Source organism: Delftia acidovorans SPH-1, from assembly GCF_000018665.1.
Lineage (GTDB): Bacteria > Pseudomonadota > Gammaproteobacteria > Burkholderiales > Burkholderiaceae_C > Comamonas > Comamonas acidovorans.
The window spans coordinates 2655523-2713193 of sequence record NC_010002.1 but is presented as its reverse complement, the minus strand read 5'-3'; the positions used below and the strand labels follow the sequence as shown (position 1 = coordinate 2713193).

Below are 57671 nucleotides of genomic sequence, written 5' to 3'. Positions count from 1 at the left end.
ACATCCTGCTCAAGGGCGCCTACCGCATCTCGGCCCAGGACGACATCGCCGTCTCGCTGCACCACTTCGAGGGCTCGGGCCGCATGCCCGGCGGCCTGACCACGGCGCAGTACGCGGCCGACCCGTTCCAGTCCACGCGCTCCTACGACAGCTTCGACGGCCGCCGCACCGATGCCTCGTTCAAGTACAACCACAAGGACGGGCGCAACAACTTCGAGGTGCTTGGCTACTACGTGGACTCGTTCCGCGGCAGCTACATCGAGCAGGACAACGCCAACCAGCGCCGCCTGACGGCCGCGCCGCGCAGCTACCACTACTTCGGCATCGAGCCGCGCTACTCGCGCCTGTTCGAGACCGGCTCCGTGGTGCAGGAAGTCAGCGTGGGCTACCGCTACCTCAAGGAAAGCAGTTCCGAGGTCGCGCTGCGCACGGCCTACTACAACCCCGCCACCATGGCCAACGCGATGGCCCTGCCGATCACGCCCTACCAGACCAGCCAGGGCGGCACCACGGCCCATGCCTTCTACATCGATGACCGCATCGACATCGGCAACTGGACCATCACCCCTGGCGTGCGCTACGAACGCATCAACTCCTTCAACAACGTCAGCAACCTGGGCGCCGATGGCAGCACCGTCACCAGCCAGCTGTTCCCCAAGGCCGATGCAAGCGAGTTCCTGCCCACACTGTCCGTGCTCTACCGCATGAATGCGCAGTGGTCGCTGTTCGCCAACGCGGGCAAGTCCTTCGGCCCGCAGCAGTACGCACAGCTGGCCCAGACCGAGCGCGGCCTGCATCCCGAATCGGCCAAGACCTATGAGGTGGGCACGCACTACAACAGCCCGGCGCTGAACGCCGAGCTGACGCTGTTCAACATCGACTTCGACAAGGAACTGCTGCTGACCCGCGTGGGCGTGGACGGCATCTGGACCGACCTGGGCGCCACGCGCCACCGAGGCATCGAGTCCTCGCTGCGCTACGACCTGGGCCAGTGGAATGCCGCGCTCAAGGGGCTGACGGCGGGTGTGTCCTATACCTACACCGAGGCCGTCTCGCGCGCTGGCGATTTCGCGGGGCGCGACCTGCCGCTGTACTCGCGCCACACGGGCCAGCTGTGGGCGCGCTATGCGCTGGGGCAGTGGACGCTGAATGCCGACCTGGCCGCGCAATCGAAGCAGCGCTCTCCGGGGTCGGGCACGCAGTATGTGACGCAGGAAGATGCTGCGGGGCGGCTGGGCGATATTCCCGGGTTTGCGACCGTGGGCCTGCGTGCGGGCTATGACTTTGGCAAGTCGCTGAGCAATCTGCGGGTGGCTGTGGGGGTCAAGAATCTGTTCGATCGCAGGTACTACACGCGGTCTACGGATAACAACGGGGGCAAGTATGTGGGGATGCCTCGGACGTTGTATGTGCAGGGGACGTTGCCGTTCTGATGCTTTGGTTTACGTGGGTCTGTTTTTGACCCTGCCGGGTGGTATTTTTCTGAGCCCGGGTCTCGGCCCGGCAGCCGACTGCCCTTTCTTGATTCGCCAAGAAAGGTCAGATCAAAGAAGGCGACCGGTACGACTCACACTCATAGGTGACACATCAGTACAAGGACATGGGTAACAGATCCAAGCTTGGCAGCTGGAGCCAACAGCAGCCAAGGAGCGATCACCATGCCCTGGAAGGAGTGCGCACCCATGGACGAGAAACTGCTCTTCATAGCCGACCACCTGCGCGGTGGTGCGCCGCTGAGCGAGCTGTGCAGGCGCTACGGCATCAGCCGCAAGACGGCCTACAAGTGGGTTGAGCGTTACCGCCAACTGGGCATGGATGGATTGCAAGAACGCAGTCGCAGGCCCCACGGGAACAATCAGGCGATCAGCTATGCACAGCGCCGGGCCATCATTGAGCTGCGCACGCAGCAAAGGTCACAGATGGGGCCCAAGAAGCTGCACGCTTTGCTCCTGCAGCGTTGGGGCCCACAGGAGACACCCAGCAAAACCACCATCTACAACGTGCTGAAGGCTGAGGGGCTTGTTTGCAGCAGGCGTGTACGCAGACGCTCGGTGCCTACGGCCCAGCCCTTGCGAACGAGCAAGCAGCCCAATGGGGTGTGGAGTGCAGACTACAAAGGCCAGTTCAAGACAGCCGATGGTCACTGGTGCTATCCATTGACCATCATGGACCACGCCAGCCGCTATTTGCTGGCCGTGCACGTCTACGACAGCCCCAACTACGAGGATGCCAAACGCAGCTTCGAACAGGTGTTTCGGCAATACGGACTGCCCGAGCGCATACGCAGTGACAACGGTCCGCCATTCGCGACTACTGGCGTGGCGGGCCTGTCACGCCTGGCGATATGGTGGATAAGGCTGGGCATCAGGCCGGAGCGCATCGAGAGGGGCAAGCCACAGCAAAACGGTCGCCACGAGCGGATGCACCGCACGCTCAAGCATGCCCTGGGCAAAGAGCCTGCGGCGGACAAAGCGGCATTGCAGATGCAGCTCGATGCCTTTGTGGAGCACTACAACCAGCAGCGCCCGCATGAGGCCTTGCAGCAAAGCATGCCGGCCCAGCATTACAGCGACTCGGCCAGGCCATACCCCTCAAAGCTACCGGAGCTGCAGTACCCGAAGCATTGGGAACGAGTTCGAGTCAGCCACAACGGCCTGATTTACTGGCGAGCGCTGCGGGTCTACATCGGCTACCTGCTGGCGGGGCAGTGGATCGGGATGCAGGAGGTGGCCGCTGGCCAGTGGGATGTGTATCTGGGGCCGGTGCGACTGGGCTGCTTCAACGAAGAGGATGTGCGAGGACCCCAGAAGGACTATGTGAGCTTGAAGTGTTACCCATGTCTGTGAGCTGAGTTGTTACCCATGTCCTTGACACGTACAACCCGAATGTCCGCGACCCTCCGCTTCGCTGCGGGCAACCTGCGCTGACATACGGGGAGTGGGCATGGGGCGGGCCTTCGCTTCGCTCGGCCCGTTTTGTTCTTTTCAGCCCTCTGCTGTGAATCCCACGCGCTTGACGATGGGGCCCCATTTGGCGAGTTCGGACTGCAGCAGCGCGGCCAGTTCTGCGGGGGTGGAGGATTGGGCGTCCAGGCCGAAGGTGGCCAGGCTGTCCACCACGTCGGGCGTGGCCAGGGCCTTGCGCATGTGGCCGTTCAGGCGCTGCACGGTCTCGGCAGGCGTCTTGGCGGGCACGAAGAAGGCGAACCATTCGCTGTGCGCCATGTCCTTGTAGCCCTGCTCCACCAGCGTGGGCACCTGGGGTGCGAAGCGGCTGCGCTTGGCGCCGCTGACGCCCAGGATGCGCATCTTGCCGCCGGCCAGGTGCTGCAGCATGTCGCCCACGGGGCCGCAGACGGCGGAGACGTTGCCGCCCAGCATGTCCAGCAGCGCGGGCTGGGTGCCGCGGTAGCCGGCGTGCTTGAAGTCCACGCCGGCATGCTGGCCCAGCAGGGCGCCGATGAAGTGCGGCGTGGAGCCGGGAGCGGGCGAGCCGAAGTTGGCGCCTGCGGGGTTGGCCTTGGCCCAGGCGAAGAATTCGGGCACGGTGGTCACGCTGGCGGGCACGGCGGGGCCGACGGCAAAGCCGAAGTCGAAGATGCAGCCCACGGTGACCGGCGCCAGGTCGGCCACCGGGTCATAGGGCAGCTTCTTGTAGATGTGCGGGTAGATGGACAGCATGGACGTGGGCGTCTGCAGCAGGGTGGCGCCGTCTGCGGGCCGGCCCTTGACGTAGCTGATGGCGATCTGCCCGCCCGCGCCTGTGCGGTTTTCCACCACGGCGGTCTTGGCATAGCCCGACAGCTTGGTGCCCACGCGGCGGCAGATGGCGTCCGAGGTGCCTCCGGCCGCGAAGCCGGTGATGATGTTCAGGGTCTCGATGGGGCCCTGGGCCTGCGCCCAGGCCTGCTGGCCCAGGCTGGCCAGCAGCGCACCCGCTCCAGCGGTGCCCAGCCATTGGCGGCGGTCGATGTTCATGCGTATGTCTCCGGTTGAAATTGAAACTCTGGAAAAAACAGTGGGGGAACAGCGGGGAAATGCGTGCCAGCCCGGCGGCTTCAACTGTCGTCGCGCAGCCAGACCACCTGGCCCGAATGCGTGACCGCGCCCTGGTGGGCCGGGCGCACGGTGAGCGCGTATTTTTCCAGCACGCCGCCCAGCGGCGGGGCCTGGCGGCGCGCGGCGGCCGATTGTTCCAGGCGTGCGGCCAGTTCCGCCTCGCCGATTTCCACCGTGATGCTGCGCGCATCGGCGCGGGCGTCGATGGCGATGAGGTCGCCGTCGCGCAGCGCGGCAATGGGGCCGTTGTCGGCGGCCTCGGGGCCTGCGTAGCCGATGCACAGGCCGCGCGTGGCACCAGAGAAGCGCCCATCGGTCAGCAGGGCCACCTTGTCGCCCATGCCCTGGCCATACAGCAGCGCGGTGATGCCCAGCATCTCGCGCATGCCGGGGCTGCCGCGCGGGCCTTCGTTGCGGATGACGATGACATCGCCGGCCGCGTACTGCATGGCCTGCACGGCGGCCTGGGCCTGTTCCTCGGACTCGAAGACGCGCGCGGGGCCCCGGTGCACCAGGGTCTTGAGGCCGGCCGTCTTCAGCAACGCGCCATCGGGGCAGAGGTTGCCCTTGAGCACGGTCAGGCCACCGTCGCGCGTGATGGGATTGCCGGGCGTGCGCACCACCTCGCCATCGGGCGGCGCGGCATCGGCCAGTTCTTCAGCCAGGGTGCGGCCCGTGAAGGTGAGTGCATCGCCGTGGACAAAGCCCTGCTCCATCAGCGTGCGCAGGATCACGCCGGCGCCGCCGATGTAGTACACATCGCGCGCCAGGAAGCGCCCGCCGGGACGCAGGTCGGCGATCAGCGGCGTGCGCGCGAAGATCTCGGCCACGTCGTCCAGGTGGAAGCGGATGCCGGCCTCATGCGCGATGGCCGGCAGGTGCAGGGCGGCATTGGTCGATCCGCCCGTGGCGCTGACCACGGCGCAGGCATTCTCCAGCGCCCGGCGCGTGATGATGTCGCGCGGCAGCGGGCCGCCGCCTTCGGCGCTGGCCCACACGGCCTGCATGAGCTGGCGCGCGGCGCGGCGCATCAGCGGTGCGCGCTCGCTGAACACGGCGGGCACCATGCTGGAGCCGATGGGCGCCAGGCCCAGCGCCTCGCTCACCATGCCCATGGTGTTGGCCGTGAACTGGCCTGCGCAGGCGCCGGCCGTGGGCAGGCAGGCGCGGCTCATGGCCTCCAGGTCCTGCGCCGTGGCGGTGCCGGCCAGCACCTGGCCGATGGTCTCGTAGGTATCGACCACGTTCAGGTCGCGCCCGTGCACGCCGGGCGCCTGCCCCGGCAGGGCCGAGCCGCCATGCACGAAGACGCTGGGCACATTGCAGCGCACCATGCCCATCATCAGCCCCGGCAGGTTCTTGTCGCAGGCGCCGATGGCGAAGATGCCATCCCACTGGTGGCCGCGCACCGAGGCCTCCACGCTGTCGGCGATCAACTCGCGCGAGACCAGCGAAAACCGCATGCCCGAATGCGCCATGGTCAGCCCGTCGCTGACCGACACCACCGGGCATTCATGCGGCGTACCGCCCCCGGCATAGATGCCGGTCTTGGCATGCTGGGCCTGGTCGCGCAGGTTGAGGTTGCAGGGGCTCATCTCCCCGCCCGTGTGGAACACGCCGATGTGCGGGCGCTCTATGTCTTCGTCGTCCTGGCCCAGGGCATGCAGGAAGCTGCGCGTGGTGGCACGGATGGTGCCGGAGCGGATCAGGGCGGAGCGAAAGGGCGTGGGCTTGGGCGTGGGCTTGGGCGTGGGCTTGGGCGTGGCCGCTGCCGGGCTGCTGCCGGTGGTGCTGGTTGTGGCGGTGGAGGCGGCCAGCGATGCGGAGGCGCTGGACTCGGAAAAGACGTTGTCGGGGGAGGCAGGTTTCTGGTTCATACGCGGGACGGAAAACAGCCGCCCACCATAGCGGGGTCTGCGGATTTCCCTATGAGCATTTACACCAGATCGTGTCGCCCGGGAGTCGCCGCCCTGCAAGCCGCCTCGGTGCCGGCAGGATGAAAAAAAGGCCCCGGAGAAAATCCCGGGGCCTCAAAACCGATGCCAGCCCGCGCTGCAGCGGACCAGGCATCGTGCACAACAACTGCGCTGTACTCCTGAATCAATCCATCCAACCGGCCCCTCAGCGCGGCACCAGGAACGTGCTGTGCGCCTGCTTGGAAAGCGCCGGGTCACCCACCGCCGTGGCCGTGATCTCCACGCCGTGCGAGCCAGGGCCGGCCGCGCCATAGGGCGCCTGCAGCCGCACCACGACCCAGCGGTCCTGGGCCGCGCCCACGTCCACCTCGGTCTCCGAAGCCACGCGCAGGCCCTCGATGCCCGAGGCCGTCAGCACATAGCGCTGGTCCTGCTCCGTGGCATTGCCGATCTGCACGCGGTAGATGTTCTCGATCTGGCCGCCGGCCACGATGCGCGACAGCGTGCCCCGGTCGCGCACCACGTCCACCTTGAGCGGCGTGCGCAGCGCCAGGCTAGCCACCATGGCCGTGGAGATGGCCACCAGCGCCGTGCCGTAGATGAGCACGCGCGGGCGGAAGATGCGGCGCACCAGCTCGCTCTGGCGCCAGCCCCGGGCCACGCCGTTCTGCGTGGACAGGCGGATCAGCCCGCGCGGGTAATGCATGCGGTCCATGACGCTGTTGCAGGCGTCGATGCACAGGCCGCAGCCGATGCATTCGTACTGCAGGCCGTCGCGTATGTCGATGCCCACCGGGCAGACCTGCACGCACAGCGTGCAGTCGATGCAGTCGCCAAGCCCCTGGGCCCGGTAGTCCACCCCCTTGTGGCGCGGGCCGCGCGATTCGCCGCGCGCGGTGTCGTAGGTGACGACCAGGGTGTCCTTGTCGAACATGGCGCTCTGGAAGCGCGCATAGGGGCACATGTGCTTGCAGACCTGCTCGCGCAGGAAGCCCGCGTTGCCGTAGGTGGCCAGCGCATAGAACAGCACCCAGAAGATCTGCCATGCGCCGGTCAGCGCCAGCACCTCGGGCAGCAGGCTGCGGATGGGCACGAAGTAGCCGACGAAGGTCAGCCCCGTCCACAGCGAAATCAGCAGCCACAGCGCATGCTTGCCGCCGCGCCGTGCGATCTTCTCCGCGCCCCAGCCGCTGCCGTCCAGCCGCAGCCGCGCGCTGCGGTCGCCCTCCAGACGGCGCTCCACCCACATGAACAGCTCGGTGTAGACCGTCTGCGGGCAGGAAAAACCGCACCACAGCCGCCCGGCCACCGTGGTGAACAGGAACAGCGCCAGCGCCGAGACGATGAGCAGCACCGCCAGGTAGATGAAGTCCTGCGGATACAGCAGCCAGCCGAAGACGTAGAAGCGCCGCTGCTCCAGGTCGAACAGCAGGGCCTGCCGGCCATGGATCTGCAGCCAGGGAATGCCATAGAAGAACAGCTGCGTGAGCCAGACCATGGCCCAGCGCCAATGGGTGAAGCGCCCCGTGATGGAGCGCGGCTGGATCTTCCTGCGCGATTCGAACAGCGGGGAATCCGCGCTGGCATCGGCGATGGGAATCACCTTGCGTGGCGCGGGCCGCGGCCGGGGGGCTGCGGCGGTTTCATCGGGAAGCGGTTTCGGTCGTTCTGACATGCGGGGCCTTCGCCCCGGCCGGTGCGCCCTTGATGCGGGCTTGTCATGAATTGCCGGGGACTGCCTGGACTATGCCCAGCGCCCTGCCCCGGCGGTAGCAGCAGATGCAGCGGATTCGACCGTATCAGATGGCGGGTCAGGCCTGTGGCGAGCGCAGCGCCGCAACGGCAAGCCGCAGCCCCCACAGCACCAGGCACAGACCCAGCAGCGCCGTCAGCGTGCCGATGCGCACATCGGCCTGGAGCACGCCCCAGCGGCTGAAGATCTCCGTCCAGTCATGGTCGCCGCCGCCCACCAGCGGCAGCACCTGGGCGCGCGCGTCCTTCATGTAGTGGGCCACGTTCATGAGGCTCTCCCCCAGCCACATCAGCGCGGCAATCCAGCCCGTGCGCTGGCCCTGCCTGTGGAAATGGCGCATGAACAGGGCCGGGAACAGCAGCTGGAACAGCGTGCCGCCGTAGACCGAGAGATGCTGCGAGAACAGGGCCACCAGCGGATGCCCGGCTTCGTGCAGTGCCAGGTTGGCGTTGTCCAGCAGCAGCAGCCAGTGGCCCTGGCTGAAGAAGTGGCCCCAGATGATCCAGGCGGCAAAGGCCGTCAGCGCGATGGCGGCAGGCCGGGTGACCGGCTGCCACTCGATCTGCCCGTCCAGCGCATCGCCGCGCTTCATCGCGCCTGCCCTGCAGGTTGTGGGTGCGGGTGCTGGTGCTGGTGCTGGTGCGTTTGCGCACCGGGGCAAGGGGCAGGCAGGAAAGGCATGTCGGCAGGATTGGGCTAGGCAGCAATGGCAAGAGGATGGCAGGACTCTGGCCGCGATCTTCCCACGGCTCCCCCGGCTCGCCGGAATGCCGTCCTGCGCCGCCATCCATGCACGCGAGGTTCTGGCACAGTCGGGCATCCGCATCTTCAAGCCAAGGAACGTCCGCACCATGAACCTGCGCCCCCTATTGCATGACCTTGTCCGCCAACATGGCCTGGACCGCAAGGCCGCCGTGCAGCTGTTTGCACTGGCGGGATTCGAGCAGGAACCGGCTGCGCTCAGAACCCGCCTGTGGCCCGTGGTGGCCTTGCTGGGCGCGGCGCTGGGCGGGCTGGGCATCGTGCTGTGGATTGCCGCCAATTGGGAGAGCATGGGCCGCATGCAGCGCTTTGCCCTGCTGCAGGGCTTTGTGCTCGTGATGTGTCTTGGCGCGGCATGGCGCGCGGCGGCGCGCGTGCCGCTGTCGGTGCTGGCGCTCCTGGGCACGGGTGCGCTGTTCGCCTTTTTCGGGCAGACCTACCAGACGGGAGCAGACCCCTGGCAGCTGTTTGCGCTGTGGGCAGCGCTGACCCTGCCGCTGGCCCTGGCGGCCCGCAGCGATGGCGTCTGGGTGCCCTGGGTGGTGGTTGCCATGACGGGCATTGCGCTGTGGGCGCAGGCCCATACGCCGCAGTTCTGGGAGGTGGAGTCGCGCGACCTGGGCGTCCATGCCGTGGCCCTGGGCGCCGCCCTTGCCGTCACCGCGGTCATGGCACCGGCCCTGCGGCGCTTCACGGGCGCCGGGCTGTGGGCCTTGCGCGGCGCGGGCGCGCTGGCGCTGGCGATGATCACCTCCACCGCCATCAGCGGGCTGTTCCACAGCACGGTGGCGCCGCAGTACCCGCTGGGGCTGGTGCTGCTGGCAGGCGCGGCGGCGCTGGCGGGCCTGCGCAGGCATTTCGATATCTTTTTGCTCAGCGGTGCGGCGCTGGGCCTGAACGTGCTGCTGGTGTGCGGCCTGGTCTACCTGCTGCTGGAGAAACTGGGGGCGGACTTCACGGGCATGCTGCTGCTCGTCGGCCTGGGCGCTGCGTGCCTGCTGGCGGCCACGGTCAGCCTGGTGCTTCGAATGTCACGCAACGCGGAAGGAGGCCTTCAATGAGCCACGAATACGACACCCTGCTGCGCCAGGCCGTGGACCAGGGCATCCTGCCGCCTGCCGCCTTGCAGGACCGCCGCCCTGCCGCCAGCGACCGCCATTGGGCGGTGGTGCTGCTCACGGCGCTGGGCGCCTGGCTGGCCCTTCTGCCCTTGCTGATTCTGTTTGCGTTTGCCCTGTCAGACTGGATAGAGCGCGGCGCCGGCACCTATGTGATCGGCGCCATGATGCTGGCCGCAGCCGTGGCCGTGCTGCGCGCCGAGGAGCTGCCCGTCTTCCTGGAGCAGCTGGCCCTGCCTGCCATGCTGACCGGCGCCGGCCTGCTGGGCTTTGGCTTGGCGCGCGACCTGTCGGGGCAGGCTGCGGGCGCGATAGGCCTGGCCATTGCGCTGGCCTGCACGGCCGCCATTCCAAGGCCCTGGCTGCGCGTGCTGCTGGGCGCCGCCTGCGCGCTGCTGTTTTGCACCATGCTCTGGCCGGACAACGATCCATCCACCCTGTACGCAGGCCTGCCGACCTGGGTCATCGTGCATGCGGCGCTGCTGCTCTGGATGCTGCTGCTGGCAGCCCAGTGGCGCGCGCTGGGGCAGTCTGCGGCACAGACCCGCATGGCGGCGGCGCTGGAGCCCTTTGCCACGGGCTGGCTGCTGGCGGTGCTGGCTGGCCTGGCCTTTCTGTCCGGAAGGAGCTTCATGGTGGCCGGCGCGCTGGGCGGCGGCCTGGCGGGCGAGCTGGCGCAGGAAGCCGCCCCGAACATCTCCATGGGCGTTCTGACGCAGGCCGGCTCGGCCGTGCTGGCCCTGGCAGCCGCCTGGTTCGCCCAGCGCGCATGGCCCACGCTGCGGCAGCCGCGCGCCGCCGTGGCTGCCGTGGTGCTGGCCGTGCTGAGTGCCTTCCTGCCCTGGCTGGGCGCCTGCCTGCTGGCGCTGGCGGTGACCGGCACCAGCGGCCGCTGGCGGCAGGCCGCAGCGGCCGCCCTGGCTGCGGCCTGGATCGTGGGCAGCTTCTACTACCAGCTGGCCTGGCCATTGGCGACGAAGGCCATGGTGCTGGCCGGCTGCGGCGCCTTGCTGGGCCTGCTGGCCTGGGCAGGGCCGCGCGCCGCAGCCCTGCCAGGCAGCGCGGAGACCGCCGCCGCATCGGGCGCCGTGCCCCTGCAGCGCTGGGCGCCGTGGCTGGTGGTGCTGACGGCGGCCTGCACGCTGGCGGTGGCCAATATCGGCATTGCGCAGAAGGAGCGCACCATCGCCCAGGGCCGCAAGGTGTTCGTGGAACTGGCGCCGGTGGACCCGCGCTCCCTGATGCAGGGCGACTACATGCGCCTGAACTTCCGCCTGCCTTCCGAGGACAGGGACGTGGAGAAAGAGAACCTGCGCAGCGGACGCCTCTACGCCATCGGCAAGCTCGATGAGCAGGGCGTGGTGCAGTGGCTGCGCACCGGCACGGCCAGCGAGCCGCTGGCGCCCGGCGAGCAGCGCTTTGAACTCACCCCGCGCGGCGGCCGGTGGACGCTGGTGACCGATGCCTGGTACTTCCGCGAAGGCGATGGCCAGCGCTGGGAGCAGGCCCGCTACGGCGAGTTCCGCGTGGAGCCCGACGGGCGTGCGCTGCTGGTGGGCATGGCCGATGCGCAACTGCGCCCCATCGTGCCCTGAGTGCAGCTCACTCGAAACTGTCGCCCTCGGCCAGCGGCGCATGCCGGTAGCTGGCCGGCGTGCGACTGAGCTTGACGGGCGCGCCCAGGCCCCGGTAGCCGCCCTCCATCTCCACCACCATCTCGCGGTGCAGGGTGTGGGGGTGGTTGAGCGCCGCGTCCACGCCCAGCACGGGCGCGGCGGGCACGCCGATGGCCATCAGCGCATCGGCCAGCGCGGGGCCGTCGCTGGCCTGCAGGGCCTGCTCCAGCAGCGGCTTGAGCGCATCGCGGTGGTGCGAGCGCTGGCCGGCCGTGGCAAAACGCTCGTCGGCCACCAGTTGCGGGCATCCCAGGTGCTCGCACAGCAGGCGGAACTGGCGGTCGTTGCCCACGGCCAGGAAGACCGGCGTGGTGCCCGTGGCAAAGCTGTCGTAGGGATAGATGTTGGGATGGGCGTTGCCCGAGCGCCCCGGCGTCCTGCCGCTCATGAACCAGTTGCCCGCATGCGGGTGCAGCAGCGAGATGCCGCTGTCGTACAGCGAGACATCGACCAGCTGGCCCAGACCGCTGCGCTGGCGCTCCTGCAGCGCCAGCAGCACGCCGATGACGCCATTCATGCCCGTGACCATGTCCACCACGGGCAGGCCCACGCGCAGCGGATCGCCGCCGGCCTCGCCGTTGACGCTCATCAGCCCCGTCATGGCCTGGATGGCCGCGTCATAGCCGGGCCAGGCGCCCAGCGGGCCATCGGCGCCGAAGCCGCTGACGCGGCACCAGATGAGGCGCGGAAAGCGCTCGCGCACCTGCTCCCAGCCAATGCCCCATTTCTCCATGGTGCCGATCTTGAAGTTCTCCACCACCACGTCGGCCTGCTCCATCAAAGCCAGCACGGCCTGCTGCCCTTCAGACTGCGACAGGTCCAGGAACTGCAGCCGCTTGTTGCGGTTCAGGCCCCGGTAGTAGGAGGACACACCGTCCTGGAACGGCGGCCCCCAGGCGCGCGTATCGTCGCCCTGCGGCGGCTCCACCTTGAGAACGTCGGCGCCGTGGTCGCCCAGGATCTGGCCGCACAGCGGGCCACCAAGAATGCGGGAGAGGTCGAGGACACGGATGCCCTGAAGGGCACCATTGGCTCTGCTCATAAAGTTTCTTTCTTCATTGGCACAAGGTGCAAGACTGGCGTGCTTCAAGCCACCGGGGCGCCCAGCAAGGGCCGCCCCGCAGCGAAGGCGCCGTCCCACTCCCGCGTGCGAGAGAGGGGGAAGCGGCGTAGCCGCTCAGGGGGTGTTCTCCATCTGTTCAGTCGAGCTTCGCGCCGGAGGCATCGACCACGGCCTTCCACTTGGTCACTTCCTGCGCGATGAAGGTCGACAGCCCCGCTGGCGACAGATCCGATGCCGGCTCCAGCCCCTGGTCGGCAAAGGTCTTGCGGATGCGCTCGCTGCTCAGGGCCTTGCGGAAGGCCGCGTTCAGCGTCTCGATGCGGTCGGCCGGCGTGCCGGCAGGTGCCACCACGCCGAAGAACACGCTCACGTCGTAGCCGGGCAGGCCCTGCTCGGCGATGGTGGGGATGTCGGGCATGGCCTGGGAGCGCTTTTCCGTGGCCACGCCAATGGCCTTGAACTTGCCGGCCTTGATGTAGGGCATGGCGGTGAGGATGTCGGTGAAGGTCATGTTCACCTGCCCCGCCAGCAGGTCGTTGAGCGCCGGGCCCGTGCCCTTGTACGGGATGTGCTGCAGCGAGGTGCCGGCCATCTTGTTGAACAGCACGCCCGCCAGGTGCGAGGAGGCGCCGTTGCCCGAGGACGCATAGTCCAGGCTGCCCGGCTTGGCCTTGTCCTGCGCGATCAGCTCCTGCACGGTGGTGGCCTTGGTCGCCGGATTGACCACCAGCACATTGGGCAGGTGGCCCACGCGGATGATGGGCGCGAAGCTGGTCTGCGGGTCGTAGTTGATCTTGCGGTACAGGTGCTTGTTGATGGCCAGCGGCCCCGAGGTGCCGAACATGATGGTGTAGCCGTCGGGCCTGGCGCGGGCCACGAAGTCGGCGCCGATGTTGCCGCCCGCACCGGCCTTGTTCTCCACGATCACGCTCTGGCCCAGCGTCTCGGTCAGCGATATCGCCAGCGTGCGGGCCATGGCGTCCGTGGGCCCGCCGGGCGGGAAGGGAACGACGAAGCTGATGGGCCGCTCGGGAAAGCGCTCGGCCAGTGCGGCGGCCGGCAGCGCGGCGGTGGCGGCGAGCGCACAGGCCCACAGGAATCGGCGTTTCTGGAAAGACGGCTTCTGGTCAGTGCAAGGCATGGTGTTTGTCTCCGGTACTTGTGCGGTCATCCCTGTGGACGGGATGTGTGTTCTGGGTCGGTGCGGTCGATGGGCTCAGCGTGTCCAGCCTTCGGGCAGGTCGCCTGCCGCCAGCGGGTCGCGCGGCAGCACGCGGTGCAGCAGCACCAGCTGGGCCCAACGCATGCGTTCGGCACTGCGTGTGCAAGAGGCTTCCCAGGCCATGGCCGTGGCCGTGAAGCAGTGGTACAGGCCCGAAGCGGCGGCGCGCGCCAGGCGGTCACCACCCTCCTCGGCCGCGCGCAGGGCCAGGGCCGCAGCCTTGTCCATGCTGGCCGACAGTGCGGCCTTGAAGTCCGTGGCCGCCTCGGTCTGGGCCAGCAGCTGGGCTGCGTGGTCGCGCAGCACGGGCAGCGAGCCTTCGCGCTTGATGGCGCGGATCACGTCCAGCGCCACGATGTTGCTGGTGCCTTCCCAGATCGATCCCAGGTGGGAGTCGCGCACCAGGCGCGGGTCGCTCCACTCCTCGATGTAGCCGCATCCGCCGCGCACTTCCATGGCATCGCCCGTGACCTTGCGCGCGTCCCGGCAGGCGCGGAACTTGATCATGGGCGTGAGGATGCGCAGCAGCGCGTAGGCGCCGTCTTCGCCTGCGTCCGAACGCTGCAGCGCCTGGGCCGTCTGCAACACCATGGTGCGGGCCTGCTCGGAGTAGATGCGCAGCTTGTCGAGCTGGCGCTGCATCAGCGGCATGTCCTGCAGGGCCTTGCCGAAGGCGCGGCGCTCGCGCGCCACGTACTCGGCCTCGGCCACGGCGCGGCGCATCAGCCCGGCCGAGCGCACGCCGTTGGACAGGCGCGAGTTGTTCACCATGTCGGCCATCTGCACGAAGCCCCGGCCCTGCTCGCCCACCAGGTAGGCGACGGCGCCGTCGAGCACGATCTCGCCGCTGGCCATGGAGCGCGTGCCCAGCTTGTGCTTGAGGCGCACGATGCGGTAGTGGTTGGCCGAGCCATCGTCCAGCCGGCGCGGCAGCAGGAACAGCGAGATGCCCTTCATGCCAGCCGGCGCGCCTTCCACGCGCGCCAGCACCATGGCGAAGTCGGCATCGGGGTTGGAGCAGAACCACTTGTCGCCCGACAGGCGCCAGCTGCCGTCGGCGGCCGGGCGGGCCAGCGTCTGGGTGTTGGAGATGTCGGAGCCGGCAGCCTGCTCGGTCATGAACATGGCGCCCTGGGCCTGGTCCTCGAAGCGCAGCTGCGTCATGCGCGGCCAGTACTTTTCGACCAGGGCCGGCTCGCCGTACTTGCGCAGCGTGCGCGCCAGCGAGTCCGTCATGGACAGCGGGCAGCACAGGCCGAACTCGGCCTGCACGAACAGATAGGTCAGCGCGTACTTGGCCAGCGGCGGCAGCTTGCCATCCCATCCCAGCACGCCCGTGCGGTGCGACATGACGGCCAGGCCGAACTCGCCATAGGCAATGCGCTCCATCTCCACATAGGCCGGGTGCTTGACGATGCGCTGCGCATCGCGCCCCGTGCGGTCGCGGTGCTCCAGCTCGGGCGGGTTGCGGTCGGCGGTCAGTGCCCATTCATCGATCTCGCGGCCGGCCAGCGCACCCATGCGCTCCAGATAGGGCTGCAGGTGCGCGTTCACCTCGGGCGGCAGGTACAGCGCCAGCAGGGGCTGCAACTGCGAATCGGTGGTGTACAGGTTGCTGCCGTGGCGGTCGGGCACGGCCTGGAAAGCCTGGGCGGGGGAAGACTGCATGGCGGCCAGCGCCTGCGGTTCGGGGTTCATGGTCTGTCTCCTGTGCGGGAACCGGGCCCGGGCGCATGGGCTCCGGGTCTTGGGGATGCCCCCATTCTTGGAAACAGTTCTATTCGAGTCAAATATTGATAACGTATTGATCAATAGTCAAACCGGATAGAACGCCATGGAGCTGAGACAACTGAGGTACTTTCTGGTGCTGGCCGAGGAGCTGCACTTCAGCCGCGCAGCCCAGCGCCTGTCCATCTCCCAGCCGCCGCTGAGCGTGGCCATCCGCCAGTTGGAGGAAGAGTTGGGCGCCCAGCTGTTCGAGCGCACCAGCAAGGAGGTGCGGCTCACGGCCGCCGGCAAGCACCTGCGCGTGCAGGCCCAGGACATCATGGAACAGGCCCAGCGCGTGCGCCAGGACATGCGCGCCATCGCCGACGGCGTGCAGGGCCGCATCCGGCTGGGCTTTGTGGGTTCGGCCATCTACCGCGGGCTGCCCGAGGCGCTGGAGAGCTTTCGCGCCCGGCACCCGCTGGTGCGCATCGACATGCTGGAGCTCAACAGCGCAGAGCAGATCGCCGGCCTGCAGCAGGAACGCCTGGACCTGGGCCTGCTGCACGCCACGCGCCCCGCGCCCGGCCTGCAATCACACACCCTGGTGAGCGAGCCCTTCATGGCCTGCCTGCCCGCAGGCCATGCGCTGGCCGGCCAGCGCACGCTGCAGGTGCGCCAGCTGGCGGGTGAGCGCATGGTGCTGTTCTCGCGCCAGGTCTCGCCCGACTACCACCAGCAGATCTGGCAGATCTGCCAGAGCGAAGGCTTCACGCCCGACCTGCACCACGAGGTGCGGCACTGGCTGTCCGTGCTGTCCATGGTGTCGCTGGACCAGGGCGTGTCCCTGGTTCCGTCCTGTCTGCAGCGCGTGGGCTTTCCGGGGCTGGCCTTCGTGCCCATCCAGGGCCGGCACCCGCAGTCGCAGATGCAGGCCATGTGGCATCCGGGCCATGTGCAGCCCCTGGTCGAATCGCTGCTGGCCCACCTGCGCGACAGCGTGCGCAGGCTGGGGCAGCAGCCATAAACGCCACACCCTTGCTCAGTTCACCATGTCCACAACTGGCGTGGCCCAAAAGCGAGGGACACCGAGCAAGGGCCGCCCCGCCGCCAGGGTGTCGTCCCCCTTGCAGGGGGAAGCCGCATAGCGGCTCAGGGGGTTTCCAACTTCATTCAAGGAGCTGCCTGAGAACGTACGGCAGGATGCCGCCGTGCTTGTAATAGTCCACCTCGATGGGTGTGTCTATGCGCAGCTTGACCACCACGGTCTGCTTGCTGCCATCGGCACGCGTGATCACCAGCTGGGCCTCGCTTTGCGGTGCCAGGTCGGCGGCGGGAATCACTTCCACGAACTCCTCGCCCGTCAGGCCCAGGGTCTGCCAGCTGTCCGTGCCCAGGAACTGCAGCGGCAGCACGCCCATGCCCACCAGGTTGGAGCGGTGGATGCGCTCGAAGCTGCGCGCCACCACGGCCTTGATGCCCAGCAGCTGCGTGCCCTTGGCGGCCCAGTCGCGGCTCGATCCCGTGCCGTATTCCTCGCCCGCGAAAATCACGGTGGCGCGGCCCTCGGCCTGGTACTTCATGGCCGCGTCGTAGATGGGCATCTTGGTGACCTGGCCCGTGCCGTCGCGGTACAGCGTCAGGCCGCCCTCCTCGCGCGAGCCATCGGCCTGTGCCGGAATCATCAGGTTCTTGATGCGCACGTTGGCAAAGGTGCCGCGCATCATCACCTCATGGTTGCCGCGCCGCGAGCCGTAGCTGTTGAAGTCGGCCTTTTGCACGCCGTGGGCCAGCAGCCACTGGCCTGCGGGCGAGCTTTCCTTGATGGAGCCGGCCGGCGAGATGTGGTCGGTGGTGATGGAGTCGCCGAACAGCGCCATCACGCGCGCGCCGTGCACCACGTAGGGGTTGGAGCCTTCGGCGCCGGCGGCACCGGCGGCAGGCGCTTCCAGCTCAAGCCGGAAGCCGTCGAAGAACGGCGGCTCGGCGATGTAGGTGCTCTCGGGCCAGGTATAGGTGGCGCCCGTCACGCCGTGGATCTTTTCCCAGAGCTTGCCGGGCTCGGAGCGCACCTTCTCGTAGTTCTCGCGGAAGGCCTTGCCGTTCATGGCGTACTTCATCAGCGCGTGGATCTCTTCGCTGGTCGGCCAGATGTCGCCCAGGTAGATGTCACGGCCGTTCTTGCCCTGGCCCACGGGCTCGGTCATCAGGTCGCGGCGCACCGTGCCGGCAATGGCATAGGCCACGACCAGGGGCGGGCTGGCCAGGAAGTTGGCCTTGATGTTGGGGTGGATGCGCGCCTCGAAGTTGCGGTTGCCCGACAGCACGGCCGCGCAGACCAGGTCGTTGCTGGTGATGGCCTCGTTGAGCTCCGGCGTGAGGTCGCCCGCGTTGCCGATGCAGGTGGTGCAGCCGTAGCCGGCCAGCGCAAAGCCCAGCTTTTCCAGGTAGGGCAGCAGGCCGGCCTCGGTCAAATACTCGGTCACCACGCGCGAGCCCGGCGCCAGAGAGGTCTTGATGTGCGGCTGCACCGTGAGCCCGGCCTTCACCGCCTTCTTGGCCAGCAGGCCGGCGGCCAGCATCACGCTGGGGTTGGAGGTGTTGGTGCAGCTGGTGATGGCGGCAATCAGCACGTCGCCGTTGGCGATGCTCAGGCGCTTGGGCGGCGTAGGGGCATCGACCGGTGCCTCGCTGTGGGCGGCCTCCAGCTTGGGCTTGTTGGCCTCCATCTCGGCCAGCGAGCGCTGCGCGCCGGGCGGATGGGCCGGCGTCTCGGGCGCCACCTCGCCCTCGCCGCCACCGCCTACGGGAAAGCTCCGGCCCAGCCGTTCGATCGGCTGGTTGAACCCGTTGTGCGCCGCAGGGGCACTGAACAGCTCATCGAACTTGGACGACACATTGCCCAGCTCGATGCGGTCCTGCGGGCGCTTGGGTCCGGCCAGGCTGGGCGCCACCGTGCCCAGGTCCAGGCGCACCACATGCGAGTAGTCGATCTCGCCGGCGGCCGGCACGCCAAACAGTTCCTGCGCGCGGAAATAGCCCTCGAAGGCCTCGATCTCGGCCTTGCTGCGGCCCGTGCCCTTGAAGTAGTCGATGGTTTTTTCATCGACGGGGAAAAAGCCCATGGTGGCGCCGTACTCGGGCGCCATGTTGCCGATGGTGGCGCGGTCGGGCAGCGCCAGGGTGCGCGTGCCTTCGCCGAAGAACTCCACGAACTTGCCCACCACCTTCTCGCGGCGCAGGATCTCGGTCACCGACAGCACCAGGTCCGTGGCCGTCACGCCCTCGCGCAGCTGGCCCGACAGCTCGAAGCCCACCACATCGGGCGTGAGGAAGTACACCGGCTGGCCCAGCATGGCCGCCTCGGCCTCGATGCCGCCCACGCCCCAGCCCACCACGCCGATGCCGTTGATCATGGTCGTGTGGCTGTCCGTGCCCACCAGGGTGTCGGGGTAGTGCACGCCGTCCCTGGTCTTGTGCACGCCGCGCGCCAGGTACTCCAGGTTCACCTGGTGCACGATGCCGAAGCCCGGCGGCACCACGCCGAAGGTGTCGAAGGCCTGCATGCCCCACTTCATGAACTGGTAGCGCTCCTTGTTGCGCTGGAACTCCAGCTTCATGTTCAGGTCCAGCGCCTTCTTGGTGCCGAAGTAGTCCACCATGATGGAGTGGTCCACCACCAGGTCCACGGGCACCAGCGGCTCGATGGACTTGGGCTTCTTGCCCAGCCTGGCGGCCGTGCTGCGCATGGCGGCCAGGTCGGCCAGCAGCGGCACGCCCGTGAAATCCTGCAGCACCACGCGCGATACCACGAAGGGGATCTCGTCCACGCGCTCGGCCTGGGGCTTCCAGTTCGCCAGCTGCTCCACATGCTCGCGCGTCACCTTGTTGCCATCGCAGTTGCGCAGCACGGACTCCAGCACGATGCGCAGCGACACGGGCAATCGCCGGACCTGTGGATATTGCCTTGCCAGTTCAGGCAGGGAGAAGAACTTGCCCTTCTTGCCCCCCGCCGCAGCAAAGGACTTGAGGGTGTTTTCATATTCGTGGCGCATCGTGAGACTCCTGGATGAAACTCTGGGAAGGCACATGCGCGCCGCCTTTTCCGGGCTGCTGGGCATGCACCAAGACTCTGATTTCCATTGTGCCCAGAAGTGCCCGCGGATGCTGTGGTCCATTGGCGATAGTCACACGCGGACAACGCTGTCCGCGCGGAAAAAGCGGCAGGCTTTCACGGGGCTGTCATCGAACCGGCCACAGGCTCTGTGCCACAATCCGCTCCAACCCCCTGTCACGGGGCCGGTGCTTGAAAACACCTTTGAAGAATAGCGGAGCGGCCTCCCCGATAGCGAGGCCTTGTCACGTCTGATTTGCTTGGATCGTGGGCGCTTGCCTGCATCCGAACGGTTTGGGACGGGATGGGGCTCACCGCAAGGCTGCCCGCACGACTATTCTCGTGTTTTCAACATCCCGTCCACCATTGCTGTGCTTGAAAACCCGGCCTGGTGGTTCAGTCTCGAATAGGAGCACGGAACCATGTACATCGCATCCCTCTCGATGGCCCGCCTCACCTTTGCACGGAGAGCCGAGCCATGACACCCAGACCCCCACCCAGCGCCGAGCATTTCACCCAGGTCGTGACCGAGGTGGACCGCCTGGTGCAGCAAGGCTGTGCCGAGATCTCGGCACTCTCCCGCATGGCCCTGCTGTGGCTGGAAACGCCCGAGACCAGCAACCGCCTGGACGTGCTCGCCAGCGCCCTGCGCACCATCCGCAACAGCGCCGACATGCTGGCCAGCGAAACCAGCGGCGAAGTCGTCGCCGTGGGCTGCTCCCACCACGTCAAAAGCAGCACAGCCCCCTGAACCGGGCCGAGCGCAGCAAAGGCCCGCACCAGCCCCCCCGTATGCCAGCGCCTGCGTCGGGCCGCCTGCGGGGTTGCAGTCCTGCCGAAGGACAGGACTGCCTCGTGATCTGACTCGCCGTGATTGTTTGAACGTAGCGCGCAGCGCGAAGTGAGTTTCACGGCGAACCCCGCAGGCGGCCCGACGCAGGTTGCCCCGCAGCGCAGCGAAGGGGTCGCGGGCATCCGGGTCGTCTTTCTTTGGCCTACCTTTCTTTGACGAATCAAAGAAAGGTAGGTCGGCTGCCGGGCCGAGACCCGGCCTCGAAAAAACACCCCCCGGCAGGGGCAGAAACAGTCCCATCACCCGACAACCACGGACCGCGCACCGCCAACCACATCCCGCGTGCGCCTCAACCCAGTCCACTGCAACTCAGCCAACACCACAACCACCAGCGCCTGCCCCAACACCCACGCCACCCCCCAGGCAGACAACCCCAACCCACCAAACGCCAACAGCGCAACACAGCCCACAGCCCACCCCAAATTCCCCACAACCACCAGCCCGATCAACCGCCGCGGCACAGGCGAGCGCGCCGCCATCCACGCAGCCAGCAGCGCATAGCCCAGCAAAAACCAGCCTGTGGACTGCAGCAGCGCCAGAGGCAACCCCGTCACATCCGACAGCGGCTGCCCCGCCACCAGTTGCAAGGCGCCCGAGGCGGCGCAGGAAGCAGCATCGGCCCACATCACGCGGGGCAGGAAACGGGGGGAAGCAAACATCGACATGGCGAACTCCTTGAGAGCAACAGGCACACACCGTGCATGCCATGGACTGCATGGTCCGCCGCAGGCTGCACAGGGTCGATAACCTCGCAGGTCATGGCCGGCACGCCGGCCCCGCCGCTACGATGCGGACCATGACCTCCACCGCCCATCCACCGTCCGCGCGCTCGCCCTTCGGCGACCATCTGCGCCACTGGCGCCAGCACCGCCGCCTGAGCCAGCAGGGCCTGGCGCTGGAGGCCGAGATCTCCACGCGCCACCTGAGCTATGTGGAAACCGGCCGCGCCCAGCCCAGCCGCGAGATGGTGCTGCGCCTGGTGGAGCGCCTGGGCGTGCCGCTGCGCGAGCGCAATGCCCTGCTGGTGGCCGCAGGCTATGCGCCCATGTACCAGGCCCGGCCGCTGGACCACCCGGACCTGGCCGCCGCGCGCCAGGCCGTGGACCTGGTGCTCAAGGGCCACGAACCCAATCCCGCCCTGGCCGTGGACCGGCACTGGAACCTGGTGGCCGCCAACGCCATCGTGCCGCTGCTGCTGGCCGGCGTGGCGCCCTGGCTGCTGGAGCCGCCCGTCAATGTGCTGCGCCTGAGCCTGCACCCCGAAGGCCTGGGCCCGAGCCTGGCCAACGCAGCCCATTGGCGCGCGCATCTGCTGCACCGCCTGCAGCAGCAGATTGCCGCCACGTCGGATGCGCAGTTGCAGGCGCTGCACGACGAGATTGCCGCCTACCCGTTCAAGGAAGATGAAGCGGACTCACATGGCGCAGCACCTGCCAGCCACATCGCCGTGCCCTTCGCGCTGGACACCGACCATGGCCGCCTGAACTTCATCAGCACCATCACCATCTTCGGCACGCCGGTGGATGTGACGCTGCAGGAGCTGGCCGTGGAGTCGTTCTTTCCAGCGGATACCGCAACCCAAGTGTTGCTGAGCCAATTGAGATCAGGAACTGCAAAGCACCCGTGAAAGAGCCCGCTTTCGCCGCAGGGGCGAGGTGGAGCGAAAGACCATGCCTATGGACAAGAAAATCATCATCATTGCGGGCCCCAACGGTGCGGGTAAAACCACGTTCGCCCGCTCTTTCCTGCCACAGGAGGCTCAGTGCCCCCGCTTCATCAATGCAGACCTGATCGCGGCTGGACTATCCCCCTTCGCACCAGAGACGGCCGCCATCAAGGCAGGACGCTTGATGCTGGACGAAATGGCCGCTTGCGCTGATCGTGGTGACAGCTTTGCTTTCGAGACCACTCTTTCAGGCCTGGGCTACCTGCGGCATATCGACCATTGGCGCTCGCAGGGCTACCGCGTTGATCTGTACTTTCTGGCCTTGCCCAACGCGCAGGCCGCTGTGGATCGCGTTGCGGAGCGTGTGAGCCAGGGCGGGCATGACATCCCAGAGCCAGTCATCCGCCGCCGTTTTGCCGCCGGACGTTCCAATTTCGACCAGCACTACAAGGCCAAAGTCGATACATGGGCTTTGTACGACAATGCGGGAGCCATGCCAGTGCTGCTCGAATGGAGAGAGAACACATGAAGACACCCGACATTTCCACAGCCAAGAACCCCGACCTGCGCGCATCGATGGCTGCGTTGCAGCGCGCCGCTGCGCTGGCCCGCAAGACAGCCATCCAGACGGATACCGGCATCGTCATCGTGCGTGATGGGCAAATCGTGCACGTATCGGCGCAGGAGCTGCGGCAGAGCGCCGAAAGCACGGAAAAGCACCCGGGCTGAATCCACTCAGCCGGCTAGTGCGATGGGCACGGCAAGGCCACAGTCACCAAAAAGCCCGCCAAGGCGGGCGCATCTTCGCGCAGCAGGCAAAACACATGGTGATGTTCGCAACGGGCCACGCGCAAGCCGGGGAAGACTTCGCCGAGGTCCTTGACGCCTGCCTTTCCTGCCACCAGGCCGGCAATCCCCCGCTCCAATGCACTGATGTATTGCCTTACCTGTTCATCGCCCCATTGCCTGCGCGTATGGCGGATGATGCCGCGCAGGTCGGCCTCTGCCGCAGCGGTGAGCCGGTAGTGTCTCAACGCCGCCCCTCGCCCAGCTCTTCATCAAGAATCTCTCCAATGCTCTTGCCGGAGACCTTGCCAGCAAGTCCTTCATTGATGCGCTCTCCCAGCACGGCCGCCAGTTCCTGCCACGCCTGACCGGCGTCCGCGTCGCCGGGAAAAAGCCGCTCAAGCGTATATTGCTCGATCGTTTTGCCTTGCAAAGCAGCAGACGCCTGGAGGCTTTGGTGCTGCTGCGGGGTCATGTCGATGGTCAGGCGGCTCATGGCGAGGCTCCACTGGTTCACTTGGTTTCCACGTTAGCACATGCTCAAAAGCATGCTTGCAGACATGCCAGATGCCCAGACAGACCCATCGCAAAAGACAAAGCCCGCCGAAGCGGGCTTTGCTCATGGAGCCGGATCAGGCCGGACTCAGGCGCTCACGCCCCTGGCCACGTCCGCGTACTCTTCGATCTGGTCGAAGTTCATGTAGCGGTAGACGCTGGACTTGTCGGCATCGATCACGCCCATTTCCTTGAGGTACTCCTCCTTGGTGGGCAGCTTGCCCAGGCGCGATGCGATGGCGGCCAGCTCGGCCGAGCCCAGGAACACGTTGGTGTTCTTGCCCAGGCGGTTGGGGAAGTTGCGGGTCGAGGTGGAGATCACCGTCGCGCCTTCGCGGACCTGGGCCTGGTTGCCCATGCACAGCGAGCAGCCCGGCATTTCGGTGCGGGCACCGGCCGTGCCGAAGGCGGCGTAGTGGCCTTCCTTGATCAGCTCGTTCTGGTCCATCTTGGTGGGCGGAGCCACCCACAGCTTGACGGGGATGTCGCGCTGGCCGCCCAGCAGCTTGGCTGCTGCGCGGAAGTGGCCGATGTTGGTCATGCACGAACCGATGAAGGCTTCATCGATCTTGGTGCCGGCCACTTCGGACAGGAACTTGGCGTCATCGGGATCGTTGGGGCAGCAGACGATGGGTTCCTTGATGTCGGCCAGGTCGATCTCGAACACGGCAGCGTATTCGGCGTCCTTGTCGGCTTCGAGCAGATCGGGCTTGGCCAGCCAGGCTTCGACCTTCTCGATGCGGCGCTGCAGCGTCTTGGCGTCGGCGTAGCCGTCGGCGATCATGTTCTTCATCAGAACGATGTTCGAGGTCAGGTACTCCTTGATCGGCTCGGGGTTGAGCTTGATCGTGCAGCCGGCAGCCGAGCGCTCGGCCGAGGCGTCGGACAGCTCGAAGGCCTGTTCCACCTTCAGGTCGGGCAGACCTTCGATTTCCAGGATGCGGCCCGAGAAGATGTTCTTCTTGCCGGCCTTGGCCACGGTCAGTGCGCCTGCCTTGATGGCGTACAGGGGAATGGCATGCACGAGGTCACGCAGGGTGACGCCGGGCTGCATTTCGCCCTTGAAGCGCACGAGCACGGACTCGGGCATGTCCAGGGGCATCACGCCCGTGGCGGCGCCGAAGGCCACCAGGCCGGAACCTGCGGGGAAGGAGATGCCGATGGGGAAGCGCGTGTGCGAGTCACCGCCCGTGCCCACGGTGTCGGGCAGCAGCAGGCGGTTGAGCCAGGAGTGGATCACGCCGTCACCGGGACGCAGGGCCACGCCGCCGCGGTTGCTGATGAAGGCAGGCAGCTCGCGGTGCGTCTTGACGTCCACGGGCTTGGGGTAGGCAGCCGTGTGGCAGAAGGACTGCATGACCATGTCGGCCGAGAAGCCCAGGCAGGCCAGATCCTTGAGCTCGTCGCGGGTCATGGGGCCGGTGGTGTCCTGCGAACCCACGGTGGTCATGCGCGGCTCGCAGTAGGTACCGGGGCGCACGCCCTGGCCTTCCGGCAGGCCGACGGCGCGGCCGACCATCTTCTGGGCCAGCGTGAAGCCGGCGTTCGAAGCAGCGGGCGCCTGGGGCAGGCGGAACACGGTGGATGCGGACAGGCCCAGGAACTCGCGGGCCTTGGCGGTCAGCGAGCGGCCGATGATCAGGTTGATGCGGCCGCCGGCGCGCACTTCGTCGAACAGCACGTCGCTCTTGAGCTGGAACTCGGCGACGGTCTCGCCGTTCTTGACCAGCTTGCCGTCATAGGGCAGCACGTCGATGACGTCGCCCATCTCCAGCTTGGTGACATCGACTTCGATGGGCAGCGAGCCCGAATCTTCCTGCGTGTTGAAGAAGATGGGAGCGATCTTGCCGCCCAGGGTCACGCCGCCGAAGCGCTTGTTGGGCACGAAGGGGATGTCCTGGCCCGTGGCCCAGACGATGGAGTTGGTGGCCGACTTGCGCGAGGAGCCGGTGCCGACCACGTCGCCCACGTAGGCGACCAGGTGGCCCTTCTTCTTGAGGTCGTCGATGAACTGCATCGGGCCGCGCTTGCCGTCTTCCTCGGGCTTGAAGGCCGCGTCGGGACGGGTGTTCTTGAGCATGGCCAGGTAGTGCAGCGGGATGTCCGGACGGCTCCAGGCATCGGGCGCGGGCGACAGGTCGTCGGTGTTGGTCTCGCCGGGCACCTTGAAGACGGTGACGGTGATCTTCTTGTCCACTTCGGGGCGCGAGGTGAACCACTCGGCGTCAGCCCAGCTCTTCATGACTTCCTGGGCCTTGGCGTTGCCGGCCTTGGCCTTGGTGGCCACGTCGTTGAAGAAGTCGAACATCAGCAGCGTCTTCTTCAGCGCATCGGCGGCCACTCCGGCGACTTCGGCGTCGTCCAGCAGCTCGATCAGGGGATGCACGTTGTAGCCGCCCACCATGGTGCCCAGCAGCTCGGTAGCCTTGGCCTTGGAGATGAGAGCCACCTGGATGTCACCGTGGGCCACGGCTGCCAGGAAGCTGGCCTTGACCTTGGCGGCATCGTCCACGCCCGGAGGAACGCGGTGCGTGAGCAGGTCGAGCAGGAAGGCGTCCTCGCCAGCGGGCGGGTTCTTGATCAGCTCGATCAGTTCGGCAACCTGCTTGGCTTCCAGCGGCAGCGGGGGGATACCGAGCGCGGCGCGTTCGGCCACGTGGTCACGGTAGGCTTTCAACATGATTCTCTCTCCATGGTTTTCTAAAGTGGGGCTGCTTGCGGGACGCTCAGGCCCGGGCCTGGATTACTGGCCGGCGGGCTTGGGTGCTTCCAGCAGGCTGGGAGGCGGGTTCTTCTTGATGGCCTCGGCCACCTGAAGCTGATCGGGGCTCATGCATTCGTCGGCCAGGCGCTGGCCGACCTTCTGGTTCATGAGCATCGATTTGTTGGCGATCTGCAGCCAGACGGCGCCGGCATGCTTGTCTTCCAGGCGCACGGTGCCGGTCGAGGTCTTGACGGGCGACATGTGGTACTTGAAGCCCTTGCCGTCGATGTTGAAGTAACCCGGGTTGGCCTGGTCGGCCGTCACATTGACGAAGGCGCCCAGCTCGCAGGGGATGCGGCCGGTGTGCACGCGCTCGGAAATGGCCAGGTCTTCGGCGGACAGCGGCTGCTGGGCAGCAACCGCCACGGCGGCTGCACCGCCGACAGCGGCGGCGCCGGCAGCGGCCTTGGCCGTGGTCTTGGCGGCGGGCTTCTTGGCGGGTGCCTTTTTGGCTGCAGGCTTGGCGGCGGCCTTGGCCGGAGCCTTCTTGGCGGTGTCGGCGGTGGTCGCGCCCTGGGCCAAGGCCATCAGGGGTGCTGCGATCAGGATGGAGGCGATAACTGTCTTCATGCGTTGGGCTCCTGCAAATTCCCTGTGCGGGCTAGGCAAGTGATTCTGATGCAAACCAGGGCTGCACCTGTGGGGGCAGCGCCTGGCCGGTCTGGTGGGCACGTGTGAGCAACTGCCAGAAATAGCGGTAGCTCGCCCGGTCATGTAATACACCATCCACGCTGACGGGCGCCCAATCGGCGGCCTCGGCGGCGGTAAGTATTTGTGCGGCCTGCGCCACTTCGTCGGCCTGGGGCGCGAAGGCGGCGAGGATGGGGCGGATCTGGTCCGGGTGGATGCTCCACATGCGGGTATAGCCGAGCCGCCGTGACGCCTGTGTGGCAGCGGCCTGCAGCGCCTGTGGATTCCTGAATTCGGTGACCACGCAGTGCGAAGGCACCTTGCCGTGCGCGTGGCAGGCGGCTGCGATCTCCAGCTTGGCACGCACGACCAGCGGATGGTCGAACTGGCCGGCCGAGCCCATGGCCGAGGCAGGAATCGCGCCGCCATGGGCCGAGACGAAGTCCATCAGGCCGAAGGAAATGCTCTGCACGCGCGGGTGTGCGGCAATGTCAAAGGCACGGTGCACGGCAGCGGGCGACTCGATGAGCACATGCAGCGGCAGTTCGCGGCAGCCCAGTCGGCCCAGATGCCGCTCGGCCAGCAGCACGTCGTCCACGCTTTCCACCTTGGGCAGCATGAGGTGGCACAGGCGGTCGCCGGCCTCGCCGACGATGATGTCCAGGTCCTGCGCGAAGCTGGCGTGGTCCACTGCATGCACGCGCGCAGCCACGCGGGCACCGGGCGCGGCATCGCGCGCCAGCGAGGCTACCAGGCGCGCATGGGCCGCCTCCTGGCCCACGGGGGCGCCATCCTCGCAGTCCAGCGTGACGTCGAAGACGCAGGTGCCGAACTCGGCCATCATCTCGGCCTGCAGCTGCAGGCTCTTGCGCATGCGCACTTCCACGCCGCTGTAATGGTCGCAGACGGGCAGGTGCAGGGCACCGCCCTGCGCATCGAGCAGCACCTGGGCCGGGTGTGCGCGAGAGGGTGTGGACGTGGCGGCGGTCATGGCTTGCGCTGGGCGACGATGAACAGGCGGGGGAAGGCCAGCAGGCGCCGGCCGTCGGCGCGCACGCCGTAGGCGGCGTCCACGCGGTTTTCGTATTCGGTGAGGAAGTCGGCCTGCAGGGCTTCGGGCAGCCCCTCGACGAAGGGCTTGAGGCCGGTGCCGCGCAGCCACTGGACGATGGCGCCGGCCGAGTCCATCGGATGCTGGTAGACGGTGTGCCAGACATCGACGGCGCCGGCCTCGACGCCGGCCTGCTCCTGCGGGCCGGCCAGCAGGTCGTAGTAGCTGCGGATGGGCAGGATGTCGGCCCGCACCTTGGCGGCATCGCCGATGTAGGCGGCAAACTTGGGCAGGCTGGCAATCTCGCGCATCACGCGGTGCGTGGCTTCCTGCCGGTTGTCGGGCATCTGTATCGCCAGCACGCCCCCTGGCGCCAGTTGGGCGAACAGGCGGGGTATCAGCGTTTCATGCTCCCCCACCCACTGGAGGGAGGCATTGGCATAAATCAGGTCGGGAGCGCTCTCGCCGGGGGCGGGCGTCCAGGAAGCAATGTCGGCCAGCGTGAAGCGGGCCTCAGGCAGATGCTGGCGCGCGGTGGCCAGCATCGCCTGGGAGTTGTCTATGCCGGTGATCGTGGCACCGGCATAGCGCTGTGCAAGCAGCTCGGTGGAATTGCCCGGCCCGCATCCCAGGTCCACCACATGGCGGGCCTGGGCCAAGGGCACACGCGCCAGCAGCTCGGCTGCGGGGCGCGTACGCTCATTGGCGAAACGCAGGTAAAGCGCGGGATTCCAGTCGAGCATGGCTTGCCGGCGGCTTACAGCAGGTGCTTGACGCCGTCCTGTTCGCCTTGCAGCTCGGCCAGGGTCTTGTCGATGCACTCTTGCGAGAAGGCGTCGATTTCCAGGCCTTCGACGATCTTGTACTCGCCGTTCTCGGTGGTGACCGGGAAGCCGAAGACGATGCCGGCGGGGATGCCGTATTCGCCGTTGGAGGGCACGCCCATGGTGACCCATTCGCCGCCCGAGCCCAGGGCCCAGTCGCGCATGTGGTCGATGGCCGCGTTGGCAGCCGAGGCAGCCGAGGACAGGCCGCGGGCGGCAATGATGGCGGCGCCACGCTTGCCGACGGTGGGCAGGAACACGTCCTTGTTCCAGGCCTGGTCGTTGATCTTGGCCTTGACGCTTTCACCGTTGACGGTGGCGAAGCGGTAGTCGGCGTACATCGTGGGCGAGTGGTTGCCCCAGACGGTCAGCTTGCGGATGTCGCCCACCTTGAAGCCGGCCTTGGCAGCCAGCTGCGATGCAGCGCGGTTGTGGTCCAGGCGCAGCATGGCGGTGAAGTTCTTGGCCGGCAGGTCCGGAGCCGACTTCATGGCGATGTAGGCGTTGGTGTTGGCGGGGTTGCCGACGACCAGCACCTTCACGTTGCGCGAGGCCACGGCGTTCAGCGCCTTGCCCTGGGCCGTGAAGATCTGTGCGTTGGCAGCCAGCAGGTCGGCACGTTCCATGCCGGGGCCGCGGGGACGCGCGCCGACCAGCAGGGCGTAGTCGGTGTCCTTGAAGGCTTGCAGGGGGTCGGAGTGGGCTTCGATGCCGGCCAGCAGGGGGAAGGCGCAGTCTTCGAGTTCCATGATCACGCCCTTGAGCGCGTTCTGGGCCTTCTCGTCGGGAATCTCCAGCAGTTGCAGAATGACGGGCTGGTCCTTACCCAGCATTTCGCCGGAGGCGATGCGGAACAGCAGGGCGTAACCAATTTGACCGGCGGCACCGGTGACGGCGACACGAACGGGCTTCTTGCTCATGATGAAACTCCAGGGATGGGGAAAAAATCAGGTGTTATCGGCGCCAGGTCGCACCAGCGTCAGAAACCAGCAGCCCGTGCTCCGCAAACAACGCGAAAGTGTACTCCCGATTTCGAAGCCCGGTCAATTTGTCTTATGTCTTATATAAGATATGATCGACGTCTGTTTCCAAGTCTTTCATCTGCGTCGCCGGGAGCCTCCCCACCCCGAACTTTTCCATGCCAGTCCTGCCTCCCCTCGCCTCAGACAACGCTGCCCCCACCATCGGCGCGGGCGCATCGACCCCGGCCTTCAGCCCTTTGTATCAGCAGATCAAGGGACTGATACTGCAGAGCCTTGAAGCAGGCGAATGGCGGCCCGGCGAACTGATTCCCAGCGAGATGGAGCTGGCGGCGCGCTTTCGCGTGAGCCAGGGCACGGTGCGCAAGGCCATCGACGAGCTGGCGGCAGAGAACCTGGTGATGCGCCGCCAGGGCAAGGGCACCTTCGTGGCCACCCACGCGGCCCAGCATGTGCAGTACCGCTTCCTCAAGCTGCAGCCGGACGGCGGCGACCAGCAGGGCGAGGGCCGTGCCGAGCGCCGCATCATCGACTGCCGGCGCCTGCGCGCATCGGCGGACGTGGCGCGCGGCCTGGCGCTGCGCAGCGGCGACGCCGTGATGCATGTGCGCCGCGTGCTGTCGTTCTCCGCAATCCCGACCATTTTGGAAGACATCTGGCTGCCGGGCCACGCCTTCAAGGGCCTGACCGCCGAGCAGATGTCAGCCTACCAGGGCCCCACCTACGCCATGTTCGAGCTGGACTACGGCGTGCGCATGGTGCGCGCCGACGAAAAGATCCGCGCCGTCCTGCCAGAGGCAGAACAGGCCCTGCTGCTGGATGTCCCCAGCACCACGCCCCTGCTGAGCGTGGAGCGCACCGCTTACACATACAACGATGTTCCCATGGAGTTACGCCGTGGCCTGTACCGCACCGACACCCATCACTACCGCAACGCGCTGAGCTGAACGATCCGTTCCCCAGAGAAGCGGGCGAAAATACGCAATTCCCAGCAAAGCTGTTTTTATTGCATTGCAATAGAATTTTGCATCGCCGCCCCTGAGCGATTACGAAGCAGTTACATCCACGAAAGTACCCTGCCATGACTGAGCAAGCCAAAAAGCGGCCAGAGTTCCGCAACATCAACTTCTTCAAGGACCTCCCCACCTACCGGTTGCCGCCGGCCGGCATCGTGTCCATCCTGCACCGCATCAGCGGCCTGCTGATGTTCATCCTGCTGCCTTTCATCCTGTGGATGATGGACATGTCGCTGACTTCGGAGATCTCCTTCGACGGCTTCACCTCGGTTTTCGCGGGTCCCTTCGGATGGTTCCTCAAGCTCGTGTGCCTGGCATTGATCTGGGCCTACCTGCACCACTTTTGCGCCGGCGTCCGCCACCTGTTCATGGATGTGAACCACCACGCCGTCAACAAGCAGTTCGGCAAGTCCTCGGCCCTGGTGGTGCTGGTCCTGAGCGTTGGCCTGACCCTGATCCTGGGTGCCAAGCTGTTCGGCCTGTACTGATTCACGATCTCTCCCTCACGATAAGGAAAAAGAACCATGTCCGTGAATTACGGCTCCAAGCGCACCGTGGTCGGTGCGCACTACGGCATCCGCGACTGGATGGTGCAGCGCGTCACCGGCGTGCTGATGGCACTGTTCACCATCGTGCTGCTGGCCAAGCTGATCTTCAGCACCGGCTCCGTCGGCTATGACCTGTGGGCCGGCATCTTTGCCCCGCAGTGGATGAAGTTCCTGACCTTCGCCGTGATCGTCTCGCTGGCCTGGCACGTCTGGGTCGGCGTGCGCGACATCTGGATGGACTACGTCAAGCCCGTGGGCCTGCGCCTGGTGCTGAACGTTTTCACCCTGGTCTGGCTCGTCGGCTGCGCCGGCTGGGGCATCCAGATCCTGTGGCGTATCTGATAGAGACGCGGTCTCCACGATTGAAGGTTAAGAATGAGCTACTCCAAAGCAAACATCACCAAGCGCAAGTTTGACGTCGTCATCGTCGGCGCTGGCGGCTCCGGCCTGCGTGCCGCGCTGGAACTGTCGCGCGCCGGCCTGTCCGTGGCCTCGCTGTCCAAGGTCTTCCCCACGCGCTCGCACACCGTGGCTGCGCAGGGCGGCGTGTCCGCTTCGCTGGGCAACATGAGCGAGGACAACTGGCACTACCACTTCTACGACACCATCAAGGGCTCCGACTGGCTCGGCGACCAGGATGCGATCGAGTTCATGTGCCGCGAAGCGCCCAACGTCGTGATCGAGCTGGAACACTTCGGCATGCCGTTCGACCGCAACCCCGACGGCACCATCTACCAGCGTCCCTTCGGCGGCCACACGGCCAACTACGGTGAAAAGCCCGTGCAGCGCGCCTGCGCCGCGGCCGACCGTACCGGCCACGCCATGCTGCACACGCTGTACCAGCAGAACGTCAAGTCCAAGACCAACTTCTTCGTGGAGTGGATGGCGCTGGACCTGATCCGCAACACCCAGGGCGACGTGGTCGGCGTGACCGCCATCGAACTGGAAACCGGCGACCTGTACGAGCTGCACGCCAAGGCCGTGCTGCTGGCCACGGGTGGCGCTGGCCGCATCTTCCAGGCATCGACCAATGCCTTCATCAACACCGGCGACGGCCTGGGCATGGCTGCACGCGCAGGCATCCCGCTGCAGGACATGGAGTTCTGGCAGTTCCACCCCACCGGCGTGGCCGGCGCGGGCGTGCTGCTGACCGAAGGCTGCCGTGGCGAAGGCGCCATCCTGCTCAACAGCGAAGGCGAACGCTTCATGGAGCGCTACGCTCCCACGCTGAAGGATCTGGCACCGCGCGACTTCGTGTCCCGCTCCATGGACCAGGAAATCAAGGAAGGCCGTGGCTGTGGTCCCAACAAGGACTACATCCTGATGAAGCTGGACCACCTGGGTGCAGACACCATCCGCAAGCGCCTGCCTTCGGTGGAAGAGATCGGCCACAACTTCGCCAACGTGGACATCACCAAGGAACCGATTCCCGTGGTGCCCACCATCCACTACCAGATGGGCGGCATTCCCACCAACATCAACGGCCAGGTCGTGGTGTGGGACGGCCAGCAGAACAACGTGGTCAATGGCCTCTATGCCGTGGGCGAATGCTCCTGCGTGTCGGTGCACGGCGCCAACCGCCTGGGCACGAACTCGCTGCTGGACCTGCTGGTCTTCGGCAAGTCGGCCGGCAAGCACATCGTGCAGTTCGTCAACGGCTTCGGCGACCACAAGGCCGTGCCGGCCGATGGCTCCGAGCGCACGCTCACGCGCCTGAACCAGCTCGACGACTCCAAGGAAGGCACCTACGCCCAGGACCTGGCTGGCGACATCCGCGCCACCATGCAGCAGCATGCCGGCGTGTTCCGCACGCAAAAGAGCATGGACGAAGGCGAAGTCAAGATCAACGCCATCCGCGAACGCGTGGGCTCCGTGACCCTCAAGGACAAGTCCAAGGTCTGGAACACCGCCCGCATGGAAGCGCTGGAAGTGGACAACCTGATCGAAGTGGCCCAGGCCACCATGATCTCGGCCGCTGCCCGCCACGAATGCCGCGGCGCCCACACCGTGTACGACTACGAGCATCCTGCCGACCACGCCGAGTTCCCGCTGGGCCGCAATGACAAGGAATGGCTCAAGCACACCCTGTGGTACAGCGCCACCAACAGCCTGGACTACAAGCCCGTGAACCTGAAGCCCCTCACGGTGGACAGCGTGCCGCCCAAGGTCCGCACGTTCTAATCCAGCAGCCCACGAGAGAACAGACAAATGAAGCGCACTTTCAAGATCTACCGCTACGACCCGGACAAGGATGCCAAGCCCTACATGCAGACCGTCGAGGTCGAGCTGGACGGCCACGAGCGCATGCTGCTGGACGCCCTGGTCAAGCTCAAGGAGATGGACCCCTCCATCTCGTTCCGCCGCTCCTGCCGCGAAGGCGTGTGCGGCTCGGACGCGATGAACATCAATGGCAAGAACGGCCTGGCCTGCCTGACGAACATGAAGACCCTGCAGGGCGACATCGTTCTCAAGCCCCTGCCCGGCCTGCCCGTGATCCGCGACCTGATCGTGGACATGACGCAGTTCTTCAAGCAGTACCACTCGATCAAGCCGTACCTGCAGAACGACAGCTTCGCGTCTCCCACCAAGGAACGCCTGCAGTCGCCTGAAGAGCGCGAAGAGCTCAACGGCCTGTACGAGTGCATTCTGTGCGCCAGCTGCTCCACCAGCTGCCCCAGCTTCTGGTGGAACCCCGACAAGTTCGTGGGCCCGGCCGGCCTGCTGCAGGCCTACCGCTTCATCGCGGACAGCCGCGACGAGGCCACGGGTGACCGCCTTGACAACCTGGAAGATCCGTACCGCCTCTTCCGTTGCCACACCATCATGAACTGCGTGGACGTGTGCCCCAAGCACCTGAACCCCACGCAGGCCATTGGCAAGATCAAGGAACTGATGGTCCGCCGGGCCATCTGATGACCATGACGAATACTCTGCTCGACGAACGCGAGCGAGACCTGCTGCGCTGGCGCTGCCGGCGTGGCCTGGTCGAGAACGACCTGTTCATCGCGCAGTTCTTCGCCACCTACGGAGACCAGCTCACGCGGAGACACGCGAGCGGTCTGTCTGCCTTGATGGACCTGGCAGACAACGACCTGATGGACCTCTTCTTGCGCCGCAAGGAGCCTGAAGGTGAACTCGATACCCAAGAAATCAGGGAAGTTCTGGAACTGGTGCGCAAGCGCAAGCCCGGTTCTCTCCCGCTAGTAGGCTAGGCAATCTAGAGAAGGAAGTTTGGAAATGAAACTCGCAGACAACAAAGCAACGCTGTCATTCAGCAACGGCGCTCCCAGCGTCGAGCTGCCCGTCTACCAGGGCAACGTCGGTCCCGACGTGGTGGACATCCGCAAGCTGTACGCGCAGACCGGCATGTTCACCTATGACCCGGGCTTCCTCTCTACCGCCTCGTGCCAGTCCGCCATCACCTACATCGATGGCGACAAGGGCGAGCTGCTGTACCGCGGCTACCCCATCGAGCAGCTGGCCAAGAACTGCGACTACCTCGAGACCTGTTACCTGCTGCTGTACGGCGAGCTGCCCAACGAGTCCGAGAAGGCCGACTTCGTCGAGCGCGTGACCAAGCACACCATGGTCAACGAGCAGATGCAGTTCTTCCTGCGTGGTTTCCGCCGTGACGCCCACCCCATGGCCGTCCTGACGGGTCTGGTCGGCGGCATGTCGGCCTTCTACCACGACAACATGGACATCAACAACGCCGAGCACCGCGACATCGCCGCGATCCGCCTGATCGCCAAGATGCCCACGCTGGTCTCCATGGCCTACAAGTACGGCATCGGTGCGCCGTACATGTACCCCAAGAACGACCTGAGCTACGCCGGCAACTTCATGCGCATGATGTTCGGCAACCCCTGCGAGGAGTTCAAGGTGAACCCCGTGGTCGAGCGCGCGCTGGACCGCATCTTCATCCTGCACGCAGACCACGAGCAAAACGCCTCCACCTCCACCGTGCGCCTGTGCGGCTCGTCGGGCACCAACCCCTTCGCCGCCATCTCGGCCGGCGTGGCCTGCCTGTGGGGCCCTGCCCACGGCGGCGCCAACGAAGCCTGCCTGAACATGCTGGAATACCTGCAGGCCAACGGCGGCGTTGCCAAGGTCGGCGAGTTCATGGAACAGGTCAAGGACAAGAACAGCGGCGTCAAGCTGATGGGCTTCGGCCACCGCGTCTACAAGAACTACGACCCCCGCGCCAAGCTCATGCAGGAAACCTGCAATGAAGTGCTGGCCGAACTGGGCCTGGAAAAGGACCCCCTGTTCGCACTGGCCAAGGAAGTCGAGAAGATCGCCCTGGAAGACGACTACTTCGTGCAGCGCAAGCTCTACCCGAACGTGGACTTCTACTCCGGCATCGTGCAGCGCGCCATCGGCGTGCCCGTGAACCTGTTCACCGGCATCTTCGCCCTGGCCCGCACCGTGGGCTGGATCGCCCAGCTCAACGAGCAGATGGCCGACCCCGAGTACAAGATCGGCCGTCCCCGCCAGCTGTTCACGGGCTCCGTGTCCCGCGACGTCAAGCCGATCGGCCAGCGCTGATCGCAGGTCCGGGCCTCAGCGGCCCGGCACCCAAAAGCCCCATGCCTTTGCATGGGGCTTTTTTCATTTGCGAGCCCACCGCTCCAGAAGGCCGCACCAGTCCTAGGAACACCATTTTCCCTATCGTGGCATGCCCATTGATTGAGCCTATCCACCTTAAGGTGGCCGTTGACCCTCCCTCAAACGGGATGGAGCCGCAGCGCAATGCCCGCTGCCATTCAACGCAACCCCGGGACTCACATGCTTGTCGAAATCAACAAGGACGGAATGCTCATCCATGCGCGCGTCAAGAATGCGCGCAGCCCCGCCATCGAGAGAGGAAAGCGGACCGCCGCCATCACCGGCATCGTCGTGCACCAGACCGATGCCAACACGGCCCGGTCTTCGCTCAACAGCTACAGGAACCCGAAGGCCAATGGGGCGCACTTGCTGATCGATGAGACACATCTGCATGTCCATTCACTCGATACCTTTGAACCGAAAGCCCCAGGCGCACTGTAAATAGCCCGCAAATCTGGCATTGGCCTACAAAACGAGCAGTGCATGGCGAACATATGCTGCCGTCAGACTTTGCGCGAGGTTTTATGCAGGACACCGTGCCCCCACCACCATCGCAACAGCGGCCAGGCAAGCGCCGCCCGCTCGCCTGGATCATTGCATTGCTCATCCTCATCGCCATCGGAGCGGCGGTCTGGGTGCATCTGCAAGGCGCGCATTCATCGGCGCGCCGCCCGCAGGCACAGTCCGTGGGCGTGGCCACGGCCGCGCGCGGAGACATGCCCGAAATGCTTTCCGCGCTGGGGACGGTGACCCCCGAGTCCACGGTCACGGTGCTGCCCCAGCTCAGCGGCTATCTCACCGAGGTCGGCTACCGCGAGGGGGAGATGGTCAGCAAGGGCCAGTTCCTGGCACAGATTGACGCACGCCAGTACGAGATCACGCGCCAGCAGGCCGAAGCCCAACTGGCCAAGGATCAGGCGGCTCTCGCGCAGGGACAGGCCGACCTGCAGCGCTATGCCCAGCTCAACGAACGCAAGTCCATCGCGCCGCAGACCTATGCAGACCAGCAGTTCCTAGTGCAGCAGCAGCAGGCCGCCATCAAGGCCGACCAGGCCGCCATCGCCCAGGCCCGGCTCAACATCAGCCTGTGCCACATCACCGCGCCCGTTGCAGGACGGGTGGGACTGCGGCTGGTCGATCCGGGCAACTATGTGACGGCCTCCAGCCAGCCCGGCATCGCCGTCATCACCAGCATCAAGCCCACGACGGTGGAGTTCAACGTGCCGCAGGCCTCGCTGGACCGCGTGCTGCAGCGCTTCCACTCGGGGGAACCGCTGGCCGTGGTGGCCCTGAGCAGCGACAACGGCCGGCAGGTGGCCAGCGGCACGCTGTACGCCATCGGCAACCAGATGGCGACCGGCACGGGCACGGTGACGCTTCGGGCCCGGTTCGCCAACGATGACGAGGCGCTGTTTCCCAACGAGTTCGTAAACGTGCGCCTGCATGTGGACACGCTCAAGGACGTGGTGCTCGTGCCCACGGCCGCCATCCAGACCGGCGCACCAGGCAGCTTCGTCTTCCTGGTGAATGCCGATCGCAACGCGGTCACGGTACGAAAGGTGGCCACAGGCCCCGCCGATGGCAGCCACACCGTGGTCACCCAGGGCCTGGTGGCTGGCGACACCGTGGTGGTGGATGGCGTGGACCGGCTGAGCGACGGAGCGCGCGTGGCGCTGCAGGGCGCAGCACCTCAGGCGGCCAAGGCAGCGGACACGGTAGGCACGCCGGCACCGGCCCCTGCCCCTGCCCCTGCCCGCTGAGATGCGCCGAGCACTCCGCACCGCGCTGGCCCGAACCACAGCGAGCGTTCCATGCTGAACATTTCCCGCCCCTTCATCCTGCGCCCGGTCGCCACCACCTTGCTGACGCTGGCCATGGTGGTCGTGGGGCTGGTGGCCATGCGTTTCCTGCCGGTCTCTTCCCTGCCCAGCGTGGACTACCCCACGGTCCAGGTACAGACCTTCTACCCCGGTGCCAGCCCCGACGTGATGTCCACCACGGTCACCGCGCCGCTGGAGGTGCAGCTCGGCCAGATCCCGGGACTGCAGCAGATGACCTCGTACAGTTCGGCTGGCGCATCGGTGATCACGCTGCAGTTCGATCTGGCGCAGAGCCTGGACGTGGCCCAGCAGAACGTGCAGCAGTCCATCAATGCGGCGGCCAGCTTTCTTCCCACGGGCCTGCCCGCCCCGCCCACCTATGCCAAGGTCAATCCGGCGGACCAGCCCATACTCACGCTGGCGGTGACCTCCCGGTCCATGTCGCTCACGCAGCTGCAGGACGTGGCCAACAGCCGGTTGGCCGCTAAGATTTCAGAGGTCGCGGGCGTGGGTCTGGTGGTCAGCGCGGGCGGCAACGTGCCGGCCATCCGCGTGGAGGCCGATCCGCAGAAGCTGGCCGCCTATGGCCTCAACCTCGACGACCTGCGCACGCTGCTGGCCAATGTGAACGTGAGCCAGCCCAAGGGCAATTTCGACGGCGAAGCCCTGGACTACACCATCAACTCCAACGACCAGATCAGCGATCCGCAGCAGTATCTGGACACCGTGCTGGCCTACCAGAACGGTGCCCCCGTGCATCTGCGCGACGTGGCGCGCGTGAGCCAGGCCGCGCAGGACGTGGAGCGCGGTGCCTGGTACAACGGCACGCCGGCCATCGTGCTCAATGTGCAGCGCCAGCCCGGTGCCAACGTGATCAAGACGGTGGACCAGATCATGCGCCTGCTGCCCGGCCTGCGCGCCACCCTGCCCGCAGGCATGGAAGTGACGGTGGCGCAGGACTCCACGGGCATGATCCGAGCCTCCGTCAACGACGCGGCCTTCGAGCTGGTGCTGGCCGTGGCGCTGGTGGTGGCGGTGATCTTCGTGTTCCTGCGCAACCTGCCGGCGACCATCATCCCGAGCATCTCGGTGCCGGTCTCGCTGATCGGCACCATGGCGCTGATGTATGAGCTGGGCTACTCCATCGACAACCTCTCGCTGATGGCCCTGATCATCGCCACCGGTTTCGTGGTGGACGACTCCATCGTCATGATCGAGAACGTGGTGCGCTACCTTGAAGAAGGCATGCCGCCATTGCAGGCCGCGCTCAAGGGCGCGGGCCAGATCGGCTTCACCATTCTCTCGCTCACCATCTCGCTGATCGCGGTGCTGATCCCGCTGCTGTTCATGGGCGGCGTCATCGGCAGGCTGTTCAGCGAGTTCGCGGTGACGCTGGCCGTGACCATCGGGCTGTCGGCCGTGGTCTCACTGACCGTGGTTCCCATGCTGTGCGCCCGCATCCTGCGGGCGACGCCGCAGCGCAGGCCCAGCCGCTTCGAAAAGGCCAGCGAGGGCCTGTTCAACCGCACCCTGGCGGGCTACGAACGCGGCCTGGCCTGGGTGCTCGACCACCAGACGCTGACCCTGCTTGTGGCCGCCGTCACCGTGCTGGTCACGGTTCTGCTCTATGTGGTCATTCCCAAGGGCCTGTTCCCGGTGCAGGACGTGGGCGTGATCCAGGGCATCAGCGTGGCGGACAACTCCGTCTCGTACAAGGCCATGGAACAGCGCCAGGCGACGCTGGCGGGTGCCATTCTCAAGGACCCCGACGTGCGGGGCCTCACCTCCTATGTGGGCGTGGACGGCATCAACACCACACTGAGCAACGGGCGCTTTCTGATCTACCTGAAGGACCGTGACCAGCGCAGCAGCTCCGCCGCCGACGTGGCGCGCAGGCTGCAGCAATCGGTGGCCGGCGTGGCGGGCATCCACCTGTACCTGCAGCCCGAGCAGGACCTGACGCTGGATACCACGGTATCGCCCAACCAGTACAGCTTCGCGCTGCGGGGACCCAGCCGCGAGATACTGCAGCAGTACGTGCCGCCACTCATGCAGCAACTGCGGCAAATCCCCTCGCTCAGCGATGTGAGCAGCGATCTGGACAACCTGGGCCTGGCCGTGAACGTGGAAGTCAACCGCGAACTGGCCGCACGCTATGGCATCACGGCCGCCACCATAGACAACGCGCTGTATGACGCGCTGGGCCAGCGCATCGTCTCCACCATCTTCCAGCAGGCAGGCCAGTACCGTGTGATCCTGGTGGCCAAGCCGGAAACGCTGCCTGATGTGACATCCCTGGGCAACCTCTATCTGCCCAGCCAGACGGCCAGCGGCGGGCAGGTGCCCCTGAGCGCCATCGCCAAGCTGCAGATCACGCGCGTGCCGCTGTCCATCTCACACCTGGGGCAGTTCCCGGCCGCCACGATATCGTTCAACCTCAAGCCCGGCGCATCGCTGAGCACGGCGGTGAGCGACATCCGCAAGGCCTTCGCGGGGGCGCAGCTGCCAGGCTCCGTCACCACTGCGTTCCAGGGCGCGGCGGCAGCGTTCGAGGACTCGCTGTCCAGCGAGGTCTACCTGCTCATTGCAGCACTGGTGGCCGTCTATGTGGTGCTGGGCGTACTCTACGAGAGCTACATCCATCCGGTCACCATCCTGTCCACGCTGCCGTCGGCGGGCATAGGCGCCTTGCTGGCTCTGATGCTCGCAGGCAAGGATCTCGATGTGATCGGCATCATCGGCATCGTGCTGCTCATCGGCATCGTGAAGAAGAACGCGATCATGATCGTGGACTTCGCGCTGGAGGCCGAGCGCGAGCAGGGCAAGCCGCCGCGCGACGCGATCTTCGAGGCATCGCTGCTGCGCTTTCGGCCCATCCTCATGACCACCTTCGCGGCCATGCTGGGCGCGCTGCCCATGCTGCTGGGCACCGGAACGGGTTCGGAGTTGCGCCGTCCGCTGGGGCTGGCCATCATCGGCGGCCTGGCGTTCAGCCAGGTGCTGACGCTGTTCACCACGCCAGTGATCTATCTGTTCTTCGACCGCATGGCACGCCGCTTCCGTCGAGACGGACGTGAGGGGCGTGAGGGGCGTGACACCGGTGGCGACGGGCCCGAGCCGCCCACGCTGCCGCCGCCGGAGGCCACGCCATGAACATCAGCGCACCCTTCATCCTGCGACCCGTCGCGACCAGCCTGCTGGCCCTGGCGCTGCTGGTGTCGGGCGTGCTCGCGTATTTCCAGTTGCCGGTGGCGCCCCTGCCCAACGTCACCTTCCCCGTGATCGTGGTGCAGGCCAGCATGGCGGGGGCCAGCCCGGAAACCATGGCCTCCACGGTGGCCGCGCCGCTGGAGCGACGGCTGGGCACCATTGCCGATGTCACCCAGCTCACCTCGGTCAGCAGCGTGGGCTCCTCCTCCATCGTGGTGCAACTGGGGCTGTCGCGCGACATCAATGGCGCGGCGCGCGACGTGCAGGCCGCGATACAGGCCGCGCGCGGCGATCTGCCCAGCACGCTGCGCAGCAATCCCACCTACCGCGAGTTCAACCCAGCAGACACGCCGGTGGCCGTGCTCGCGCTGACCTCGGACACCCTGACCAAGGCGCAGCTCTACGACTCGGCCAGCTCGGTGATACAGCAGCAGTTGTCGCAGCTGAGCGGGGTGGGCCAGATCACGCTGGGCGGAGGTGCCCTGCCCTCGGTGCGCGTGGAGCTGGAGCCCGGCAAGCTGGCCAGCTACGGCATCGGGCTGGAAGACGTGCGCGCGGCCATAGGCGCAGCCAACGCCAACAGCGCCAAGGGCCATCTGGATGAAGGGCCGCAGCGCTTCCAGGTGCTGTCCAACGACCAGATCTCCAAGGCCGCGCCCTACCGCGACCTGGTGATCGCCTACCGCAACAACGCAGCCGTGCACCTGTCGGACGTGGCCAGCGTGCAGGACTCCAACGAGAACCTGCGCAACGCCGGCCTTTACAACGGCAAGTCGGCCGTGCTGGTCATCGTCTACCCCATGCCGGGCAGCAACATCGTCAAGACGGCGGCGCAGATCCGGGCAGTGCTGCCCGTGGTGCAGGCCAGTCTGGCAGGGGACATCCGCCTCGCCCTGGTGCTGGACCGCTCGGAGTCGGTCAACGCCTCGGTGTCGGATACCGAGCGCACCCTGTTCATTGCGGTCCTGCTGGTGATCGGCGTGGTCTTCGTGTTCCTGCGCTCGCCACGCGCCGTGCTGATCCCGGCCGTGGCGCTGCCGCTGTCCATCGTCGGCAGCTTCGGGCCCATGTACCTGCTGGGATACAGCATAGACAACCTCTCGCTCATGGCCCTGACCATCGGCACGGGCTTCGTCGTGGATGACGCCATCGTGGTGCTGGAGAACATCATGCGGCACATGGAGGACGGCATGCCTCCCAGGGAGGCGGCGCTGCGCGGCAGCGCAGAGGTGGGATTCACGGTGATGTCCATGAGCCTGTCGCTGATCGCGGTGTTCCTGCCCATCCTGCTCATGCCGGGCATCGTCGGGCTGCTGTTCCATGAGCTGGCGATGACGCTGTCCATCGCCATCCTGCTGTCGCTGGTGGTCTCGCTGACCGTCACGCCCACGATGTGCGCCTACCTGCTCACGCGCGAGTCGCTGGACCGCCCGCCCACCCGGGTGCGCAGGGCGCTGGAGGCCGGGTTCGAGCGGTTCAGGCAAGGCTACAGCCGGTCGCTGGACGCGGTGCTCGACCATGCGCTGCTCACGGGCATCGTGCTGGTGCTGCTGGTGGCCGGCAATGTGGCGCTGCTGCGCCATGTGCCGGGCACCTTCTTTCCCGAGCAGGACACGGGCATTCTGATCGGGCAGATCATTGCGGACCAGAGCATCTCGTTCCCCGCCATGGAGAAAAAACTCGCCCAACTGCAGCAGATCGTGCAGGACGACCCCGCCGTCCAGGCGGTGGCGGGCTTCACCGGTGGGCGGGCGCTGAATTCGGCCAATGTCTTCATCCAGCTCAAGCCCCTGTCCCAGCGCGGCCTGTCGGCCTCGCAGGTGGTGGACCGCCTGCGGCCCCGGCTCAATGCGGTGTCCGGTGCCCGGCTGTTCCTGCAGGCGCAGCAGGACCTGCGCATCGGCGGGCGGCAGTCGGCCGCCGAATACCAGTACACGCTGACCTGCGACGACGCGCAGACGCTCAATGTCTGGGTGCCCCGGCTGCTCGAACAGCTGGGCAGCCAGCCCGGCAGGCTGCTCGACCTGAACTCCGACCTCCAGCAACACGGCCTGCAGACCTTCGTGACCGTGGACCGCGCCATGGCCGCGCGCTACGGCTTTCAGCCCAACCAGATCGACAGCGTGCTCTACGACGCCTTCGGCCAGCGCACGGTCTCCACCATCTACAACCCGCGCAACCAGTATTTCGTGGTCATGGAGTACGCACCGCGCTACTGGCAGTCGCCCGAGGCCCTGGACCAGATCTATCTCAGCACGGCCGCCGCCAACTCCGCAGGCACGCAGCAGACGCAGATGTCGGGCAGGCTGGTTTCGGGGATCACGGTCTATCACGCCACGGGCGCCACAGGTGCCACCACCACAGGCGCAGGCAGCGCCCAGGCCAACCTGCTCAACAACGCCATCTCCAACAGCCGCGGCGGCAGCTCCAGCGGCAGCGCCGTCGCCACGGCGGCGGAGACCATGGTGCCGCTGTCGGCGCTGGCCACCTGGAGCAGCAGCCACACGGCCACCCAGGTGAACCACCAGGGCGGCACGGTGGCCGCCACCATCTCCTTCAACCTGCCACAGGGCGGCTCGCTGAGCCAGGCGCAGCAGGCCATAGACGAGGCGGTCGCGCAGATCCGGATGCCGGCCACGGTCCACGGCTCTTTTGCCGGTGCGGCCCAGGCCTACGCCCAGTCCGTGGGCGCGGTGCCGCTGCTGATCCTTGCGGCCCTGGCAACGGTCTACCTGGTGCTGGGCGTGCTCTACGAAAGCGCCATCCATCCCCTGACGATTCTCTCGACACTGCCCTCGGCCGGCATAGGCGCCACGCTGGCGCTGCTGATCTTCGACACGCCGTTCTCGGTGATCGCCATGATCGGCGTGATCCTGCTGATCGGCATCGTCAAGAAGAACGGCATCATGATGGTGGACGTCGCCATACAGGAGCAGCGCATGGCCGGCAGGAATGCGCGCGAGGCCATCCACGGCGCCGCCGTGCTGCGGCTTCGGCCCATCATGATGACCACGGCTGCAGCCGTGCTGGGCGCGGTGCCGCTGGCCATCGGCATAGGACAGGGCGCATCGCTGCGCCAGCCGCTGGGCATCACGGTGATGGGCGGGCTGATCCTGAGCCAGGTCTTCACCCTCTACACCACGCCGGTGATCTATCTCTTCCTCGACCGGCTGCGCGCGCGCCTGGCGCGCTCGGCCTGGCGCATGCCCTGGAACCGCGCAGAGGAGTCCCTGCCATGACAAGCCCCCGTTTTCCCCGCACCGTGACCGCCGCGCTCTGCGCCGCCGTTCTGGCCGGCTGCGCGAGCGGGCCGGCCTATGTAAAGCCGGCCATGGAACTGCCCGCGGCCTATAGCGAACTGCCAGGCTGGACGCAGGCACGGCCCGACGCCGAGGGCCCCAAGGGCGACTGGTGGACGGCTTTCAGCGACCCGCTGCTCGACGAACTGGGCCCCCAGGTGGCCGTCTCCAACCAGAACGTGCGGCTCGCGTATGCCAATTACCAGAAAGCCACGGCCGCCATCCAGGCAGCGCGCGCAGCGCTGTTCCCTACATTGGGCATCAACGCCTCCGCGTCACGCCAGCAGGCCGGCTCCGGGGGCCCGGCCACCAGCAAGTCCGTGCAGGCGGCGGTGAGCTGGTCCCCCGACCTCTGGGGCCAAGTGCGCGACAGCGTGCAGCAGAGCCAGGCGCTGGCCCAGGTGAGCGCGGCCACCCTGGCCAACGCAACGCTGTCCGCGCAGGTGGCGCTGGCCACGGCGGTGATGGAATTGCGCGTGTCCGACGAGAACGCCCGCCTGCTGCAGCGCGCCGTGGACTCCTACCGCGAAAGCCTGCGCGTGGTCACCGAGCAGGACAGCGCGGGCACCGTGCCGCCCTCCAACCTGTATGCGGCGCGCACCCAGCTGGAGACTGCCCAGGCCAGCCTCGTGGCCGTGGGCATGGCCCGCGCCCAGTATGCGCACGCCATCGCCGTCCTCGTGGGGAAGACCCCGGAAGAAATGCAGATCGCCCCCGCGCCCACCATGCCGGATCTTCCGGACGTGCCCGTCGGCCTGCCGTCCACGCTCTTGCAGCGGCGCCCCGACATTGCCGCCGCCGAACGCCAGATGGCGGCGGACAACGCGGCCATCGGCGTCGCGCATGCGGCCTTCTACCCCTCGGTCACGCTGTCGGCCGCCGGCGGCTTGGCGGGTGCGCTCGGCGCCAGCAACCTGATCTGGTCGCTGGGCGCATCGCTGGCCGCCAGCATCTTCGATGGCGGCGCGCGCAGCGCGCAGCTGAACGAGGCGCGCGCCCAGTACGATGCATCGGTGGCCAGCTACCGCGGCACCGTGCTCACGGCGTTGCAGGATGTGGAAAATGATTTGTCGTCACTTCGCATACTGCAACAGCAGCACCAGGTGCTGGACGCCGCCGTGCAGGACGCCACGCAAAGCGCGCGCATCGCGCTGAACGAGTACGAAGCCGGCACTGTGGACTACACCACCCTGGCCACTGCCCAGGCCACGCAGATCAGCAACCAGCAGTCCCGGCTCAACGTGCGGCTGCAGCAACTGGTGAGCACCGTGACGCTGATCGGCGACCTGGGCGGCGGATGGGATGCTGCGCGGCTGGATGCCATGGTGCCGCCGCACGCTGCGGACGCAAAGCGGCCCGGCAGCGCGCAGCCCTGAGGCCCGCCATGCCCCCGCGCACCCAGGGACGGCCGCTTTCGCCGACAATGCGCCCCCTGCCCTCCCATGACGGCCGAATCACCGCCCCAGGGGATTGCGGCACCAGCACTTCCTGCACACCATGAACTTTGCCTCCCTCGGCCTGAGCCCGGCGCTGGTCTCCAGCCTCCAAGACCTGGGCCTGGTCGATCCCACGCCCATACAGACCCAGTCCATCGCCCCCGTGCTTGCGGGCCGCGACCTCTGGGCCTGTGCGCCCACGGGCTCGGGCAAGACGGCCGCCTACCTGCTGCCGCTGCTGCAGCGCTGGATGGATGGCGGCAAGGCCCAGGGTGCCCAGGGCGGCTTTGTGCGAACCCTGACCACGCTGATCGTGGTGCCCACGCGCGAGCTGGCCCAGCAGGTGGGCGAGACGCTGTCCGACCTGGGCCGCGCGCTCAAGCAGCCGCCGCGCATCGGCGTGGTCTATGGCGGCGTGTCCATCAATCCGCAGATGATGATGCTGCGCGGCAGTGCCGACTTCCTGGTGGCCACGCCGGGCCGCCTGCTGGACCTGGTGGAGCACAACGCCGTGCGCCTGTCCGCCGTGCGCCACCTGGTGCTGGACGAGGCCGACCGCCTGCTGGACCTGGGCTTCCAGGACGAGCTGCAGCGCGTGCTGGCCCTGCTGCCGAAGCAACGCCAGACCCTGCTGTTCTCGGCCACCTATCCCGATGCCGTGCAATCGCTGGCCACGGGCCTGCTGCACGATCCCGTTCAGGCCCGCGTCGATGCCGCCGAAGGCCAGGATGCCGCCAGCCCGCAAAGCATCACCCAGCGCGCCATTGCCGTGGACCGCGCGCGCCGCACGCAATTGCTGCGCCAGCTGGTGCAGGGCGACACCGCTGCGGGCACCGACCCTGTCACGCTCGAACGTGCCCTGGTCTTCGTGGCCACGCGCCACACGGCCGAACTGGTGGCTGAAAAGCTCTACAAGGCCGGCATCTTCGCCACGGCCTTCCATGGCGACCTGAGCCAGGGCGCACGCAAGGAAGCGCTGGCCGACTTCAAGGCCAAGCGCTGGCAGGTGATGATCACCACCGACCTGGCGGCGCGCGGCATCGACATCACCCAGCTGCCCCTGGTCGTCAACTACGACCTGCCACGCTCGGCCACCGACTATGTGCACCGCATCGGCCGCACGGGCCGCGCGGGCGAGGACGGCACGGCCATCAGCTTCGTGACGCCGGCCGACCAGGCGCACTGGGCGCTGATCTGCAAGCGCAACCAGCTGGACCTTGAACTGGAGCAGTTGCCGGGCTTCGAGCCCACCGAGCCCGTGCCGCCGCCTCCGGTGGCGCAGGACGGCAACGGCGGCATCAAGGGCCGCCGCCCCAGCAAGAAGGACAAGCTGCGCGCCGCGGCCGCCGAAGCAGCCGAGTCCGCAAAAAAGAACTGAGCGTTTCCGGTTCAGCCCGCGCCGCCTCGCCCGCCAAAGCGATCCCGGTACGCCACCGGGGTAATGCCCAGGTGGCGCACGAACAGGTGGCGCAGCGCCTGCTCCGAGCCCAGGCCCACGCGCGCGGCCACGGTCTTGAGTGGGAGATGGGCCTGGCTTTCCAGCAGTTGCTTGGCCGCCTCCAGCCGCGCGCTCTCCACAAAGGCCGTGGGGCTTTGCCCGGTTTCCTGCTGGAACACGCGGCGCAGGTGCCGCTCGCTCATATGGGCCTGCTCGGCCATTTGCGCAAGGGTCAGGGGCTCGGCCAGATGGGCCATCACCCACTGCTGCACGGCCTGCACGCCGCCGTGCTGCGCGGCCTGGGCCGCCAGCGGCACGCTGAACTGCGACTGCCCGCCGGGGCGCTTGAGGTACATGACCAGGTCGCGCGCCACCTCCAGCGCCAGCGCGTGGCCGAAATCCTCCTCCACCACGGCCAGCGCCAGGTCGATGCCGGCCGTCACGCCGGCCGAGGTCCACAGCTGGCGGCTGCCTGCGCCATCGCGGATTTCCTCGCGCAGGTAGATGGCATCGGCATCGACCTGCACGCGCGGATGGCGCTGTGCCAGTTGCGCCGTCACGCTCCAGTGCGTGGCCGCGCGCCGGCCGTCCAGCAAGCCCGCCTCGGCCAGGAAGAAGCTGCCCGAGCACAGCGCAATCAGCCGCTGCACACGCGGCGCCACGCGGCCCAGCCAGGCGACCAGCTCGGCCGAGCCGCCCAGCACCTGCTCGATATGGCGCGAGCCCACGACGACCACGGTGCAGCCCATGCCTGCGGCCTCCAGCCCGGCCAGCGTATGCGTGGCCTCCAGCGACATCAGCGTGTCCGAGCGCACGGGCCCTTGCCGCTGCGAGACCACGCGCACCTCGTAGCCGTCGCTCTGGCCGCGCGCGCGCAGGTGCACGTTGGCATAGTCGAACACCGACATGGGCCCTATGGCCTCCAGCGCCTTGAAGCCGGGGTAGACGACAAGATCGATGCGGTGGGCGCTGGCGTGGCGGTGGTCCATGGGAAACGACGGGCTCGGAGGCGGTCAGGGTGGAAAGAATGGGGCGGACTATACGAAAAGACGCAAGCACCCACGGCCAGCAGGCCCGGCCGAAGCCGGCCACACCCCTCAGATTCGGACATATCACCTGGGGCTGCGGCCATGATGCGGCCGGGCCGCCCAGCCATGGCCTACATTCAAGGCTTCGCGGAGCGCGCGCACTGCCGTTCCTGAGCCACCCCGACAGAAAGACACGCCCATGAAATCCAAAGCCGCCGTCGCCTTCAAGGCTGGAGAACCCCTGCAGATCGTCGAGATCGACGTGGCCCCCCCGAAGAAGGGCGAGGTCCTGATCAAGATCACCCACACCGGCGTCTGCCACACCGATGCGTTCACGCTGTCGGGCGACGACCCGGAAGGCATCTTCCCCGCCGTGCTCGGCCATGAAGGCGCGGGCATCGTCGTCGAGGTCGGCGAAGGCGTGACCAGCGTCAAGCCCGGCGACCACGTCATCCCGCTGTACACCGCCGAATGCGGCGAATGCCTGTTCTGCAAGAGCGGCAAGACCAACCTGTGCGTTTCCGTGCGCGCCACCCAGGGCAAGGGCGTGATGCCCGACGGCACCACGCGCTTTTCGTACAACGGCGAGCCCATCTACCACTACATGGGCTGCTCCACCTTCAGCGAGTACACCGTGGTCGCCGAAGTCTCGCTGGCCAAGATCCACCCCGATGCCAACCCCGAGCAGGTCTGCCTGCTGGGCTGCGGCGTGACCACGGGCCTGGGTGCCGTCAAGAACACCGCCAAGGTCCAGGAAGGCGACACCGTGGCCGTGTTCGGCCTGGGCGGCATCGGCCTGGCCGTGATCCAGGGCGCCAAGCTGGCCAAGGCCGGCCGCATCATCGCCGTGGACACCAACCCCTCCAAGTTCGACCTGGCCCGCACCTTTGGCGCCACCGACTGCGTGAATCCCAAGGATTTCGACAAGCCCATCCAGCAGGTCATCGTCGAGATGACGGGCTGGGGCGTGGACCACAGCTTCGAGTGCATCGGCAACGTCAACGTGATGCGTGCCGCCCTGGAATGCGCGCACCGCGGCTGGGGCCAGTCGGTCATCATCGGCGTGGCCGGCGCGGGCCAGGAAATCTCCACACGACCCTTCCAGCTGGTGACGGGCCGCAAGTGGCTGGGCACGGCCTTCGGCGGCGTCAAGGGCCGCAGCGAGCTGCCCGGCATGGTCGAGCAGGCCATGAGCGGCGAGATCCAGCTGGCCCCCTTCGTCACGCACACCATGGGCCTGCCGGAGATCAACGAGGCTTTTGACCTGATGCACGAAGGCAAGTCCATCCGCTCCGTCGTCGTGTACTGAAGCTCCCCCTGAGGCGCTGCGCGCCTTCCCCCGTTGCACGGCGCCTCTCTACTCGCTACGCGAGGGAGGGGGACGACGCCCTCGGCTGGGCGCCCCCGCCGCGAGGCGGCTCTTGCTCGGCGCCTCTCGCCTGGGCAGCGCCAGTTTCATGGGCCGTTGACCGTGTATAGCGTATCAACTCCCATCTTTGAATGCTGCACGCACCGCTTGCCAAGGTGCCCGTAGCATTTTTCTTTTTGAGGAACACCATGTCCGCACTGCCGCCCCTGGAACTCAAGAACGCCCATGCCTGCTTCGGCGGCGCACAGCGTTTCTACGAGCATTTCTCCGCCGAGATCGGCCTGAACATGAAGTTTTCGGTCTTCCTGCCGCCCAAGGCCGTGGCCGGCGAGAAGGTGCCCGCCGTGCTCTACCTGGCTGGGCTGACCTGCACCGAAGAGACCTTCATGACCAAGGCCGGCGCCCAGCGCCTGGCCGCCGAGCTGGGCATTGCGCTGATCGCGCCCGACACCAGCCCGCGCGGCGCAGGGCTGCCCGGCGAGGCCGATGCCTGGGACTTCGGCGTGGGCGCGGGCTTCTACCTGGATGCCACGGCCAAGCCCTGGGCGCTGCACTGGCGCATGGAAAGCTATCTGCTGGGCGAGCTGCTGCCGCTGATCGCCGCACGCCTGCCCATTGACGCGCAGCGGCTGGGCATCTTCGGCCACTCCATGGGCGGCCACGGCGCGCTCACGCTGGCGCTGCGCCATCCGGGCCGCTTCAAGAGCCTTTCGGCCTTCGCGCCCATCGCCAACCCCGTCAACTGCCCCTGGGGCCAGAAAGCCTTCTCAGGCTATCTGGGCGATGACCGCAAGGCCTGGGAAGCCCATGACGCCAGTTGCCTGATGGCCGCGCAGACCCAGGCGCCCTACCCGACCGGCATCCTCGTGGACCAGGGCCTGGCCGACAAGTTCCTGATCGAAAAGCAGCTGCTGCCCGAAGCCTTCGAGGCCGCCTGCGCCCAGGCCGGCCAGCCGCTGACGCTGCGCCGCCACGGCGGCTACGACCACGGCTACTACTTCATCCAGAGCTTCATTGATGACCATCTGCGCCATCATGCAGAGCAGTTGAGTACCCCCTGAGGCGCTTCGCGCCTTCCCCCTGAAAGGGGGACGACAGCCTCGCTGCGGGGCGGCCCTTGCTTGCTGTCCCTGGGTTGGAGCGCGCCAGTTTCAAAGATTGGGCACAAGACCATAGAACGGGCGCGTCTCACCCAGGCATGCGCCCCGCACGCATGTCCTGCGCAATACGCTCCAGTACCTGCGGCAGGTCCTTCACGCTGGCGATCACGTGGTGGGCGCCGGCTGCGCGCAGCTTGGCCTCGGCGCGGGCCACGCGCTCGCGCACTTCTTCGGCGGGGGCGGCGGCCAGTTCGGCGGGGGAGTAGCCGACTTCGTTGCCGGACAGGGTCAGGCCCACGGTCCACATGCCGGCGTTGCGGCCTTCCTCGATGCCGGGCACGGTGTCGTCCACCTTCACGCAGGCGCGCACGTCGCCGATGCCCAGCGCCAGCACATTGGCCAGCGCCATGAAGGGGCCGGGGCGGCCGCCTGCGGCCATTTCATCGCCGGCCACCACATGGTCGGGAGCCAGGCCGTTGGCCGCTGCCTGGGGCAGCAGCTGGTTCAGGACTTCACGCGGATAGCCCGAGCACGAGCCCACCTTCAGGCCCTGCGCGCGCAGCCAGCCCAGCAGCTCGGGGGCGCCTTCGATGGGTGCCGAGAACTCACCGACCTTGGCGATCTGCATGGGCATGAAGCGGGCGTAGATGGCATCCACGTCGGCGTCGCCAGGCTGCTGGCCGAAGGCCTTGTGCCATTGCGCGCGGATGCCCTCGTCCTGCAGCAGCTCGTGGATGTGCTGCCACTTGGACAGGCCCATGGGGCCGCGAGCCTGGGCCAGGGTGATGGTGATGCCGAAGCTGGCAAAGGCCTCGACAAAGATCTGCGTGGGCGCCAGCGAGCCGAAATCGACCAGGGTGCCGGCCCAGTCGAAGATGACGGCCTGCAGCGGCGACAGATCGGCGGCGGCGGTGGAGACGGTGGTGTGGTTCATGGTGCTTTTTGACTAGGAAAGAGGTTCAAACAGAAGAGGGCCGCACGCGCCTGTTCATTCCAGCGTGCGGATGAAATTGCGCCCGCGCGGGCCGGATGCGGCCGACTGCAGCAGCTGCTGCCACTCATCCCCAGGCACGCCGTAGTGGGCGGGATCGGTGGCCACGCCCAGGCCTTCGAGGAAGTTGCGCAGGCGCTGCACGGCCAGCTCGCCCGTGGCGGCATCGAAGATGGACAGCAGGGCCGCGTCGGCCTGGTCGTCGGCGCCCAGGGCCATCTCCAGCACCAGTGGCAGGCTGAACGAGCAGGCAATGCCGTGGGCCACGCCATGGCGCAGCGTGATGTCGTAGGACAGCGAATGCGCCAGCGCCGTGCGGGTGTTGGAGAAGGCCAGGCCGGCCATCAGGGCGGCCTCGGCCATGCGGCTTCGCAGCGGCAGGCTGCCCAGGTCCTGCATCAGCGCGGGCAGCGTGGCCAGGGTGCGGCGCGCGGCGCCCACGGCCAAGGTGGTGGAGACGGGATTGCGGTGCCGGTTCCAGATGGACTCCAGCGCATGCGACAGCGCATCCAGCCCCGAGGCCAGCGTGGCGCCGGCCGGCAGGCTTTGCATGAGCTGCGCGTCGATGATGGCGGCCTCGGGCCAGGTCCAGTGCTGGTGCAGCGAGTGCTTGCGGCCAGCGGCCTGGTCCCAGATCGTGGCCCAGGGCGTGACCTCGCTGCCCGTGCCGGCCGTGGTGGGGATGGCGATCAGCGCCTTGTGGCCTGCGGCCGGCAGGGCCAGCCCCTGCTCCAGGGCCTGCAACAGCTCGCCGAAACGCCGCGTGGGCGTGGCGCACATCAGCGCCTTGGCCGAGTCGATGGCGCTGCCGCCGCCCAGGGCCACGATGCACGGGACCTCGGCGTATTCGCGGTGCACGCGGTCATACAGCGGGGCCAGCCACTGCACATCGGGGTTGGGCGCAATGCCGTCCACCACGCCGCGCAGCTGGCTGCCCAGCCGTTGGCGCAGCTGCTGCACCAGGCCCAGGGATTCGGCCTCGGGAAACGTCACCAGCAGGCAGTCGCGCCCGGCCAGCAGCTCGGGCAGGCGGTCCAGGCGGCCGGGGCCGGCATGGATGGCAACGGGGTTGTGATAGGTCCACACAAATCGGTCCTTTGAATGAAACGGGGGCGCCGGGAAAAGCGCAGCCCTCAATGGCGGGTGCCCTGCTGGATGCGGCGGCGCAGCCAGTGGGAGACGAGATCGGCGGCGATCACCATCACGGTGATGACCACGATGCAGGTGGCCGTCTCCTGGTAGCGGAACAGCTTGAGGCTGCCGACCAGCTCGAACCCCAACCCGCCCGCGCCCACCATGCCCAGCACCGTGGCCGAGCGCAGGTTGACCTCGAAGCGGTAGAGCACGACCGCGATCCAGGCCGTGATGGCCTGCGGTATCACGCCGAAGACGATGAGCTGCAATTGCGTGGCGCCTGCGCTGCGCAGGGCCTGCAGCGGGCCGTCGTCGATCTCTTCGATGCTCTCGGCGAAGAACTTGCCCAGCATGCCCATGCCATGCAGGGCCAGGGCCAGCACGCCGGGAAACGGCCCCAGGCCCACGGCCGAGACAAAGACCAGCGCCAGGATCAGCTCGTTGATGCTGCGCACCACGTTCAGGAACTGCCGCGTGATGCGCCGCAGCCAGTGCCAGCCATGCAGGTTGCTGGCGGCGATGAAGGACAGCGGCAGCGCCAGCACCACGGACAGCAGCGTGCCCCAGATGGCGATCTGCACCGTCTCCAGCGCGGGCGCCATCAGGCGCGGCAGCATGCTCCAGTCCGGCGGCACGGAGCGCGCCACGAAGTCTGCGATCTGGGGCATGCCTGCCGCCAGTTCGCCCCAGCTCATCTGCGCGCCGCCCGCGCTCCAGTGCAGCACCCAGGCGATGGCCAGGGCCGCAGCCGCATAGCCGGTCCAGCCCAGGGCGCCGTGGGGGCGCGGCGCGGTCCATTGCCAGCGGTCGCGCGGCTCGGGGCTCCAGGAATTGGCGCTGGTCATCACAGTCCTCCTGCGGGCGCGCTGGCCCGCATCCACGAGGCAGGCACCGGCGCCTGCGCATGCAGGCCGGCAGGCCCTATGGCCGCCGTGCCCGGAGGTGTGTCCGGTTCTGCGCCCTGCCCTGCGCCTTGACCTGCAGTGGGCTGCGCATGGTAGATGGCCTGCAGCGCGGCCTCGTCCAGCGCCTGCGGCGATCCGTCATAGACCATGCGGCCCTGGGCCAGGCCCAGCACGCGGTCACCGAACTCCCGCGCGTAGTCCACCTGGTGCAGGTTGCAGACCACGGCAATGCCCAGTTCGCGCGTGGCATCGCGCAGGTACTGCAGCACGCTGCGCGCGGTCTTGGGGTCCAGGCTGGCCACGGGCTCGTCGGCCAGGATGACCTGGGGCTGCTGGGCCAGCGCGCGGGCAATGCCCACGCGCTGCATCTGCCCGCCCGACAGCGCCTCGGTGCGCTCCAGCGCCTTGTGGGCCAGGCCCACGCGCTCCAGGCACTGGTCGGCCAGGCGGATATCGCTTTCGCGGAACAGCTGCAGCACCGAGGCCAGGGTGCCGGTCTGGCCCAGGCGCCCGGTCAGCACGTTCTTGCGCACCGACAGGCGCGGCACCAGGTTGTGGTGCTGGAAGACCATGGCCACGTGGCGAGCCAGCTCGCGCCGGCTGTGCCTGCCGCCGCCCAGCATCAGGTCCATGCCGCCCACCTCCAGCGTGCCGCTGTCGGCGCGGGCCAGGCCGTTCATGCAGCGCAGCAGCGTGGACTTGCCGGCCCCCGACAGGCCCAGCATGACGACGAACTCGCCGGGCTGCACATCCAGGTCGATGCCATGCAGCACATGGTTGCTGCCATAGCTCTTGCGCAATTGGCGGATGCGGATCATTTCATGCTCCCCAGGTCGAGCTTGAGCGCCTTGGCCGTCTGGCGTACCACGTCGTAGGCCTTGTCATCCGTGGCCGCGAAGCCGTCGAGCACACCCTGGTCGCCCCAGGGCAGGTCCTTGACCTCGGCCAGGGCCGCAGCCACCTTCTGCTTGGTGCCGGCGTCCAGGTTCTTGCGCCAGGTCATGGGCGACTCGGGAATGGGCTGGGAGCGCCAGACGATCTGGAAGTCCTCGCGCTTGACCAGGCCCTTGCTCACGGCCGAGTCGAAGATGCGATCGGCCACGGCCGCCGCATCCACCTTGCCGTTGGCCACGGCCATGATGCTGGCGTCGTGCGAGCCCGAGAAGATCACGCGCGAAAAGCCCTTGTCCGCATCGAAGCCCTCGGCCATCAACCCGGCCTTGGGAAACAGGTGGCCCGACGCCGAGGTCGGGTCCACAAAGGCAAAGCTGCGGCCCTTGAGATCGGCCACGCTGGCCGGGCCCTTGTCCTTGCGGGAGATCACCATGCTGTGGTACGCGCTCTTGCCCGTCTTCTTGGTCACGGCCACGGCAAAGGCCTCGGCGTCCGCCACCTGGCTGGCCAGCACGTACGAGAACGGGCCGAGGAAGGCGATGTCGATCTTGTTGGAGCGCAGCGCCTCGATCACGCCGTTGTAGTCATTGGCCACGAAGGGCCGCACCTTCATGCCGGTGCGGGTGGCCAGCTGGTCCATGACCTGCTGGCTGGCGCGGATCATGGCCTGCGCGTCCTCCGAGGGGATCAGCCCCACGCGCAGCTCGGCGCTCTGGGCAAAGGCGGCAGTGGTAGCGGTGGTGGCGGTGGCGGCCAGGGCCAGCACGGCTGCGGCATGGCGCAGCCAGGTCTTGCGGTTCATCTTCATGGGAGGGTTCCTTTGCATCAGGTCGGGCACATCGGCAGATCGGTGGATCCGTGAATCGCCGGCCAAATCGCCAGGCGGGTGGGGATGGCTGAATGCTAGGAGCGACATATTTCTGCCATGTGAAAGTTTCAGAATCGGTTTTGACAGCATCCATAGACAAAACCTTGAGATACCGACTTTCGTGAGCAACGCCCGCTACCGCGCCTTCATCGCCGTCGCCCACCACGGCAGCCTCAGCGCCGCCGCCCGCGCACTGGGCGTGAGCCAGCCCACCATCTCCACCCAGATCGCCACGCTGGAGCGCCAAAGCCAGATCGAGCTGTTCCACCGCCGCGGCTACCGCATGACGCTCACGGGCGCAGGCGCCAGACTGCTGTCCATGGCGCAGAAAATCATGGCGCTGGAGGCCGAGGCCGAGTTCTTCCTGCGCGACTCGGGGCAGTTGCACCAGGGCGAGCTCAAGATCGGCGCCGTGGGGCCCTTCCATGTGATCGAGATGGTGGCCGCCTACCGCGCACGGCACCCGGGCATGCAGCTGTCCATCCGCATGGGCAACTCGCAGCAGGTGCTGGCCGACCTGGAACGCTACGACACCGATGTGGCCGTGCTCGCCGGCCTCTACGACCGCCCGGAGCTGCTGGCACGCGAGTACGCGCGCCACGCCATCGTGCTGTTCGCCCATGTGGCCCATCCCTTCGCGCGGCGCAGCGAAATCGCGCTGTCCGAACTGCAGGGCCAGCCTTTGCTGCTGCGCGAGCACGGCTCGACCACGCGCACCGCGCTGGAATCGGTGCTGCAGGCCGCCGGCGTGCAGCCGCGCACCGAACTGGAGATCGGCAGCCGCGAAGCCATACGCGAAGCCGTGGCGCGCGGCCTGGGACTGGGCGCCGTGTCCGAAGCCGAATTCATCCCCGACCCGCGCTTTCGCCCGCTGCGCATCGCGGGCGACCCGGCCAGCACCACCACCTATGTCTATTGCATGCGCGAGCGCAGCGACAGCCTGCTGGTGAGGTCTTTTCTGGAGGCGATTTGAGGACCGCGCCGGGCCACCTCGGCACCCCGCCTCAGCCCTCCACCCTGATTCCGCGCGCCTGAATCAGCCGGGCCCACTTCGCCCGTTCATCGCGCATGAAGGCGTCAAAGCGCTGCGGCGTCCCCCCTCCATCCTCTGCGCCGAACTCTTCGAGCTTGGCCACCACATCGGGCATGGCCAGGATGCGGTTGACGTCCGCATTGATGCGGGCCACGAGATCGGCAGGCATTCTTGCGGGGCCCACCAGGCCGAACCAGATGCTCGCGTTGAACCCGGTATAGCCCTGCTCCGCCACCGTGGGAATCTCCGCGAAGGCCTTGGCGCGCTTCACGCCCGTCTGAGCCACTGCATGGACTTTTCCGCCCTTGATGAAGGGCGCCGCCGTGGTCATCCCCTCGAACGCGTAGTCGATCTGGCCGCCCAGCAGATCCGTCATCACGTTCGACGCGCCCTTGTACGGGATATGAAGCGCGGACACCGCCGCAGTCTGCTCGAACAGCGCCAGCGCAAGATGCTGGGCCGACCCCGTGCCCGAGGAGCCGAAGCTGACCTCCCCCGGCTTTTGCTTCAATGCGGCCAGCAGGCCCTGCATGGTGGCGGAAGCCTTGGGGCTGGCAACCAGGACCTGCGGGGTCTGGCCCACCAGGGCGATGGCGGAGAAGTCCCGCTCCGGCGAGAAGCCGAGCCTGGGATTGAGCGCAGGGGCAATGCCCAGGGCATTGATGTGGCCCATCATGAGCGTCTGCCCATCGGGCGCGGCCCTGGCGGCCTCGGCAGCGGCGATCAGCCCCGCCGCCCCTGGCCGGTTCTCGACGATGACGGGAATGGCCCACAGCTGGTTGAGCCGGTTGGCGATGATCCGCGCCAGGATGTCCGTGCCGCCGCCTGCCGAGAAGCCGACGAGGATTTTGACCGGGCCCGCTGGCGGCCTGGCCTGTGCAAAGCCCGGATGGGCATGCAGGGCGGTGGCTGCGGCGGCCGAGGTCAGGAACTGTCTGCGTTGCATGGCTTGTCTCCTTGGATGATGGGCTGGCGGCGGTCTTACGCCACCGAGGTCCAGCGGCCGAACCGGGACACCTGCGCCTCGTCGAAATTGAAGCCGAGCCCCGGCGTCTGGTGCAGCACGACACGGCCCTTTTCCTGCGCCAGCTGGCGGTCCAGCAGGCGGCGGAAGTTAAGCACCTGGTCATCCCAGAAGAACTCGACATAGCGCGCATTGGGGGTCGCGGCCACCAGCGGCGCGTGCACATCGTGGAACCAGTGCGGACACATCTGCAGCCCATAGCCCGCCGCCATGGCTGCGATGCGCTTCCACTCGGTGATGCCCCCGCAGACTGCGGCGTCGGTCTGCAGGATGGATGCGGCGCCCATGTCGAGCAGATGCTTGTGGTACCAGCGGCCATAGCCGATTTCCGCGGTGGCCACGGGAATGCGGGTGAGCTTTGCCAGGCGGGCGTGGCTTTCGACATCGTCGGGGCTGAACGGCTCCTCGATGAAATAGGGGTCGTATGCCTCCATGCGGCGCAGGTACTGCAT

The 57671-nt window shown here is 67.1% G+C and carries 48 protein-coding genes and 1 pseudogene (2 of these 49 only partly in view); 25 read left to right on the top strand and 24 right to left on the bottom strand.

Annotation, left to right across the window (positions count from 1 at the left end):
- Positions 1-1433, top strand: partial view of a TonB-dependent receptor family protein gene (locus DACI_RS12265; RefSeq protein WP_012204372.1) — the 3' portion only. The gene continues 730 nt to the left of window position 1, outside the view; 1433 of the gene's 2163 nt are visible here — the last part of the coding sequence; its start codon lies off the left edge, out of view; the stop codon is at positions 1431-1433.
- A gap of 225 nt (positions 1434-1658) precedes the next feature.
- Positions 1659-2846: an IS481 family transposase gene (locus tag DACI_RS12260; protein WP_012202886.1), complete on the top strand. Its 1188-nt coding sequence runs from the start codon at positions 1659-1661 to the stop codon at positions 2844-2846.
- 138 nt (positions 2847-2984) lie between these two features.
- Here DACI_RS12260 and DACI_RS12255 read toward each other — a convergent pair whose 3' ends face one another.
- From DACI_RS12255 to DACI_RS12240, 4 genes are all read right to left on the bottom strand, one after another.
- Positions 2985-3977, bottom strand: a complete 993-nt coding sequence (locus DACI_RS12255) for a Bug family tripartite tricarboxylate transporter substrate binding protein (protein ID WP_012204371.1) — start codon at positions 3975-3977, stop codon at positions 2985-2987.
- A gap of 80 nt (positions 3978-4057) precedes the next feature.
- Positions 4058-5935, bottom strand: coding sequence for a dihydroxy-acid dehydratase (gene ilvD / locus DACI_RS12250; RefSeq protein WP_043781321.1), 1878 nt, complete (start codon positions 5933-5935; stop codon positions 4058-4060).
- Positions 5936-6179: 244 nt separating this feature from the next.
- A complete protein-coding gene (ccoG, locus tag DACI_RS12245; RefSeq protein WP_012204369.1) occupies positions 6180-7649 on the bottom strand; it encodes a cytochrome c oxidase accessory protein CcoG in 1470 nt (489 codons plus the stop codon).
- Positions 7650-7785: 136 nt separating this feature from the next.
- Positions 7786-8319, bottom strand: coding sequence for a hypothetical protein (locus DACI_RS12240; protein WP_012204368.1), 534 nt, complete (start codon positions 8317-8319; stop codon positions 7786-7788).
- A 259-nt stretch (positions 8320-8578) separates the two neighbouring features.
- Here DACI_RS12240 and DACI_RS12235 point away from each other — a divergent pair, with 259 nt between their 5' ends.
- The gene (locus tag DACI_RS12235; RefSeq protein WP_034398293.1) at positions 8579-9550 is read left to right on the top strand and encodes a DUF2157 domain-containing protein; all 972 of its coding nucleotides are present in this window, start codon (positions 8579-8581) and stop codon (positions 9548-9550) included.
- Positions 9547-11202 (top strand): GDYXXLXY domain-containing protein, encoded by a 1656-nt coding sequence (locus DACI_RS12230; protein WP_012204366.1) that lies wholly within the window; start codon positions 9547-9549, stop codon positions 11200-11202. The genes DACI_RS12235 and DACI_RS12230 overlap by 4 nt, the downstream gene beginning before the upstream one ends.
- 7 nt (positions 11203-11209) lie before the next feature.
- Here DACI_RS12230 and DACI_RS12225 read toward each other — a convergent pair whose 3' ends face one another.
- The 3 genes from DACI_RS12225 to DACI_RS12215 all read right to left on the bottom strand — a co-directional run bounded on the left by DACI_RS12225 (position 11210) and on the right by DACI_RS12215 (position 15266).
- Positions 11210-12325, bottom strand: a complete 1116-nt coding sequence (locus DACI_RS12225; protein WP_012204365.1) for a CaiB/BaiF CoA transferase family protein — start codon at positions 12323-12325, stop codon at positions 11210-11212.
- A gap of 157 nt (positions 12326-12482) precedes the next feature.
- Positions 12483-13487, bottom strand: coding sequence for a Bug family tripartite tricarboxylate transporter substrate binding protein (locus DACI_RS12220; RefSeq protein ID WP_012204364.1), 1005 nt, complete (start codon positions 13485-13487; stop codon positions 12483-12485).
- A gap of 75 nt (positions 13488-13562) precedes the next feature.
- A complete protein-coding gene (locus DACI_RS12215; RefSeq protein WP_012204363.1) occupies positions 13563-15266 on the bottom strand; it encodes an acyl-CoA dehydrogenase family protein in 1704 nt (567 codons plus the stop codon).
- Positions 15267-15402: 136 nt separating this feature from the next.
- On the opposite strand from DACI_RS12215, the gene DACI_RS12210 reads away from it, so the two are divergent.
- Positions 15403-16302, top strand: a complete 900-nt coding sequence (locus DACI_RS12210; protein ID WP_012204362.1) for a LysR family transcriptional regulator — start codon at positions 15403-15405, stop codon at positions 16300-16302.
- A 142-nt stretch (positions 16303-16444) separates the two neighbouring features.
- On the opposite strand, the gene DACI_RS12205 is transcribed toward DACI_RS12210, so the two are convergent.
- On the bottom strand, positions 16445-19330 hold the full coding sequence (locus DACI_RS12205) for an aconitate hydratase (protein WP_012204361.1): 2886 nt from the start codon (positions 19328-19330) through the stop codon (positions 16445-16447).
- Between the two features lie 537 nt (positions 19331-19867).
- On the opposite strand from DACI_RS12205, the gene DACI_RS12195 reads away from it, so the two are divergent.
- Positions 19868-20140: a hypothetical protein gene (locus tag DACI_RS12195; protein WP_012204360.1), complete on the top strand. Its 273-nt coding sequence runs from the start codon at positions 19868-19870 to the stop codon at positions 20138-20140.
- Positions 20141-20481: 341 nt separating this feature from the next.
- Here the strand turns inward: DACI_RS12195 and DACI_RS12190 are convergent, their stop codons facing one another.
- A complete protein-coding gene (locus DACI_RS12190; RefSeq protein ID WP_012204359.1) occupies positions 20482-20907 on the bottom strand; it encodes a hypothetical protein in 426 nt (141 codons plus the stop codon).
- Between the two features lie 131 nt (positions 20908-21038).
- On the opposite strand from DACI_RS12190, the gene DACI_RS12185 reads away from it, so the two are divergent.
- The 3 genes from DACI_RS12185 to DACI_RS12175 are packed head-to-tail and all read left to right on the top strand — an operon-like array spanning position 21039 to position 22637.
- Positions 21039-21869, top strand: coding sequence for a helix-turn-helix domain-containing protein (locus DACI_RS12185; RefSeq protein ID WP_043781309.1), 831 nt, complete (start codon positions 21039-21041; stop codon positions 21867-21869).
- 43 nt (positions 21870-21912) lie between these two features.
- Positions 21913-22437, top strand: a complete 525-nt coding sequence (locus DACI_RS12180) for a zeta toxin family protein (protein ID WP_012204357.1) — start codon at positions 21913-21915, stop codon at positions 22435-22437.
- Positions 22434-22637 carry a hypothetical protein gene (locus DACI_RS12175; protein WP_012204356.1) on the top strand — a complete coding sequence of 68 codons (204 nt, stop codon included), beginning with the start codon at positions 22434-22436 and terminating at the stop codon, positions 22635-22637. The genes DACI_RS12180 and DACI_RS12175 overlap by 4 nt, the downstream gene beginning before the upstream one ends.
- A 14-nt stretch (positions 22638-22651) precedes the next feature.
- Here DACI_RS12175 and DACI_RS12170 read toward each other — a convergent pair whose 3' ends face one another.
- From DACI_RS12170 to DACI_RS12140, 7 genes are all read right to left on the bottom strand, one after another.
- Complete coding sequence (locus DACI_RS12170; RefSeq protein WP_012204355.1) at positions 22652-22942, bottom strand: type II toxin-antitoxin system RelE/ParE family toxin; 291 nt, start codon at positions 22940-22942, stop codon at positions 22652-22654.
- Positions 22939-23190: an antitoxin gene (locus tag DACI_RS12165; protein ID WP_012204354.1), complete on the bottom strand. Its 252-nt coding sequence runs from the start codon at positions 23188-23190 to the stop codon at positions 22939-22941. The genes DACI_RS12170 and DACI_RS12165 overlap by 4 nt, the downstream gene beginning before the upstream one ends.
- Positions 23191-23337: 147 nt before the next feature.
- Complete coding sequence (gene acnB / locus DACI_RS12160; protein WP_012204353.1) at positions 23338-25929, bottom strand: bifunctional aconitate hydratase 2/2-methylisocitrate dehydratase; 2592 nt, start codon at positions 25927-25929, stop codon at positions 23338-23340.
- 63 nt (positions 25930-25992) lie between these two features.
- Positions 25993-26583: a hypothetical protein gene (locus tag DACI_RS12155; protein ID WP_012204352.1), complete on the bottom strand. Its 591-nt coding sequence runs from the start codon at positions 26581-26583 to the stop codon at positions 25993-25995.
- Positions 26584-26614: 31 nt separating this feature from the next.
- Entirely contained in the window at positions 26615-27634 is a 1020-nt protein-coding gene (locus DACI_RS12150; protein WP_012204351.1) for an HpcH/HpaI aldolase/citrate lyase family protein, read from the bottom strand.
- Complete coding sequence (gene tam, locus DACI_RS12145) at positions 27631-28437, bottom strand: trans-aconitate 2-methyltransferase (RefSeq protein ID WP_012204350.1); 807 nt, start codon at positions 28435-28437, stop codon at positions 27631-27633. Before tam ends, DACI_RS12150 begins: the two co-directional genes overlap by 4 nt.
- Before the next feature lie 14 nt (positions 28438-28451).
- Positions 28452-29438, bottom strand: a complete 987-nt coding sequence (locus DACI_RS12140) for a malate dehydrogenase (protein WP_012204349.1) — start codon at positions 29436-29438, stop codon at positions 28452-28454.
- A gap of 218 nt (positions 29439-29656) precedes the next feature.
- Between DACI_RS12140 and DACI_RS12135 the strand changes: the two genes are divergently transcribed.
- The 13 genes and pseudogenes from DACI_RS12135 to DACI_RS12075 all read left to right on the top strand — a co-directional run bounded on the left by DACI_RS12135 (position 29657) and on the right by DACI_RS12075 (position 46813).
- Positions 29657-30445: a GntR family transcriptional regulator gene (locus DACI_RS12135; protein WP_012204348.1), complete on the top strand. Its 789-nt coding sequence runs from the start codon at positions 29657-29659 to the stop codon at positions 30443-30445.
- A 134-nt stretch (positions 30446-30579) separates the two neighbouring features.
- The gene (gene sdhC / locus DACI_RS12130; RefSeq protein WP_012204347.1) at positions 30580-31002 is read left to right on the top strand and encodes a succinate dehydrogenase, cytochrome b556 subunit; all 423 of its coding nucleotides are present in this window, start codon (positions 30580-30582) and stop codon (positions 31000-31002) included.
- A 36-nt stretch (positions 31003-31038) separates the two neighbouring features.
- Complete coding sequence (gene sdhD, locus DACI_RS12125) at positions 31039-31404, top strand: succinate dehydrogenase, hydrophobic membrane anchor protein (protein ID WP_012204346.1); 366 nt, start codon at positions 31039-31041, stop codon at positions 31402-31404.
- Positions 31405-31437: 33 nt separating this feature from the next.
- A complete protein-coding gene (gene sdhA / locus DACI_RS12120; RefSeq protein ID WP_012204345.1) occupies positions 31438-33243 on the top strand; it encodes a succinate dehydrogenase flavoprotein subunit in 1806 nt (601 codons plus the stop codon).
- Positions 33244-33270: 27 nt separating this feature from the next.
- Positions 33271-33975, top strand: a complete 705-nt coding sequence (locus tag DACI_RS12115; protein ID WP_012204344.1) for a succinate dehydrogenase iron-sulfur subunit — start codon at positions 33271-33273, stop codon at positions 33973-33975.
- Complete coding sequence (locus tag DACI_RS12110; RefSeq protein WP_012204343.1) at positions 33975-34274, top strand: FAD assembly factor SdhE; 300 nt, start codon at positions 33975-33977, stop codon at positions 34272-34274. The genes DACI_RS12115 and DACI_RS12110 overlap by 1 nt, the downstream gene beginning before the upstream one ends.
- Before the next feature lie 25 nt (positions 34275-34299).
- Positions 34300-35610: a citrate synthase gene (locus DACI_RS12105; protein ID WP_012204342.1), complete on the top strand. Its 1311-nt coding sequence runs from the start codon at positions 34300-34302 to the stop codon at positions 35608-35610.
- Positions 35611-35814: 204 nt separating this feature from the next.
- A pseudogene (locus DACI_RS12100) lies at positions 35815-36051 on the top strand (peptidoglycan recognition protein family protein); the annotation flags it as partial.
- Positions 36052-36194: 143 nt separating this feature from the next.
- Entirely contained in the window at positions 36195-37430 is a 1236-nt protein-coding gene (locus DACI_RS12095) for an efflux RND transporter periplasmic adaptor subunit (RefSeq protein ID WP_050771835.1), read from the top strand.
- 54 nt (positions 37431-37484) lie between these two features.
- On the top strand, positions 37485-40643 hold the full coding sequence (locus DACI_RS12090) for an efflux RND transporter permease subunit (RefSeq protein WP_050771885.1): 3159 nt from the start codon (positions 37485-37487) through the stop codon (positions 40641-40643).
- On the top strand, positions 40640-43939 hold the full coding sequence (locus tag DACI_RS12085) for an efflux RND transporter permease subunit (RefSeq protein ID WP_012204338.1): 3300 nt from the start codon (positions 40640-40642) through the stop codon (positions 43937-43939). Before DACI_RS12090 ends, DACI_RS12085 begins: the two co-directional genes overlap by 4 nt.
- On the top strand, positions 43936-45375 hold the full coding sequence (locus tag DACI_RS12080) for an efflux transporter outer membrane subunit (RefSeq protein ID WP_012204337.1): 1440 nt from the start codon (positions 43936-43938) through the stop codon (positions 45373-45375). The genes DACI_RS12085 and DACI_RS12080 overlap by 4 nt, the downstream gene beginning before the upstream one ends.
- Positions 45376-45496: 121 nt before the next feature.
- A complete protein-coding gene (locus tag DACI_RS12075) occupies positions 45497-46813 on the top strand; it encodes a DEAD/DEAH box helicase (RefSeq protein WP_012204336.1) in 1317 nt (438 codons plus the stop codon).
- 11 nt (positions 46814-46824) lie between these two features.
- Here DACI_RS12075 and DACI_RS12070 read toward each other — a convergent pair whose 3' ends face one another.
- Positions 46825-47862, bottom strand: a complete 1038-nt coding sequence (locus DACI_RS12070) for a GlxA family transcriptional regulator (protein WP_012204335.1) — start codon at positions 47860-47862, stop codon at positions 46825-46827.
- A gap of 238 nt (positions 47863-48100) precedes the next feature.
- Between DACI_RS12070 and DACI_RS12065 the strand changes: the two genes are divergently transcribed.
- Positions 48101-49210: an S-(hydroxymethyl)glutathione dehydrogenase/class III alcohol dehydrogenase gene (locus DACI_RS12065; RefSeq protein ID WP_012204334.1), complete on the top strand. Its 1110-nt coding sequence runs from the start codon at positions 48101-48103 to the stop codon at positions 49208-49210.
- A gap of 248 nt (positions 49211-49458) precedes the next feature.
- A complete protein-coding gene (gene fghA, locus DACI_RS12060; RefSeq protein ID WP_012204333.1) occupies positions 49459-50331 on the top strand; it encodes an S-formylglutathione hydrolase in 873 nt (290 codons plus the stop codon).
- A 127-nt stretch (positions 50332-50458) separates the two neighbouring features.
- Here fghA and phnX read toward each other — a convergent pair whose 3' ends face one another.
- The 5 genes from phnX to phnD are packed head-to-tail and all read right to left on the bottom strand — an operon-like array spanning position 50459 to position 55102.
- A complete protein-coding gene (gene phnX / locus DACI_RS12055; RefSeq protein WP_012204332.1) occupies positions 50459-51304 on the bottom strand; it encodes a phosphonoacetaldehyde hydrolase in 846 nt (281 codons plus the stop codon).
- A gap of 54 nt (positions 51305-51358) precedes the next feature.
- A complete protein-coding gene (gene psrA / locus DACI_RS12050; RefSeq protein ID WP_012204331.1) occupies positions 51359-52447 on the bottom strand; it encodes an iron-containing alcohol dehydrogenase PsrA in 1089 nt (362 codons plus the stop codon).
- 47 nt (positions 52448-52494) lie between these two features.
- Positions 52495-53340 carry a phosphonate ABC transporter, permease protein PhnE gene (gene phnE, locus DACI_RS12045; RefSeq protein WP_013803443.1) on the bottom strand — a complete coding sequence of 282 codons (846 nt, stop codon included), beginning with the start codon at positions 53338-53340 and terminating at the stop codon, positions 52495-52497.
- Positions 53340-54218 (bottom strand): phosphonate ABC transporter ATP-binding protein, encoded by an 879-nt coding sequence (gene phnC / locus DACI_RS12040; RefSeq protein ID WP_012204329.1) that lies wholly within the window; start codon positions 54216-54218, stop codon positions 53340-53342. Before phnC ends, phnE begins: the two co-directional genes overlap by 1 nt.
- A complete protein-coding gene (gene phnD / locus DACI_RS12035; RefSeq protein ID WP_043781298.1) occupies positions 54215-55102 on the bottom strand; it encodes a phosphonate ABC transporter substrate-binding protein in 888 nt (295 codons plus the stop codon). Before phnD ends, phnC begins: the two co-directional genes overlap by 4 nt.
- A 181-nt stretch (positions 55103-55283) precedes the next feature.
- Between phnD and DACI_RS12030 the strand changes: the two genes are divergently transcribed.
- The gene (locus tag DACI_RS12030; protein ID WP_012204327.1) at positions 55284-56135 is read left to right on the top strand and encodes a LysR substrate-binding domain-containing protein; all 852 of its coding nucleotides are present in this window, start codon (positions 55284-55286) and stop codon (positions 56133-56135) included.
- Between the two features lie 31 nt (positions 56136-56166).
- On the opposite strand, the gene DACI_RS12025 is transcribed toward DACI_RS12030, so the two are convergent.
- A complete protein-coding gene (locus DACI_RS12025) occupies positions 56167-57141 on the bottom strand; it encodes a Bug family tripartite tricarboxylate transporter substrate binding protein (protein WP_012204326.1) in 975 nt (324 codons plus the stop codon).
- Between the two features lie 35 nt (positions 57142-57176).
- Positions 57177-57671 carry the 3' portion of a mandelate racemase/muconate lactonizing enzyme family protein gene (locus tag DACI_RS12020; RefSeq protein ID WP_012204325.1) on the bottom strand. 630 nt of this gene lie beyond the right edge of the window, so the window shows 495 of its 1125 coding nt (coding positions 631-1125); the start codon falls outside the window, past its right edge — the gene reads right to left on this strand; its stop codon occupies positions 57177-57179.

What these genes read in the sequence shown, in the direction of transcription:
- DACI_RS12260 (WP_012202886.1), top strand. Translation starts at nt 1,659, where the DNA reads ATGCCCTGGAAGGAGTGCGCACCCATGGACGAGAAACTGCTCTTCATA.
- DACI_RS12255 (WP_012204371.1), bottom strand. Translation starts at nt 3,977, where the DNA reads ATGAACATCGACCGCCGCCAATGGCTGGGCACCGCTGGAGCGGGTGCG.
- ilvD (WP_043781321.1), bottom strand. Translation starts at nt 5,935, where the DNA reads ATGAACCAGAAACCTGCCTCCCCCGACAACGTCTTTTCCGAGTCCAGC.
- ccoG (WP_012204369.1), bottom strand. Translation starts at nt 7,649, where the DNA reads ATGTCAGAACGACCGAAACCGCTTCCCGATGAAACCGCCGCAGCCCCC.
- DACI_RS12240 (WP_012204368.1), bottom strand. Translation starts at nt 8,319, where the DNA reads ATGAAGCGCGGCGATGCGCTGGACGGGCAGATCGAGTGGCAGCCGGTC.
- DACI_RS12235 (WP_034398293.1), top strand. Translation starts at nt 8,579, where the DNA reads ATGAACCTGCGCCCCCTATTGCATGACCTTGTCCGCCAACATGGCCTG.
- DACI_RS12230 (WP_012204366.1), top strand. Translation starts at nt 9,547, where the DNA reads ATGAGCCACGAATACGACACCCTGCTGCGCCAGGCCGTGGACCAGGGC.
- DACI_RS12225 (WP_012204365.1), bottom strand. Translation starts at nt 12,325, where the DNA reads ATGAGCAGAGCCAATGGTGCCCTTCAGGGCATCCGTGTCCTCGACCTC.
- DACI_RS12220 (WP_012204364.1), bottom strand. Translation starts at nt 13,487, where the DNA reads ATGCCTTGCACTGACCAGAAGCCGTCTTTCCAGAAACGCCGATTCCTG.
- DACI_RS12215 (WP_012204363.1), bottom strand. Translation starts at nt 15,266, where the DNA reads ATGAACCCCGAACCGCAGGCGCTGGCCGCCATGCAGTCTTCCCCCGCC.
- DACI_RS12210 (WP_012204362.1), top strand. Translation starts at nt 15,403, where the DNA reads ATGGAGCTGAGACAACTGAGGTACTTTCTGGTGCTGGCCGAGGAGCTG.
- DACI_RS12205 (WP_012204361.1), bottom strand. Translation starts at nt 19,330, where the DNA reads ATGCGCCACGAATATGAAAACACCCTCAAGTCCTTTGCTGCGGCGGGG.
- DACI_RS12195 (WP_012204360.1), top strand. Translation starts at nt 19,868, where the DNA reads ATGACACCCAGACCCCCACCCAGCGCCGAGCATTTCACCCAGGTCGTG.
- DACI_RS12190 (WP_012204359.1), bottom strand. Translation starts at nt 20,907, where the DNA reads ATGTCGATGTTTGCTTCCCCCCGTTTCCTGCCCCGCGTGATGTGGGCC.
- DACI_RS12185 (WP_043781309.1), top strand. Translation starts at nt 21,039, where the DNA reads ATGACCTCCACCGCCCATCCACCGTCCGCGCGCTCGCCCTTCGGCGAC.
- DACI_RS12180 (WP_012204357.1), top strand. Translation starts at nt 21,913, where the DNA reads ATGCCTATGGACAAGAAAATCATCATCATTGCGGGCCCCAACGGTGCG.
- DACI_RS12175 (WP_012204356.1), top strand. Translation starts at nt 22,434, where the DNA reads ATGAAGACACCCGACATTTCCACAGCCAAGAACCCCGACCTGCGCGCA.
- DACI_RS12165 (WP_012204354.1), bottom strand. Translation starts at nt 23,190, where the DNA reads ATGAGCCGCCTGACCATCGACATGACCCCGCAGCAGCACCAAAGCCTC.
- acnB (WP_012204353.1), bottom strand. Translation starts at nt 25,929, where the DNA reads ATGTTGAAAGCCTACCGTGACCACGTGGCCGAACGCGCCGCGCTCGGT.
- DACI_RS12155 (WP_012204352.1), bottom strand. Translation starts at nt 26,583, where the DNA reads ATGAAGACAGTTATCGCCTCCATCCTGATCGCAGCACCCCTGATGGCC.
- DACI_RS12150 (WP_012204351.1), bottom strand. Translation starts at nt 27,634, where the DNA reads ATGACCGCCGCCACGTCCACACCCTCTCGCGCACACCCGGCCCAGGTG.
- tam (WP_012204350.1), bottom strand. Translation starts at nt 28,437, where the DNA reads ATGCTCGACTGGAATCCCGCGCTTTACCTGCGTTTCGCCAATGAGCGT.
- DACI_RS12140 (WP_012204349.1), bottom strand. Translation starts at nt 29,438, where the DNA reads ATGAGCAAGAAGCCCGTTCGTGTCGCCGTCACCGGTGCCGCCGGTCAA.
- DACI_RS12135 (WP_012204348.1), top strand. Translation starts at nt 29,657, where the DNA reads ATGCCAGTCCTGCCTCCCCTCGCCTCAGACAACGCTGCCCCCACCATC.
- sdhC (WP_012204347.1), top strand. Translation starts at nt 30,580, where the DNA reads ATGACTGAGCAAGCCAAAAAGCGGCCAGAGTTCCGCAACATCAACTTC.
- sdhD (WP_012204346.1), top strand. Translation starts at nt 31,039, where the DNA reads ATGTCCGTGAATTACGGCTCCAAGCGCACCGTGGTCGGTGCGCACTAC.
- sdhA (WP_012204345.1), top strand. Translation starts at nt 31,438, where the DNA reads ATGAGCTACTCCAAAGCAAACATCACCAAGCGCAAGTTTGACGTCGTC.
- DACI_RS12115 (WP_012204344.1), top strand. Translation starts at nt 33,271, where the DNA reads ATGAAGCGCACTTTCAAGATCTACCGCTACGACCCGGACAAGGATGCC.
- DACI_RS12110 (WP_012204343.1), top strand. Translation starts at nt 33,975, where the DNA reads ATGACCATGACGAATACTCTGCTCGACGAACGCGAGCGAGACCTGCTG.
- DACI_RS12105 (WP_012204342.1), top strand. Translation starts at nt 34,300, where the DNA reads ATGAAACTCGCAGACAACAAAGCAACGCTGTCATTCAGCAACGGCGCT.
- DACI_RS12095 (WP_050771835.1), top strand. Translation starts at nt 36,195, where the DNA reads ATGCAGGACACCGTGCCCCCACCACCATCGCAACAGCGGCCAGGCAAG.
- DACI_RS12085 (WP_012204338.1), top strand. Translation starts at nt 40,640, where the DNA reads ATGAACATCAGCGCACCCTTCATCCTGCGACCCGTCGCGACCAGCCTG.
- DACI_RS12080 (WP_012204337.1), top strand. Translation starts at nt 43,936, where the DNA reads ATGACAAGCCCCCGTTTTCCCCGCACCGTGACCGCCGCGCTCTGCGCC.
- DACI_RS12075 (WP_012204336.1), top strand. Translation starts at nt 45,497, where the DNA reads ATGAACTTTGCCTCCCTCGGCCTGAGCCCGGCGCTGGTCTCCAGCCTC.
- DACI_RS12070 (WP_012204335.1), bottom strand. Translation starts at nt 47,862, where the DNA reads ATGGACCACCGCCACGCCAGCGCCCACCGCATCGATCTTGTCGTCTAC.
- DACI_RS12065 (WP_012204334.1), top strand. Translation starts at nt 48,101, where the DNA reads ATGAAATCCAAAGCCGCCGTCGCCTTCAAGGCTGGAGAACCCCTGCAG.
- fghA (WP_012204333.1), top strand. Translation starts at nt 49,459, where the DNA reads ATGTCCGCACTGCCGCCCCTGGAACTCAAGAACGCCCATGCCTGCTTC.
- phnX (WP_012204332.1), bottom strand. Translation starts at nt 51,304, where the DNA reads ATGAACCACACCACCGTCTCCACCGCCGCCGCCGATCTGTCGCCGCTG.
- phnE (WP_013803443.1), bottom strand. Translation starts at nt 53,340, where the DNA reads ATGACCAGCGCCAATTCCTGGAGCCCCGAGCCGCGCGACCGCTGGCAA.
- phnC (WP_012204329.1), bottom strand. Translation starts at nt 54,218, where the DNA reads ATGATCCGCATCCGCCAATTGCGCAAGAGCTATGGCAGCAACCATGTG.
- phnD (WP_043781298.1), bottom strand. Translation starts at nt 55,102, where the DNA reads ATGAAGATGAACCGCAAGACCTGGCTGCGCCATGCCGCAGCCGTGCTG.
- DACI_RS12025 (WP_012204326.1), bottom strand. Translation starts at nt 57,141, where the DNA reads ATGCAACGCAGACAGTTCCTGACCTCGGCCGCCGCAGCCACCGCCCTG.